Origin of the sequence: Streptomyces pinistramenti (assembly GCF_020564935.1) — a bacterium.
Taxonomy (GTDB): Bacteria; Actinomycetota; Actinomycetes; order Streptomycetales; family Streptomycetaceae; genus Streptomyces; species Streptomyces pinistramenti.
Genome location: NZ_JAJCXB010000009.1, coordinates 1 through 55,777 on the forward strand (window position 1 = coordinate 1; position 55,777 = coordinate 55,777).

A 55,777-nucleotide genomic window follows, 5' to 3' on the forward strand; every position below is an offset into this window, starting at 1 on the left:
CCCCCCGGGCGCCCCATCGGACACGCCCTGGGCCCGGTGCGACGGCGCGTGCCGCGCTTCACGAGGGGGCTCCCACACTCATCACATCCCTTACGCCGTCGCCGTCTTCGCTGTGCGCTACCGCTGCCGCCGCTGCCGCCCGGCGGCGCCGTCCGCGCCGTACCGCCCAGCCGCCCGCCCCCGCCACGAGGACGAGCGCAGCGCCGCCTAGCGGGCCCCGGGGCACGGGGGTGTAGCGGGCCTCGGCCGTGCCGTGCGCGCCGCCGCCCGCCGTGGCGGTGAGCCGTACGTCCACCGCGTCCAGGGCGGGCGGATCCGGCCAGGTTTCGGTGCGTTCGACGCGCTGCCCCGGGGACAGCCGGACCGGCAGCGTGCGGGCCGCGCGCCGCAGTACGGGTCCGAAGACGCCGTCGGCGCGTACCGCGAGCCGCGGGGTGAGCACGGTGGTGCCGCGGTTGACCAGCGCGTAGTGGATCACCGTGGTGTCCCCGCGTCCGGTGACCGAGACGTTCTCGACGGTCAGCGCCGAGAGGGCGGGCCCGGTCACCCGCAGATGGATACGGACGCTCATCTTCCGCCCGCCGTCCTCGGCGATCAGCGTCCCCGAGTGGTCGCCGGGCGTCGCATCACCGGGCACCGTCACGGTGAACGGCACCGTCGCCCGCGTCCGCGCCGGGATCCGCACCTCCTTGGCGGCGGGCACCAGCCACGCCCCGGTGTCCGCGCCGTGCAGCCGGACGGTACGGGCCCGGTCTGCCGGGTTGGTGAGCGCCAGCCGGTCCTTCATCACGGTGCCGGGCCCGCCCTCCAGGTAGAAGTACGTCCGGCCCCGGTCGCCGGCCCCGGTCCCGCTGCCCGCCGCCGGCGCGGCCGTCACCGCCGCTCCCGGCGGCGCGTCCGGTACGGGATCGGCCCAGGACCGGGCGGGGCACAGCAGCACGGCGGCGGCCGCGAGAACGGCGCCGGTGACCCTTGCGCGGCTACGGAACGGCATCGGCGGCTCCTGGTGCTCGTACGCGTGCGGAGTGCGGGGGCGGGTGCGGGCCGCCCCCGGGTCAGACCCGCTGCCTGCGGCGGGTGAGCCAGAGGCCGCCCGCCGCGCCGGCCAGCAGCACCGTGCCGCCGAGCGTGCCGAGCGCGAGGGCTGAATCCGCGGGTCCGGTCTGCGGCAGGCTGCCGGGTGAGCCGGCCGACGACCCGCCGGACGAGCCGCCCGTACCGCCCGAACTGCCGCCGCTGCTCCCGCCCGAGCCCTTGACGTCCAAGGTGAGCGACGGTTTGGGGCTGTTGCTCGGCGTGCACGTGGTCGTGGTGCCCAGCGCCTTGATGGTGAGCGTGGACGCCGTGAACGTCACCTTCCCGCTGCTCTTGGGCGTGTACGTCCCGCTCAAGTCGCTGATCTTGATGGGGGTGTTGGCCGGAATCGCCTTGTCGTTCGTCGGCCCCGACACCGGCACCGTGCCGCTGTCCGCGCCGCCCAGTGTGATCAGCGCGGACGGCTTCATGGCGCCCTTGCCCAGTTCGACGGGGCTGGAGGAGACGCCCTTCTGGAACGACATCACGAGCTTGTACCCGCCACCACCGGGAGTGCCCTTGATGTCGATGGGCGAGACCGCGCCCTTGTTGCCGATGGGCGTCTTGCACTGGTAGTTGACGTCGACGACGTCGGCCTGCGCGGCCGGAGCGGCCAGCATCACCGCCGACCCCGCCGCTGCCACCAGGGCCGCGGCCAGCGTGGCCGTACGGCGCGGGCGGCTGGCGTGCTGTGTATGGAAGCGGGCCACCTCGACATCCCTTCTCCCGTTCGCGCACCGCCTCTTGGCAACTGACGGCACATCAGATAGGGCGCTCAAGGTACGCCGGGGACCTTGTCGAGGGAAGACACAGCGCAGCCCGGATCGGCCGGAGCGTACCGAGGGCGCGGACCCGCAGGTCCGCGCCCTCGTCTTCCGGCCACACAGGAGATGCGTACGCCGTGGAAGGCGCACCGGCGCCCGGATCAGGGCAGCCGGGTGGCAGCACAGCTCAAGACGGTGCGGCCAACTCGGCCCACACCGTCTTGCCCGCACCGTCGGCGTTGCGCACAACACCCCAGTCCAGGCAGAGCCGTTGCACGATGAACATGCCGTGCCCGCCGGGCCGGCCCGCCCGGTGCGGCGTACGGGGTGCGGGCGATCCCGCGCCGAGGTCGCTGACCTCCAGGCGCAGCACCTTGGACGCGCAGCGCAGCCGCAGCTCCTCGGGGCCCTCGGCGTGCAGGCAGGCGTTGGTCACCAGCTCGGAGACGACGAGCAGCACATCCTCGGCGGCCGCCCGCTGGTCGGCGGTGGCGGCCGGCAGCCAGCCCCAGTCCTGAAGGGCTTCCCTGGCGAAGTCGCGGGCGCGCGCCACGGCTCCTTTGGTGCCTGCCAGGCGCAGCCTGCGGACCTGACCGGCCGGGGCGGCGGAGGAGGCCGGGGCGGCGGCGGAAGCACCGGCGCTGCCCGGTTCCGGGCCGAGATCGCCCGGCGGGTACGGCCGGGTGGTGCTCATCAGCGCTTCACCTCACCGATTCGCCTTTTCACGGAAACTGATACCTGACTGATTCAACGGATTCAGATGTCTCCTGCCCGACGGGACCGTGAGAACACCCACTTCTTGGGTACGGAAGTTGTGACGAGGACTACGTGCCCGGAATGCCACCCTCCGGACCCTCCGCGTCACCCTCAGTCGGCCAGTGCCTCATCAAGGGAGTCATGCACCGTGAAAACCGCCTCCGCACCGGTGATCTCGAATACCCGGGCGACCACCGGCTGCATTCCGGCCAGATGGACCCCGCCGCCCGCGGCCTCCGCCTTCAGGCGGGCGCCGAGCAGCACGTTGAGCCCGGTGGAGTCCATGAACTCCAGAGGGGAGCAGTCGACCACGAGTCGCGCGTAGCCGTCGGCCACGCACCCTTCCAGCGACTCACGCAACAGATCGGCGGTGTGGTGATCCAATTCACCGGCAGCGGTCACGACCGCGCTGGCGCCGTGATGCCGGATCGCGACGTGAAGCCGGCCCCGGCTCGCACTGCCGACCGTCCCGCGGTCCATGCGCGCGCACCCCTCTTGCTGTCTCGACGTCGATTGCCTATGACTGCGCTCGCGAGAACCCTACGCCTTCGTTTCACGCAGGGGTAGCCGAACAATCGCCATATAGCACGAAATAAGGACATCGCACACTTGCCATCTTCAGGCAAAGCCAGGTAGGCGTAGAACAGACACATTCGCCACGGCCGGCTTTGGAGGCGCCGCACACCGCAGCTTCACGTAGAGGCATCGGCAGCCATATGCCGAGAACGATGGAGGAGACCATGTCACCCCGGCTCGACGAATTGCGCACCGACGGCACCCGGCAGCACACCTCGTCGACACCCCCGTCCGACCCGACAGGGCAGATCCCTGCCCAGGCGATCCCCGCCGAATCCGATGTCGCGGAAATGCCCGACATCGACGGGCTGCCCGAGATCCCCCCGTTCGACGAGGTGGGTCCGGTGGACGCGAGGGCCCTGTCCAAAACCCTCTTCGAGCGACTGGAATCGCTGGAGGAAGGCACCCACGAATTCGCGTACGTCCGTAACACCCTGGTCGAACTCAATCTCGCCCTGGTCAAGTTCGCGGCCTCCCGGTTCCGCTCCCGCAGCGAACCCATGGAGGACATCGTCCAGGTCGGCACAATCGGCCTGATAAAGGCGATCGACCGCTTCGAACTGGGCCGTGGCGTCGAGTTCCCGACGTTCGCCATGCCGACCATCGTCGGCGAGATCAAGCGTTTCTTCCGCGACACCAGCTGGTCGGTGCGGGTACCCAGGCGACTGCAGGAACTGCGTCTGGATCTCGCCAAGGCCGGCGACGAACTGGCGCAGAAGCTGGACCGTGCACCCACGGTCGGCGAGCTGGCCGAACGCCTCGGCATCACCAATGACGAGGTCGTCGAGGGCATGGCCGCGAGCAACGCGTACACCGCGAGCTCGCTGGACGCGCAGCCCGAGGAAGACGACAGCGAGGGCGCGCTGGCGGACCGCATCGGTTACGAGGACCACGGGCTCGAAGGCATCGAGTACGTCGAGTCCCTGAAGCCGCTGATCGCCGAACTCCCGCCGCGCGACCGCAAGATACTGTCGCTGCGGTTCGTCGCCAACATGACCCAGTCCGAGATCGGTGAGGAACTGGGCATCTCTCAGATGCACGTCTCCCGGTTGCTCTCCCGCACCCTGGTGCGGCTGCGCAAGGGTCTGATGATCGACGAGTGAGGCATCGCGGTCACTGCCGGTCCACCGACCGGCAGCAGCCCGCGCGAAGGAGGGCCTGCCCCGGGCGACTCGGGACGGGCCCTCCTTCGCGTCCGGGGCCGTAGCGCCCCGCGCGGCCTTCGTTCAGACCCTGACTCCCCTGTGCCATACGTCCGTGACGAGCGGGACGCCGGGCCGGTAGGCGAGGTGGACGTGGGAAGGCGCGTCCAGCAGGGCGAGGTCGGCGCGGGCGCCGGGGGCGATCCGGCCGACGTCGGTGCGGCGCAGCGCCTGCGCGCCGCCCGCGGTGGCCGCCCAGAGCGCCTCGTCGGGCGTCATCTTCATGTCGCGGACGGCGAGGGCGATGCAGAACGGCATGGAGGACGTGAAGGAGGAGCCGGGGTTGCAGTCGGTGGAGAGCGCAACCGTCGCGCCGGCGTCCAGGATGCGGCGGGCGTCGGGCCATACGGCGCGGGTGGAGAACTCCGCTCCGGGCAGCAGCGTGGCGACGGTGGCGGAGTTCGCCAGCGCGTCGATGTCGGCGTCCGTGAGGTGGGTGCAGTGGTCGGCGGAGGCGGCGTCCAGTTCGACGCCGAGCTGGACTCCTGGGCCGTAGGAGAGCTGGTTGGCGTGGATGCGCGGCAGCAGGCCGCGCTGCTTTCCGGCGGTGAGGATGGCGCGCGCCTGGTCGCCGTCGAAGGCGCCCTTCTCGCAGAAGACGTCGATCCAGCGGGCGTGCGGGGCGCAGGCGTCCAGCATGGGGCCGGTGACGAGGTCGACATAGGCGGCCGGATCGTCCGCGTAGTCGGGGGAGACGATGTGCGCGCCGAGGTAGGTGACCTCGTCGGTGTGGGCCGCGGCGATGCGCAGCGCGCGGGCCTCGTCCTCGACGGTCAGGCCGTAGCCGGACTTGGTCTCGAAGGTGGTGGTGCCCTGGCGCAGCGCCTCCGCCATGTAGTGCGCGACGTTGGCGGAGAGCTGTGCGTCGGTGGCCGCACGGGTGGCGGCGACGGTGGTGCGGATGCCGCCTGCCGAGTAGGCGCGGCCGGACATGCGGGCGTTGAACTCCTGGGTGCGGTCGCCGCCGAAGACCAGGTGGGAGTGGGAGTCGACGAAGCCGGGGATGGCGGCGCGGCCGCCGGCGTCGACGGCGTTGTCAGTGGCGGGTGCTTTGCTGGAAGCACCGACCCAGGCGATGCGGTCGCCGTCGATGACGACGGCCGCGTCCTGGATCAGGCCGAGGGGGCCTTCACCCAGGGAGGGGTCGTTGGTGACGAGCTGGGCGATGTGGGTGAGTGCGGTGGTCGTCATCGCGGGGGTGTTCTCCTTCGGCCGCTGGGGGCGCGTCAGTCGCTCGCGCGCAGGGCGGCGATGGTTTCGGCCAGTGCGGTGGGTACGTCGGGCAGCAGCGTGTGCGCCCCGTCCCGGACGATCTGCCGGCCGCCGACGATCGTGTGCCGTACGTCGGCCGCGGAGGCGGCGAATACCGCGGTCTCGGCGGCCAGTCGGGGCAGCGGGCCCGCGGTGCGTACGGAGTCCAGGGCGATCGTGGTGAGGTCGGCGAGGGCGCCGGTGGTGAGGGTGCCGGCGTCGTCCCAGCCCAGCGAGGCGTGACCGTCGACGGTCGCAGCGCGCAGCAGGTCCCCGGCCGTCCAGTGGCCGCGGGTGCGGGTGCGCAGGCGCTCGTCGAGCTCCATGGCGCGGGCCTCTTCGAGCAGGTCGATGACGGCGTGACTGTCGCTGCCGAGGGACAGCGGGCTGCCGCGGTGCCGGAGTTGGGCGGCGGGGCCGATGCCGTCGGCGAGGTCGCGTTCGGTGGTGGGGCACATGCAGACGCCGGTGCCGGTGCCGCCGAGCAGGCCGATGTCCTCCGGTGTGAGGTGGGTGGCATGCACGGCGGTGGTGCGGCGGCCGAGGACGCCGTGGTCGGAGAGCAGCCGGGTGGGGGTGCAGCCGTGGGCCTCGTAGCAGGCGTCGTTCTCCGCGGTCTGCTCGGAGAGGTGGACGTGCAGCGGGGCCTGCCGTTCCGCGGCCCACTGTGCGACGGTGCTCAACTGCCCGGCGGGCACGGCGCGTACGGAGTGGATGGCGGCGCCGATGCGGGCGTGGGCGCGGCCGTCCTTGAGGGCGGCGGCGCGTTCGGCCCAGGCGTCGGCGCTGCCGTCGGAGAAGCGCTGCTGGTGGTGGCCCGGCGGGGCGCCGAAGCCGGCGGAGAGGTAGGCGGTGTCGAGGAGGGTGATCCGGATTCCGGCGTCGGCGGCGGCCGCGATCAGCGCCTCGCCCATGGCGTTGGGGTCGTCGTAGCGGGTGCCGCCGGGCGCGTGGTGGAGGTAGTGGAACTCGCCGACGCAGGTGATGCCGGCCAGGGCCATTTCGGCGTAGACGGCGCGGGCGAGGGCGTAGTAGCTGTCGGGGGTGAGCCGTCCGGCGATGTCGTACATGACCTCGCGCCAGGTCCAGAATGAATCCGGCGCCCGCTCCACGCCCCCCGCCGCCACTCCGCTCCGCTCTTGCGGAGATGACCCGGTGCCCGAGCCTGCCTGGACGGTGCCGCGCAGGGCGCGGTGGAAGGCGTGCGAGTGGGCGTTGGCGAGGCCGGGAAGGGTCAGCCCGCGCAGCGCGACGGCGCCGGGCGGCGGGGCTGCGGTGCCGGTGCGGACGGCCGTGATCCGCCCGTCCGCCACGTCCACGGCCACGCCGGGCTCGGTGTGGGTGCCGAGCCAGGCGTGTTCGAGCCAGTACGTCGTCGTACTCTGCGTCGTCATGCTCTGCGTCGTCATGTGCACGCGAGACCTTCCAGTACGTCGGCGAGTGCGGTGATTCCGGCGACGCAGTCGTCCTCGGCCGCGGTTTCGGTGGGTGAGTGCGAGACGCCGGTGGGGTTGCGTACGAACAGCATGGCGGTGGGGACGGTGCCGGACAAAATACCCGCGTCGTGCCCCGCGCCGGTGCCGAGTACCGGCACGGTACGGGCTCCGCCGGTGCCGGTCCGCCCGAGGATCGCGCCCAGTTCGTCGCGCAGCGCGTGCCCGAACTCCACGATGGGGCTGAAGGATTCACGGACGACGCGGACGTCCACGCCGTCGCGGGCGCCGCGTTCGGTCGCGGCCCGCTCGATCTCCTTGGTCACCGTGTCCAGGGTGTCCTGGTCGGCGGCGCGGGAGTCCAGCCAGCCGCGGACGAGCGAGGGGATCGCGTTGACGCCGTTCGGTTCGACGCTGATCTTGGCGAAGGTGGCCAGGGCGCCGGCCAGCCGGGCCTGCTCGCGTGCGGCGAGCACGGTCTCGGCGTAGGTGAGCATCGGGTCGCGGCGGTCCTCCAGGCGGGTGGTGCCCGCGTGGTTGGCCTCGCCGTGGAAGTCGAACCGCCAGCGGCCGTGCGGCCAGATCGCGGAGGCGATGCCCACGGCGTCGCCGGTCAGGTCGAGGGCGCGGCCCTGTTCGACGTGGAGTTCGACGAACGCGCCGATCCGGTCGAGCCGTTCACGGTCCGGGCCGATGGCCGACGGGTCGTATCCGGCGCGTTCCATGGCCTGCGGCAGGGTGACGCCGTCCGCGTCGCGCAGCTCGTGGGCGGCCTCCGGGGTCAGGAGCCCCGCGGTGAGCCGGGAGCCGACGCAGGCGAGCCCGAAGCGCGCGCCTTCCTCGTCGCCGAAGTTGACGATGGCCAGCGGCTTGCCGAATTCCGCTCCCCTGCGGCGGAGTTCGTCGAGGGCGGCGAAGCCGGAGACGACACCCAGCGGCCCGTCGAAGGCGCCGCCGTCGGGCACGGAGTCCAGGTGCGAGCCGGTCACGACGGCCTCGCCCGCGGCCACGTCGGTGTACGACGCGGCGCCGAGCCACGCCCACTGGTTGCCGTTGCGGTCCCGTTCGTAGGAGAGCCCGCGGGCCTCGGCCTGGGCCCGGAACCACGCGCGGCAGTCGGTGTCGGCGCCGGTCCAGGCGGCACGGCGGTAGCCGCCGGACGAGGAGTCGCGGCCGATCGGCCGCAGCTCGTCCCACATGGTGTGGAAGGAGGAGTTCATGCGTGGCCGCCCTGGGTCGGGGTGGCCGCCGGTCCTTCTTCGTGCATGGGGATGCGGACGTGGCGTTCGGCGGCGACGTTCTCGGCGATGTCGTAGCCCGCATCGACGTGACGGATGACACCCATGCCCGGGTCGTTGGTCAGCACCCGACGGATCTTCTCCCCCGCCAGCACCGTCCCGTCCGCCACACACACCTGACCCGCATGAATCGACCGCCCCATCCCCACACCACCACCGTGATGCAACGACACCCACGACGCACCCGAAGCCACATTCACCATCGCATTCAGCAACGGCCAGTCCGCAATCGCATCCGACCCGTCCAGCATCGCCTCCGTCTCCCGATACGGCGACGCCACCGAACCACAATCCAGATGATCCCGCCCGATCGCCAACGGCGCCTGCAACTCACCCGACGCCACCATGTCGTTGAACCGCTCCCCCGCCCGGTCCCGCTCCCCATACCCCAACCAGCAAATCCGCGCCGGCAACCCCTGAAAACGCACCCGCTCCCCAGCCATCTTCAACCACCGGTGCAACGACTCATTCTCCGGAAACAACTCCAAAAGCGCCCGGTCCGTCGCCGCAATATCCGACGCCTCACCCGACAGAGCAGCCCACCTGAACGGACCCTTCCCCTCACAGAACAACGGACGAATATACGCCGGCACAAACCCAGGAAACGCAAACGCCCGACCAAACCCCGCCAACTGCGCCTCCCCCCGAATCGAATTCCCGTAATCAAAAACCTCGGCCCCCGCATCCAGGAACCCGACCATCGCCTCCACATGCGCCGCCATCGACTCCCGCGCCCGCACCGTGAACCCCGCAGGATCCGCCGCCGCCAAGGCAGCCATCTCCCCGAACTCCACCCCCACCGGCAGATACGACAACGGATCATGCGCACTCGTCTGATCCGTCACAATGTCCACCGGCGCACCCTCCGCCAGCATCCGCGGCAACACCTCCGCCGCATTCCCCAGCAACCCGATCGACAACGGCCGCCGCGCATCCCGCGCCTCAACCGCCCACTCCAGCGCCTGCGACAACGAATCCGCCCGCACATCCAGATAACGATGCTCAATCCGCCGCTCAATCGCCCGCGGATCACAGTCAATACAAATCGCCACCCCATCATTCATCGTCACCGCCAGCGGCTGCGCACCCCCCATCCCGCCAAGCCCCGCCGTCAACGTGATCGTCCCCGCCAGCGACCCCCCGAACCTCTTCGCCGCCACCGCAGCGAACGTCTCATACGTCCCCTGCAAAATCCCCTGCGTGCCGATATAAATCCACGACCCCGCCGTCATCTGCCCATACATCGTCAAACCCAGCTGCTCCAGACGCCGGAACTCCTCCCAGTTCGCCCAGTCCCCCACCAGATTCGAATTCGCGATCAGCACACGCGGCGCCCACTCATGCGTCTGCATCACCCCCACCGGACGCCCCGACTGCACCAGCATCGTCTCGTCCTGCCGCAACGACCCCAGCGTCCGCACCATCGCATCGAACGAACGCCAGTCCCGCGCCGCCTTCCCCGTCCCCCCGTACACCACCAACTTCTCCGGATGCTCAGCCACCTCCGGATCCAAATTGTTCTGCAACATCCGCAACGCAGCCTCCTGCTGCCACCCCAAGGTGTTCAGCTTCGTGCCGCGCGGTGCCTGTACGGGTCGCGGTCCCGACATGGGTGGTGCCTCCCTGACGTCGACTGGATCGAGCTATTCACATACTGGCTTCGCTGAATATGGCCAGTCAACAGGGCGCGACACCCGGCGGGCCCGAAGTGCACCCACCGGCCACCCGACGCGACACGTCGCACCGGCCGCACCGACCGCACCCCGCCCGCACATTCACCCTCGATTCGACTTGCCTACTGGGAAAGCCGGTGCTAACTTTCCCAGTAGGCAAGTAAACGTCTTGGGGAGGCGATGGCCATGAGCACACCGGTGGACGCGGAGCGCGCCTGGCAGGATCTGCAGCGCATCCGGGTGCCGCAGGAGCGGGTGTACGACGAGCTGGAGCGCAGCGCATCCAGCGGCCCGGGGGCGACGTACACCACGGCCGGCATCATGTGGCTCTTCATCGCCAGCTGGGGGCTCGACCTCTCCGACCGGGGCTTCTGGTTGGTGCTCGCCGGCTACGTCGCCCTGCTGCTGGCCCTGGCGGTGGTCGCCAACCGCAAGACCCGCGTCAGGCTGCACCGTTCGCGCCACACCTGGCGGTCGTTCGCCACCTTCATCGCCGGGATGGTGGTGACCTGCACGACGATTGCGCTGTCCGGCCGCCTGACCGACTCGCTCCACCTGCCCTTCGGCAGCCTGATCCAGGCCACGCTCTCGGCCGCCGCCTTCCTCCTGTTCGTCGGACCGGCGAACCGCTGGGCGATGACCGCACTCCGCAGCCGCGGCATACGGCCCGCTCACGGCGAGGAAGCCACCCGATGACCACGCCCGTCCGCGAGGAGAGCACCCGATGAGCACCCCTGCCGGCTTCGATGAGCTGATTCACCCGGCCACCCGGCTGTCGGTGGTGGCCCTGCTGGCGGCCACCGAATGGGCCGACTTCGCCTTCATCCGCGACAGCCTCTCGCTCAGCGACTCCGCACTCTCCAAGCAGTTGCACACCCTGGAGGAGGCCGGGTATCTGGAGATCCACAAGGAGGGCGGCGGCCGCAAGCGGCGTACCAAGGTGCGGCTGACCGGCCATGGCAGGACCGCGTTCGACGGCCATGTGGCGGCGCTCCGGGCCATCGTCGACGGCGTCGGCCCCGCAGCCTCTGCGGCACCGCCCGCCGGGGCCGGGGGCACGGCACCCGCGCCGCTCAGCGAGACGGCCGGGCACGCCAAGGCGAGCCGATGACGGCACCGGCCCCCCGCTCCGAGCCGGCCGCTCGTCCGGTTACCGGGTCCAATTCCTGGGCCCCCCATGGCGCTTCGGCCGATGACAGTGATGGAGTAGCGGTATGAGTGGCACCCAGACCGGCTTCATGACCGGCCCTGTTGTGACGGACCGGGACCGTGCCGTACAGGCAGCCGTAGCGCAGGGGCTCGTGGGCCCTGCCGAGCCCGTCGCCGGGCTCCTGGACGTGGCGGGGATCCGCCGTTCGGCGGCCGAACTGCGGTCCGCCTTCGCGGAGTTCACCACGCCCGGCACGCCCGTGCTGCACGCGTTCGCGGTGAAGGCCGCCTCGCTCGTGCCGGTGCTCCGGCTGCTCGTGGACGAGGGCCTGGGCTGCGAGGTGGCCAGCCCCGGTGAACTGGCGCTGGCCCGCGCGGCCGGGGTGCCCGCCGCCCGCACGGTGCTGGACTCCCCCGCCAAGACCCCTGCCGAGCTGCGCGAAGCGCTCGCCCTCGGCATCGCGGTCAACGCCGACAACCCCGAGGAACTGGCCCGTATCGACGGCCTGGTGGCCTCCGCGCCGACCGGCGCACCGCTCGGCCTGCGCGTCAATCCGCAGATCGGGGGCGGCAGCATCGGCGCGATGAGCACCGCGACCGAGACCTCCAAGTTCGGTGTGGGGCTGCGGGACGCAGGGGCCCGCGACTGGGTCGTGCGGGCCTACCTGGACCGCCCGTGGCTGACCCGGTTGCACGCCCATGTCGGCTCGCAGGGCATGCCGTTGCCGCTGATGGCCGAGGGCGTACGGGCCCTGTTCGACCTCGCCGAGGAGATCAATGCGAAGGCCGCGCGGCCGCAGATCGACACCCTCGACATCGGCGGCGGGCTGCCGGTGAACTTCGCGTCGGACGTGGCCGCGCCCACGTACCGGGAGTACGCGGAGCTGCTCAGCACAGCGGTGCCCGGCCTGTTCTCCGGGCGGTACGGGCTGGTCACCGAGTTCGGCAGGTCGCTGCTTGCCAAGCACGGCACGATCGTGGCCCGCGTCGAGTACGCGAAGTCGGCGGGCGGCCGTCCCATCGCGGTCACCCATGCCGGCGCCCAGGTGGCGACCCGTACGGTCTTCGCCCCGGATGCCTGGCCGATCCGGGTCGCGGCGTACGACGCGCAGGGGCTTCCGAAGACGGGCGAACCGGTCGCCCAGGACGTTGCGGGGCCGTGCTGCTTCGCGGGCGACCTGGTCGCCGAGAACCGCGCGCTCCCGCCACTGGAGTCCGGCGACCACGCCGCCCTGCTGGACACCGGCGCCTACTACCTCTCCACCCACTTCGCCTACAACTCCCTCCCGCGCCCCGGGGTTTACGGCTATGTGGCCGACCCGTCGGGCGCCGGCCGCTTCGCGACCGTGCGCACCCCGCAGACCCTCCAGGAACTGGCAGCCGAAAGCGGCGCAGCCCACGCCGACGGCATGCGCGCGTTGAAGTGAGGTGAGGTGACGTGGGGTGGGGCGAGGGTGAGGTGACCGCGGCCCGCCCCGTAGCGGCCCGCCGTGCCCGGCCCGTATCGGCCCGCCGTAGCTGACCCGTCCGCCTACCGCGGACCAGCGGCCCGGGTGCCAGCCGTACGTCCGTAACCACCCTTGGCACCGGCACTGCTCCGGGTGCCGGCGCCGCCCCTGGCACGGGCGCCACCCCGGACGCGTGCGCCGCCCGGCGCCGCGTCGCCGGCCGCCACGCCCGTTGTCAGGTAGCCGCGGACGTCCTTGCCCGTCGCTCCGCCGTGCGCCGCGGCCTCCGTGCGGACCCACAGGAGTGCCTCGTGTTCCCGCTCCCAGCGGCCCAGCCACAGGGACTTGGCCCAGAGTCCGGCGGCGATGCCCGCCATCAGCAGTCCGCCCGCTGCGGGCAGCGCCCACGACGAACCGACCGCGGCCAGGAAGGCGAGCAGCAGCCACCAGCGGTGTGCCCGGCGCCAGATCCGTACGGTGACCGTGCGGTCCTGGAGGATGACGGCCTTGCCTGCCCGGGAGGCGCCGCCTGCCAGGGCCATCAGGCGGCGGCGCCGCGTCAGGAACACGACGCATGCCGCGATCAGGGCGAGCGCCACCCCCGCGAGCAGCCCGATCCGTCGTCCGGTCAGCCCCGGCAGCAGCGTCCCGATGCCCGCTGCCAGCAGTCCTGGCCACCACAGCAGGCCGGCCGGCGCCCGTACGATCACGGCCACCCGCGCCAGCGCATACGCCCCGCGCCCCACGTCGGTCCTCCTCGCGTCGAGCCCGCGACGTCACCCCGGGCGTCGCGGCGCTATGTCACACCTGTACCGGCCGCGGATCGTAGCCAGCCCGGATGAGGATTTTCTGAGACGGAGGGGAGGTGAGCCGGAAGGTGATTCGGAGGACGAGCCGGAGCGCGGGCCGGAGCGCGAGTCCTCGCTGTCCTCACTCCACGAACAGCCCTCTGGCCGCCGCCTTCGCGTCGAATTCCTCCAGGCGGGACTGGGCGTCGGGCAGCGCGTCGCACATCGCCTCCAGCAGGACGCGGCCCAGGAGCATGGGGGCGCAGACCGTGTCGAAGGCCAGGCCGGTGCCCACCGGGGCCGGCAGCAGGAGATCGGTGTGGTGGGCGACGGGCGCGAAGGCACTGTCGGCGACGGTGACGACGGTCAGACCCACGGCGCGCGCGTACTCCAGGGCTTCGACGACCTCGCGGGGGTGGCGGGGCAGCGCGAAGCAGAGCAGGGTGCCGGCGCCGGCCCGTACGGCGGCGTCGATGCGGTCGGCGAGCAGGGTGCCGCCCTCGTCCAGGAGGCGGACGTCGGGGTGGACCTTGCGGGCGAAGTACACGAATCCGGCGGCCTGTGCGGTGGCCGCGCGCAGGCCGAGCACCAGGAGCGGCCGGGACGCGGCGAACAGCTGCCCGGCGCGGACGACCGGGGACGGGTCGGCGAGTGCGGCGGCGAGGTGGCGGAGGTTGTCGATCTCCGCCTGGACGGCCTGCTGGTATTCGTTGGCGGTGCCGTTGCCGCCGGACGGTTCGGCGGGGGCGACCTCGCGCAGGTGGCGGCGGAGTGCGGGGTAGCCGTCGAAGCCCAGGGCGACGGCGAAGCGGGTGACGGACGGCTGGCTGACGCCGGCGAGTTCGGCGAGTTCGACGCTGGAGAGGAACGGCGCGTCGGCGGCCCTGCGCACCATGCAGTGCGCGATGCGCCGCTGGGTGGGGGTGAGCCGGTGTCCTTCGAAGAGTTTTTGCAGGCGGGTGGCGGGGCCGGCGGCGGCGTCCGGGAAGGCCGGTGCCGTCGCGTCGGCCCCCTGGTCCGCCCCGGCGGCCCGCTCTGCCACGTTCGGGTCCGCCGGGTCCGCCTCTGCCCTGCCCGCCTTCGCCTCGTCCGTCTTCGCCCTGCCCGCCTTCGCCTCGTCCGTCTTCGCCCTGCCCGCCTTCGCCTCGTCCGTCTTCGCCCTGTCCGCCTTCGCCGCGTCCGCTCGCCTGCGTGCCCTTTCGGCGGGCGTCCCACCGGTCCCGGACGCTCCCGTCGGCGCACCGGCCCCCGTCGTCGCTGCTGTCACGTCCGGCTCACCGGCCGCCCGTGCCGTCGCCTCGGCCGCCGCGCCGCCGTTGTCCCCGTCCCCGCTCATCGCCTCTTCCTCCCGGCCCGGTCAAGGCCGTCTCGTGTACCGACCGACTGTACGGAACTCCTGGCCCGCAGCGGCCCGCCCCCCCCGCCGCGGGCCCCACCGCCGCCCGCTACACCTCCGCCAGACGCTCCAGCAGCCGTTCCGCCACCGCGACGTCATCCGTCAGGGGGCGGTCCTCCATCCTGGCGTCCAGCGCCCCGGCCGCCAGGGCGTAGCCGACGGCGACCGGGGTGTCCGGTTCCGGTTCGAGTGAGCGCATCCGCAACGCCCTTACGGAGGCGACGAGTTCGCAGGCCAGGACGTGCCGGAAGGAGATGCAGGCGCGCAGCGTCTGGCGAGCGCCGAGTGAGGCGAAGCTGGCTTGTTCCTCGACGCCGCGGGAGAGCACGGCGTGCCCGAGGGTGGCGGGCTGGGAGACGGCGCGCAGTTCGCCGAGCGCCGCACCGGCCGCGTACTCCAGGATCATCACGCCGGAGCTGGCGGGCGCCGCGTCGCCGAGGAACGGCCGCAGCCGGGTGAGGTCCGGTTCGGAGAGCGCGGCGAGGCGGGCGGTGGAGAGCTGCGCGGTCTGCAGGACGGCCAGCCGGAAACTGTCCAGGGCGAGCGCGGTGTGGGCGGCGTAGAAGTTGCCGTGGTGGTAGGCGGCCTGGTCGTCGATGCTGATCAGGGGGTTTTCTGCGGCGGCGTTGAGGTCGACGGCCAGCACCTGTTCCAGGGTGTCGGCGGCGTCCAGCGCGGGGCCGTGGATCTGCGGGATGCAGCGGAATCCGTACGGGTCCTGGATGCGGCCCAGCGGTGGCGCGGGGCGGGCGGGGACGCCGGAGAGGGTGCGGATGCGGGCGGCGGCGGCCGCGGAGCCGGCGTGCGGCCTGGCGCGCATGACGGGTTCGGCGAAGGGTTCGTACGAGCCGCCGACCGCGAGGAGGGAGAGCGCGGCGACGGGGAGGGACGCCGCGAGCAGCCGGCGGAGTTCGTCGAGGGCGAGCGCGGACTGGCCGAGGGTGAGGGCGTTGCTGCTGATCAGGGCGAGGGCGTCGTTGCTGTCGAGGGCGACGGGGGCGGGGGCGCGGCCGCCGGAAGGGCAGCGCCAGGGGTGCTCGCCGGCCAGTGCCAGGCCGGTCTGGGCGAGGGCGGCGAGGTCGCCGGTGCCGACGGCGCCGAATTCGTTGACGACCGGGTGGGCACCGGTGTCCAGGGCGTCGAGGAGCGCGGTGACGACGGCGGGGTTGAGGCCGGCGCCGCCTGCGAGGAGCTGGTTGGCGCGGACCGCGAGCATGGCACGGACCTCGCGGGCGGGCAGCGGGTCGCCGATCGCTCCGGCGTGGCTGCGCAGCAGCCGGAGCCCGTGTGCGGCGTCGGCGTGCTGGATGTCCTCGGTGCGGTTGGCGCCGACGCCGGTGCTGCGCCCGTAGACCCGGCCGGTGGCGGCGAGCCGGCGTGCGGTGTGCCAGGACTGCTCGGCGCGGTGCAGGGCTTCGGGATCCAGGGGGCCGGGGCGGGCGGTGCGGGTGGCGAGGGCGGCGACGTCGGCGGGGCGCAGGCCGCGGCCGTCGAGGGTGATGCGGGGCAGGGCGTGCCGCTGGGGTGCCTGTGGCACGGTGTCGCGGGGCGGGCCGTGGGGGTGGCCCGCGTCCCGGCCGGAGTCCGCCATGGGGGAAAGCATCGCGCTCAACTCCCTTGTCCAGCGCCCTTCGTGGAGGGAAGCCCGATACCGCGTCCGCACGGAGGGCCGGAGCAACAGGCGCACCGCGCCGGCCCATCGACTTCCATTCACTCACCTAAGACTCTGCATGACCATATGCAGGCCGGGCAAGGGGCGGCGACCGGTCGCCGGATCGCGTACGTGCCCGCCGCCGAGCCCGGGGGCGGGAGCAACGGGCCCAGGACCGCGGCCGGTCAGCCGGGGCCACGCCCCAGCGCCGAGCCCCGCTCCGACAGCCGCGGCGCACACAGGATGCGCTTACGGCGGACCCGGCGGCCCTCGATCGCCGCGACGGCCAGCCGCGCGGCCTCCTTGGCGATATCGGCCAGGCCCCAGTCCAGGGTGGTGAGGGGCGGGGTCAGGATCCGCGAGACGGGGTGGTCGTCGAAGCCGACGACGGACAGGTCACGCCCGACCGCGAGGGATGCCTCGGCGGCCGCCGCGTAGACGCCGTAGGCGATGGAGTCGGAGAAGCAGAAGACGGCGGTGGGCACGGCACGCCGGGCGCCCCCGCCGCCGGCGCCGTCCAGGACCCGCCGCGCGACCGCGGTCGCCTCCCCCAACTCCTGGGCGCAGGGCAGCACTTCGACCGTGAGGTGGAGCCGGTCGGCGGCCTCGCGGACGTAGACGTCGGCGGGCCGGTCGGGGGTGGAGGGCCCGGTGGGGGTCAGCACCGTGATGCGGCGGTGGCCCAGGCCCCTGAGATGGTCGAGGACGGTGTCGATGCCGGCGCGGTTGTCGAAGAGCACCTCGCCCGCCGTGCGGGCGCGGCGCAGCGAATCGCCGATGGAGACGACGGGCACCGCGTCGGCGATCTTCGCCCAGCCCTCGGCCGAGGGGTCGACCGGCGACACCAGGAGGCCGTCGACGCGCTGGTCGCGCAGCTGCTTGGCCAGCGCGAGTTCGCGTTCCGGGTCGCCGCCCGCGTCGAGGATCAGCGCATAGCGGTCGCCGGCCAGCAGCTCGCGGCCTATCGCGGCCATCAGCTGCTGCTGCCAGAGGTCCTGGAGGTCGCCGGAGAGCACGCCGACCATGCTCGTACGGCCGCCGGCGAGGGCGCGGGCGATCGGGTCGGCCTCGTATCCGAGGTCGGCGGCGGCCTTGCGCACCCGCTGCTCGGTCTCCTTGGAGACGTGCTTGCCGCGCAGCGCGTAGGAGACGGCCGCGGTGGAGAGTCCGGTGGCCTCGGCCACCTCACGGAGGGTGGTGCGCTTACTGGGCCTGGCCATGCCGAGAGCCTACCCAAGGCGGGCGGGCGACCCGTCGGTCACGGCCCCGCGGACGGCACACCGGCCCGGCCGCCACGTCCGCTCCGGCTCCCGTCCCGGCCCGGCGGACCCTTGACACCGCCTCGCGTTAAGCGTTTCACTTAATCGCATCAGTGAAGCGGTTAAGTTCCGTGCCCCCGTGGGCGGCCGGCCAGTTCACCCGCCCGCGGCCGGACACCGGGATCCCGCCCGGCCGCCGAGGGAGACGTATGCCGGCCGACGTCCACCAGCACATCTGGCCACCCGATTTCACCGCCCTGCTGCGCGCCCGCACCGCACCGCCGCGGCTGGACGGCTGGACGCTGCACCTGCCGGGCGAGGCCCCGTATGCCGTCGACCCGGCCGACCACGACATCGGCGCCCGGCAGCGCCTCGCCCGCGCCGACGGGCTCGACCTGGCGCTGGTCTCGCTCTCCAGCCCGCTGGGCATCGAGTATCTGCCGCCCGACGAGGCCGCACCGCTGCTCGCCGCGTTCCACGACGGCGCGCTCGCCCTGCCCGCGCCGTTCGGCGTCTGGGCCTCGCCCTGCCTGTCCGCGCCCCGGCCTGACCCCGGGCCCGTGCGGCGCCTGCTCGCCCGCGGCTGCGCCGGCCTGCAACTCCCGGCCACCGCGCTGCTCGACGCCGCCGGATGGGAGCGCTGCGCCCCGCTGATCGACGCCGCCACGGAGCTGGACCGGCCGCTGTTCATCCACCCCGGCACGGCCCCGCCCGCGGGCGCGGCACCGGCCTGGTGGCCCGCCCTGGTCCCGTACGTCCAGCAGCTGCACGCCTCCTGGTTCGCGTTCCGCGCCTTCGGCAGGCCGCGCCATCCGCGGCTGCGGGTCTGCTTCGCCGCACTGGCCGGCCTCGCCCCGCTGCACGGCGAGCGGCTGGCCGCACGCGGCGGCCGGGACCGCGGCCGGGTCGACACCGCCGCGTTCTACGAGACCTCGTCGTACGGGACGCGGGCGGTGGACGCGCTGGTACGGGCCGTCGGCATCGACGTCGTCGTCAGCGGCAGCGACCGCCCCTATGCCCGGCCCGCCCTTCCCGACCTGGGCGCGGAGGCCGCCCTGCACGCCCTGCGCACCGTCAACCCGGCCCGCCTGCTGGGCCCGGCGAAAGGAGCCCGCCCATGAACCGTCCCGCCCCCGACCAGGCCGTCCGCGCCCCCGAGCCGTTCGCCTCGCTGCCCGAACGCCCCCTAGGCAAGCGCGAGTTGCAGGACCTGGTCGACGCTCTCGCCGCCCGCCCCGGACTGTGGCGCACGCAGGTCGCCTTCTCCGACACCGAGCGGCACTACGCCTCGCTGTACCGCGACGCGTACGTCGACATCTGGCTGCTGTGCTGGACCCGGCGCAACGACACCGGCTGGCACGACCACGACCTCTCGTCCGGCGCGGTCCGCGTCGTCCAGGGCGCGCTGACCGAGACCAACCCGCGGATCGGCGGGGAACACCTGGCCACGACGGTCGGCGCGGGCACCTCGTTCTGCTTCGGGCCCGACCACATCCACCGGCTCTCCGGCGCCACCGACGACGCCGTCTCCGTGCACGCCTACTCGCCGCCGCTGTGGCGCCTGGGCCAGTACGACATCACCGAGGACGGGCTGATGCGCCGGCGCTCGGTGTCGTACGCGGATGAACTCCGGCCGGTCGAATCCCCGTCGCCGGCCGCCTGACCTGCGCGGACGTGGCGTCGCTGCGGCATCGCCGCGGCGCCGTCCGCGCCCCGGCCGACAGAAATCGGGCTCCACCTATTGACCTTCCATTCACACTGCGTTGATCCTGCATGAATCCATACAGTGAGGTGGCGCAACATGGCAGGCGTGGTGGAACGGCGGTCGATCGATGTCGTCCCGGACAGCGAACGGCACGGCAATGCCTTCAGCCAGTTCACCCTCTGGCTCGGCGCCAACCTCCAGATCACCGCCGTCGTCACCGGCGCGCTGGCCGTCGTCTTCGGGGCGACGGCCTTCTGGGCACTGATCGGGCTGCTTCTGGGCAATCTCGTGGGCGGGGCGGTGATGGCACTGCACTCCGCGCAGGGCCCACGGCTCGGCCTGCCGCAGATGATCACCTCGCGGGCACAGTTCGGCGTCCGCGGCGCCGTCGTCCCGCTCGCCCTGGTCATCGTGATGTACATCGGCTTCTTCGCCAGCGGCAGCGTGCTGGCCGGGCAGGCGGTGGGCGAGCTGACCCATCTCGGCGCGACCCCCGGCATCATCCTGTTCGCCGCCGTCACCGCCTTCGCCGCGGCGGTCGGCTACCGGCTCATCCACGTACTCGGCCGGGTCGCCGGGCTGGTCTGCGCCCTCGCCTTCGTCTACCTCGGCATCCGCCTCCTCGACCGCGCCGACCTCGCCGACCTCCTCCACGACCGCGGCTTCGGCCTGCCCGTCTTCCTCCTCGCCGTCTCGCTCTCGGCGTCCTGGCAGCTGGCGTTCGGCCCGTACGTCGCTGACTACTCGCGCTACCTGCCGCGGCGCACCTCGGCGCGGGCCACCTTCTGGTGGACGCTGTCCGGCTCGGTGCTGGGCGCGCAGTGGTCGATGACCTTCGGCGCGCTGGCCGCCGCGGCGGCCCCCGGGGCGTTCGTCGGCCACGAGGTGAGCTACATCGTCGGCCTCGGCGGCGCGGGCCTGATCGCCTCGGTCCTCTACTTCGTCATCGCCTTCGGCAAGCTCACCATCAACATCCTCAACACCTACGGCGGCTTCATGTCGCTGGTGACCAGCGTCAGCGGCTTCCGCGGGCAGCGCACCCTGACGCCGCGCGCCCGGTCCGCGTACATCTTCGGGATCATGGTGGCCGGCACCGCCGTGGCCCTGCTGGGCAAGGACTCGTTCCTCACCTCCTTCAAGGACTTCCTGCTCTTCCTGCTGACCTTCTTCACCCCGTGGTCGGCGATCAACCTGGCCGACTACTACCTGATCTCCAAGGAGCGCTACGACATCCCGGCGCTCAGCGACCCGGCCGGCCGCTACGGCGCCTGGAACATCAAGGCCCTCGCCGCCTACACCATCGGCGTCCTCGCCCAACTGCCGTTCCTGGCCACCGCGTTCTACACCGGACCGCTGGTCGCCCCGCTCGGCGGCGCCGACATCTCCTGGCTCGTCGGCCTGATCGTGCCCGCCGTCCTGTACTGGACCGTCACCCACCGCGACACCGCGCGGCTGCCGGAAGAACCCGCCGACGACACCCGGGCCGCGGCCGCACCGGAGGCGGGGACCACCCCGGCAGGCTGACCGCCGCCCGTCAGGAAGAGGGGTGCTGGCCCTACCGCGCGGGCCCGCCCCCGTCCGTAATCTCGGTTCCATGGCGACCCACGACCCCGAACTTGCCGACGAACTCGGCGCGACCCTCCGGGCCCGCAAGGACCTGGGCCCCGATTACGAGGCGGAGCTGACCGACGCCTTCCTGGAGAAGCTGGAGCGGACCGTCGACCAGCGCGTCCGGCGGGGGCTTGCGCAGTCCCAGCTCCAGGTGGCCCGTTCCGGCCGCCAGGACCGCGGCCCCGGCACGGGCGCGCCCTTCGGCGACGGCACGTTCGCCGCACGCTTCGGCTTCGTCACGGTCTCCCTGGTCCTGGCCGTCCCGCTGTCGGCAATCGCCGTGGTCAACGCCGGCCTGACCGGGCTGCTGGTGTGCTGGGCCGGCATCGTCGGCGTCAACGCCGCGCACAGCACGAATGCCGCCGGTCTGCTCCGCCCTCCCCGCCACGACAACGGCGCGTAGCGGAGCCGGGCCCCGCGCCGGGAAAAAGAAGGTGCGGGGACCGCCTCACCCCGGCCGGGGCCGGGGGCGGGACGACGGCGGTCCCCGCGAGGGACGTGTCCGGGCCAGGGCCGGACAGGACGTCCTGACGATGGCGGAGGCCCGGGAGCCGCTCCGGAGTTCCGTATCGCCGTGCTCAGTAATCTGCCCGACCCGTGTTAAGCCCGTGCTGCGGGCACATGACGCCTGCGTACCTCCTGCGCGGGCCCGGCGTTCACCTCGCCGGCGCCCGCCCCCGGCCGCTACTTGCCGGCCTCCCGCGCCAGGTACGCCAGCAGGTCCTGCCGGCTCACCACGCCCTTCGGCTTGCCTTCGACGAGGACGATGGCCGCGTCGGCGCCTTCCAGGACCGCCATCAGGTCGGCGACCGGCTCACCCGAGCCGACCTGCGGGAGCGGCGCGCACATGTGCTTCTCCAGCGGGTCCGACAGGGAGGCACGCTGGGCGAACAGGGCATCGAGCAGCTCGCGTTCGACGACCGAGCCGACGACCTCGGCGGCCATCACGTCCGGGTGCCCGGCACCCGGCTTGACGATCGGCATCTGCGAGACGCCGTACTCGCGCAGCACGTCGATCGCCTCGCCGACCGTCTCCTCGGGGTGCATGTGCACGAGCGAGGGCAGTGCGCCCTCCTTGTGCGCCAGCACCTCGCCGACCCGGGCCGCGGCGCCGCTGCCCTCCAGGAAGCCGTAGTCCGCCATCCACTCGTCGTTGAAGATCTTGGAGAGATAGCCGCGGCCGCTGTCCGGCAGCAGGACCACGACGACGTCGTCCGGGCCGAGCCGGGAGGCGACCTCCAGACCGGCCACGACCGCCATCCCGCAGGAGCCGCCGACCAGCAGGCCCTCCTCCTTGGCCAGGCGCCGGGTCATCTGGAAGGCGTCCTTGTCCGACACCGCCACGATCTCGTCGGCGACGGTGCGGTCGTAGGCGGTCGGCCAGAAGTCCTCGCCGACCCCCTCGATCAGGTACGGGCGCCCGGAGCCGCCGCTGTAGACGGAGCCCTCCGGGTCGGCGCCGATGACCCGCACCCGGCCCTCGCTGGCGTCCTTCAGATAGCGGCCGGTGCCGCTGATGGTGCCGCCGGTGCCGACACCCGCCACGAAGTGCGTGACGCGGCCCCCGGTCTGCTCCCACAGCTCGGGGCCGGTCGTCTCGTAGTGCGAACGCGGGTTGTTCGGGTTGCTGTACTGGTCCGGCTTCCAGGCACCCGGCGTCTCGCGCACCAGCCGGTCCGAGACGTTGTAGTACGAGTCCGGGTGCTCGGGGTCCACCGCGGTCGGGCAGACCACGACCTCGGCGCCGTACGCCCGCAGCACGTTGATCTTGTCCGTCGAGACCTTGTCAGGGCAGACGAAAATGCACTTGTAACCCTTCTGCTGGGCCACGATCGCCAGCCCCACGCCGGTGTTGCCCGACGTCGGCTCGACGATGGTGCCGCCCGGCTGCAACTCGCCCGACTCCTCGGCGGCCTCGATCATCCGCACCGCGATCCGGTCCTTGACCGATCCGCCCGGGTTGAAGTACTCGACCTTCACCAGGACGGTCGCCTGGATCCCTCGGGTGACGTTGTTGAGCCGCACGAGCGGGGTGTTGCCGACTAGCTCAATCATCGATTCGTAAAACTGCACGGTGGTCTCCGCGGTCGGGGGCACGCTGTCCTGCGCCCGTCCTGCCAGCCTATTGCCCGTCCCGTGCGTTGCGTTCGGTGCGCTACGGGGCAACAACTTGTTGTACGAGTTCCCGCCGTTTTCCGGAGCGCGCCGGCCGACCCGGCATGGCGCACCACGCACTGCACGGGGAGGTGCCCGGCCTATGCCGATGACGTTGTCCAGGGCGAGAGTGGCCCGGCGGATCGCGACCGCCGCCGCGCTCGGCGGCAGTGGGATCGGGCTGCTCGGGGTGGCCGCCGCCGGACTGCTGCTGACCGAGGTCCGGCTGGCCCGCCGTACCGTCGGCGGCTCCAAGGAAACCCCGCCGAGCGCCGACGGCCGCTACGGCGCCGCCTTCGGCCACCGCACCGGCCAGGCGCCGCTGCGGCTCGGCTTCCTCGGCGACTCCACCGCCGCCGGACAGGGCGTGCGCCGCGCCCGCGAGACACCGGGCGCACTGCTCGCCTCCGGCCTCGCCGCGCTGTCCGAGCGGCCGGTGGACTTCCGCAACGTCGCCCTGCCCGGCGCCCAGTCCGACGACCTCGAACGCCAGGTGGATCTGCTGCTCGCGGAGGGCACGCAGGCACCGGACGTCTGCGTCATCATGATCGGCGCCAACGACGTCACCCACCGGATGCCGCCGGCCCGCTCGGTCCGCCACCTGTCGGACGCGGTGCGCAGGCTGCGCGCGGCGGACTGCGAGGTGGTGGTCGGCACCTGCCCTGACATGGGGACCATCGAGCCGGTCTACCAGCCGCTGCGCTGGGTGGCCCGGCGGCTGTCCCGGCAGCTCGCGGCGGCGCAGACGATCGGGGTGGTCGAGAGCGGCGGCCGTACGGTCTCGCTCGGCGACCTGCTGGGGCCCGAGTTCGAGGCGCGTCCGCGTGAGCTGTTCGGGCCGGACAACTACCACCCGTCGGCGGAGGGCTACGCCACCGCCGCGATGGCCGTGCTGCCCACGCTGTGCGCCTCGCTCGGCCTGTGGCCGGAGAGCGAGCGCCCGGAGGAGGCCAGGCGCGAGGGCATCCTGCCCGTCGAACAGGCCGCTGCCGAGGCCGCGTCCGAGGGCGGCACGGAGGTCGCCGCCACCCGTGCACCGTGGGCACTGCTCAAGCACCGCAGGCGGCACCGGCTGCCGTCGCCCGAGGAAACGGACCAGCCGCCGGTCGTCCCATGAGCCGTACGGGCCGGGCACTCAAGGGGCGCCGCGCGGCCACGGCGTCCCTCTCCGCGTCTTCGCCCGGACCGGCACCCGCCCACGCATAAGCGCTCGCTTAGAAAAGAGTTCCGCATCACAGCACGCACCCCGTGACCTCTGCGGTACGTACCGGTAACTTCCCTCACAGTCTCTGCCCGCCGCCTCGACGGGGCCGCCGCGCCCCCTGCGCCCTGCACCCGCTCGACCGCACCGCACCCTCTCGACCTCATGGAGCCGTGATGCCCGAAGCCGTGATCGTCTCAGCCGCCCGCTCCCCGATCGGCCGCGCCTTCAAGGGCTCGCTCAAGGACCTGCGGCCCGACGACCTGACCGCGCACATCATCGAGGCCGCGCTGGCCAAGGTGCCCGAGCTGGACCCGGCCGACATCGACGACCTGATGCTCGGCTGCGGCCTGCCCGGCGGCGAGCAGGGCCACAACCTCGGCCGGATCGTGGCCGTCCGGATGGGGATGGACCACCTGCCGGGCTGCACCGTCACCCGCTACTGTTCCTCCTCCCTCCAGACGACCCGCATGGCGCTGCACGCCATCAAGGCGGGCGAGGGCGACGTCTTCATCTCGGCCGGCGTCGAGACCGTCTCCCGTTCCGTGAACGGCAGCTCCGACGGCATGCCCGGCACCCACAACCCGCTCTTCGCCGACGCCGAGTCCCGCACCGCGTCCCGCGCGGAGCAGGAGGGCGCCGGCTGGCACGACCCGCGCGAGGACGGCCTGGTCCCCGACGCGTACATCGCCATGGGCCAGACCGCGGAGAACCTCGCCCGCCTCAAGGGCATCACCCGCCAGGACATGGACGCGTTCGGCGTCCGCTCCCAGAACCTCGCCGAGCAGGCCATCAAGGACGGCTTCTGGGAGCGGGAGATCACGCCGGTCACGCTGCCCGACGGCACGGTCGTCGCCAAGGACGACGGCCCGCGCGCCGGCGTCACCGTCGAGGGCGTCTCCGGCCTCAAGCCGGTCTTCCGCCCGGACGGTCTGGTGACCGCGGGCAACTGCTGCCCGCTGAACGACGGCGCCGCGGCCCTGGTCGTCATGTCCGACACCAAGGCGCGCGAGCTGGGCCTGACCCCGCTGGCCCGGATCGTCTCCACCGGCGTCTCCGGCCTCTCGCCCGAGATCATGGGCTACGGCCCGGTCGAGGCCAGCAAGCAGGCACTCCGGCGGGCCGGCCTCGCCGTCTCCGACATCGACCTGGTCGAGATCAACGAGGCGTTCGCCGCCCAGGTGATCCCCTCCTACCGCGACCTGGGCATCGACCTGGACCGGCTGAACGTCAACGGCGGCGCCATCGCCGTCGGCCACCCCTTCGGCATGACGGGCGCCCGCATCACCACCACCCTCATCAACTCCCTTCAGTGGCACGACAAGCAGTTCGGCCTGGAGACGATGTGCGTGGGCGGCGGCCAGGGCATGGCGATGGTCATCGAGCGGCTGAGCTGAGCCGCAGCGGAGGGTAGGGGTCGCCTGAGGGACGAAGGCGGCACCTGCCCGCAGCGGAGGCGAAGCCCAGCGCGACCATGAACACGAGCGGCTGAGCTGAGCCGCAGCGGAGGGTAGGGGTCGCCTGAGGGACGAAGGCGGCACCTGCCCGCAGCGGAGGCGAAGCCCAGCGCGACCATGAACACGAGCGGCTGAGCTGAGCCGCAGCGCGACCTTGAGCGCGAGCGGCCGAGGGTGCGCAGGGACGGGTCAACTCCCCACCCCTGCGCACCCTTCGGCGTCGCGCGGGCACGCACGGCGACCCCCTGGTGACGTGGGTCACCCAGTGACAAGATCGCGACCCAATCGCCGCCAGGATTGTGACCAACGCCCCGAGTAAATCGGGTTCTTGCAGGTCAGCGGGGGGTCACTCGTTCATACGAGGCCCTAAGGCCCCTCCATTTCGGGACATAGCGCACTGGGAACGGTCGCCGACGACCGGCAGGCTGATGTAGAAGTCGAGGGACATTCTGCTATCAGGAGTACGCCAGTGAGCGAGCGCAGCAAGGAGGTCCCCGCGGCCGTCGGCCGGGGGCTGACCATCGACAGGCACGCGACCCGCGCATACGGGGCCGCCGAGCGAAGCGGGGAGGGCGCATGAGCGTCACCACCGTCGCCCTGCTCCTGGCCGCGGGAGTCGCCGTGGCCCTGGGAGCCGCGGCGCTGCACACCGTCCGTGCACTGCGCCGGCAGCTCACCGAGCTGCGCGCCGAACTGCTCGCCGCCCGGAACGGCGCCGCCGCCGGAGGACTGATCCCGGCCGCCCGGCCGGCCCCGGTGGCCGAGACGCCGCTGGCCGACATACGGACGGCGGTAGCCGAAGCGCTCGCCGATGAACGGGAGCGGGAACTGACGGAGGCCCGCGCGTTCTGGGCCGCACAGGAGGCCAGGGACGCCGCCGACACCCCGTCGCTGCTGGGCGGCCTGACCGGCCTCGGAGACGAGGGCCCGCTGGACGCGCGCACCGAGCAGCGCGAGTTCTCCGACCGGCTCGATCTGGACCACTTCGACAACCAGCCGTTCCTGCCCCGCCAGGCGGATCTGGCGGGCCTGGAGTCGTTCGCCGCGCTGGAGCCCGTCGACGCCCTGGACTCCCTGGACGCGACGGAGTGGGAGCCCGGCGACGACGCCGAGTCCGCCGAACTGGCCGCCGCCCGCAGGCGCCACCCCTCGCATCCGGACTTCTCCCCCGTGCCGGTGGTCGGCGATCACGAGCGCACCGTCGCACGCCTTGAGGAGCTGGCGGACCAGAGCGTCCCGCTCGCCGACGTCCGGCCGGGCCCGCTGGGCACCCTGGACGTCTACGTCTTCACCGACGGCACCACACTGTGTCTGACGCCGGGTCACCGCGAGACCTCGGAGAGCGTCGCGGACGCCCTGCGCGACGGCCACACCCCGGTCCTGCTGGGCGGCTCCGGCATCTCGGGCGCGTACGCGCTGACCTTCGCCTGGGGCGAGGGCCGGCAGCAGAGCGTCTACATCCTGGCCGACCGCGTCATCGCCTCGCTCTGACCCGGCCCGGCCCGCGCTACCAGCGCCCCGCCGTCTCCCGGACCTTCCCCACGGCCTCCGCCAGTTCACCGGCGGGGGCCGCGCTCGCGTTCCGCAGCGCTTCGGCCAGGTCGTGACCGGCCACCGCGAGCTGGTCGCCGACCGCGAACATCCCGGCGTCCGGCAGCACGTACGGCTCCCGCTGCGGGCTCTCGATGCGCTGCGCACGGTCGGCCAACTCCCGTGCGAGGGCGAGCGCTTCGGCCGCGGCGCCGCGGCCGAGCGTGCTCTGCGGCAGCGACCTGAGGCGGTCGGCGAAGGCGTCCACGGCATTCTGCAAAGGCGTTACGTCAAGCACGGCGTGAGCCTATGCGCCACCCACAGGTGGTTGCCAACGCTCGAACGCTCAGGCACGGTGTGCTGAAGTCCAGCATCGAACGCGTCCGGAGGCGCCGATGTCTCAGATGTTCTCCGAAGAAACCCACCGGAATCTGCTCTCCCGTATCCCGCACTGCACCGGCCGGGAAATCTCCGAATGGCTGCGCACCGTCGATGAGGGCCCTGCGCTCTTCCGCTTCGACGAACGGGTCAGCTGGCTGCGCGGCGCGCACCAGCTCGCGTACGGGCACGCCAAGGCGATCGTCCATGAGCACGATCTCAGGCGCGCCGCCCGCAAGCGCTGAGCCCGCCGGGAGCGGGAACGCCGAAGGCCCCGCGGGCAGTTGCCCGCGGGGCCTTCGTGCGCCGCCGCTGCCCGTCGCCGGGGACGCGGCCTGCCGGATCAGTCCCGGAGGATCGAGATCAGGCGCAGCATCTCCAGGTAGATCCACACCAGGGTGAGGGTCAGGCCGAACGCCGCCAGCCAGGACTCCTCGCGCGGGGCGCCGTAGGCGACGCCGTCCTCGACCTGCTTGAAGTCCAGCGCCAGGAACAGCGCGCCGAGGACCACACCCACCAGGCCGAAGAGGATGCCCATGCCGCCGCTGCGGAAGCCGAGGCCGTCCCCACCGCCGAACACCATGAACAGGCAGTTGACCAGCGACAGGAGCACGAAGCCCATGGCGGCGATCATCACGAAGCGGGTGAAGCGGGCGGTGACCCGGACGATCCGCGTCTTGTAGGCGATGAGCATGGTGACGAACACCGCCATGGTGCCCAGCACCGCCTGCATGGGCGCGCCGTTCATCTTCGGCAGGTCGTTGATGAACCCGCTGAGGGCGCCGAGGAACAGGCCCTCCAGCACGGCGTACGACAGGATCAGCGCGGGCGAGGGCTTGCGCTTGAACGACTGGACGAGGCCCAGCACCATCGCGACCAGGCCGGCGCCGAGGGCGAAGCCGAGGTTGTCGGTCAGGAAGAGCCAGCCGACGGTGGCGCCCGCGATGACCGTGCCGAGCGTCATGGCGGTGCGCGCGACGACGTCGTCCATCGTCATCGGGCGGGTCTGCGGCGTGTACTGCGGCGGTGCCTGGGTGGCGGCCTGCGCCGCGCCCTGGGCGTAGGGGTTGGTTCCTGCGTACGGGTCGGCTGCGGGGCCCCCGGCCTTCGGCGGCGCGTTGAAGCCCGCGTAGCCGGTGTCGCGGCTGAACCCCCGTCGCGAGAAGACCGGGTTGCTGCTCCTCATCTCACTCCTCCATGGCCGCCCTGCGCGGCCTTCCCCACAGGGTAATGGCTTGGCAAAGACATATGCCTACTTCTTGGGCATGATCTTCCCCTGATTTCCAGGGGCTTATCTACGCCACGAGGAGTACGTACGGGAGCCCGCAAAGGTGCCCGGCTCCCCGGGCCGGGTGAGGGGCGCCGTCCCCGATCGGGACGGCGCCCCTCACCCATGGGCCCTAGCGGGCGATGTGCCCGCCGCGCCCCGCGAGCGCTCCGGTGAGGCCCATCGGCACCGCCAGGACCACCAGGGCGATCAGCCCCGCGGTCCATGCGCCGGTCAGGTCGCGGGCGGCGCCGAACGCGGTGGGACCGACGGCCGCCAGCAGGTAGCCCACGCACTGGGACATCGCCGACAGCAGCCCCGCTTCGTGCGTGGTGCGGGCGCAGAGGGACATGTAGGTGATGCCCAGGGACAGCACCGCCCCCAGGCCGAGGCCCAGGACGGCGGCCCAGAGCACGGCCGCCCCGGTCGGCGCCGCGATCAGGCCGACGAAGGCGGCCACGCACAGCACGGTGCCCCACACCGCCAGGTAGCTCTGCTGCCGGGAGCGCTGCGCCCAGAGCGGCACCAGGACCGACGTGACCACGGCGGAGCCCATGCAGACCGCCAGCAGCACCCCGGCGCCGCCCTCGGTGTAGCCGTGGTCGATGTAGAACGACGGCAGCCAGGTGGTCGCGGTGTAGTACAGCAGCGACTGGAACGCGTAGAAGAGGGCGACCGCCCAGGCCAGCTTGGAGCGCCAGATCGAACCGCCGGCCTGCACCGGGACCGGCGGCTGCTCCCGTCCGCGCCGCAGCCGCGGCACCCACACCACCAGCGCCACCAGCGCCAGGACGCCCCAGACGGCGAGGCCGCCGGCCCAGGACAGCGGCAGCGCGTCCCGCAGCGGGACGGTGGTGGCGGCCGCGACCGCGCCGCCGCCGACCAGCATGGTGGTGTGCAGGCCGGACATCAGCCCGACCCGCTCCGGGAAGTCCCGCTTGATCAGCGCGGTGATGACGACGTTCGCGACCGCCACCGCGGTGCCGACCAGGAACGAGCCGGCGAACAGCGGGAACAGCTCCGGGATCAGGCGCACCGCGGTGCCGGCCAGCAGCACCGCGAGCACCGCCACCAGGGTGCGTTCCATGCCCCAGCGGCGGGACAGCCGGGGCGCGAGCGGCGCGAAGATGCCGAAGCAGATCAGCGGGAGCGTCGACAGCACGCCGGCACCGCCGTTGGACAGGCCGGTGACGTGCCGGATCTCGTCCAGCAGCGGGGAGACCGCCACGATGGCGGGCCGCATGTTGATCCCGACCAGCAGCACCGCCAGCGCGTACCAGATCAGGTGACGCCGGTTCGGGTGCGTGCCGGGGCCGGGGCCGGCCGCGGCGGGCAGGTCCGCGGTCTCGTGGGGCGGCGAAGCGGGGGCTGCCGGTTCAGGGGGTGGGGTCACGAGCGGTCCTTCCGGGGGTGCGCACCACCGGGCCGTCGCCTCCGACCGGTGCCGGGGAGGCAGGAGCGGAGCGGGCGACGGCCCGGTGGGCATGCGGGGGTGCTGTCGTCAGGCGGCGGTGGTGAACGGCACGGCTTCCCCGTCGCCGGGAGCGACGGCGTGCACGCCCCTGGCCTTGGCGGCCCGCAGGAAACGCCCCCGCACGTCGTCCTGTTCGGCGTAGTACGGCGGGTTGTCGAACAGCTCGTAGTGGATCGCGCAGGCGGTCTTCGCCCCGAGCACGACGGCCGCTTCGACGGCCTGCTCCGGGGTGAGCGTGGCGGGCTGGTTGGTGGGGGTGAACCCCTCGCGCTGGGTCAGCACCCCGGCGATCGGCAGGAACGCGACGTCGAAGGGGCCGTGGTCCTTCGCGATCTGCCACCACCGGCCGTGCCAGATGGTGTCGCCGAAGTGGATGATGCGCAGGCCCTCGGTCTCGACGATCCACGCGACCTGGTCGTCGCCGCGCCAGTCGTGGGAGGCCACCGGGATGGTGGTGAACGGCCCGATCTGCCGCTGCTCGCCCAGTTCCTGCGGGGTGGCGGTCACCCCCATCCCGTCCAGGATGCCGAGGATCGGGGTGTGGCAGCCCACGGTGCCGCCGTCGTCGGCGGCGATGCCGGCGAGCAGTTCCCGGTCGCAGTGGTCGGGGTGGATGTGGGTGATGACGGCGTGGGTGCGCACCCCGGGGGACGCCTCGATGTCGGGCAGGGGGCGCTTCGGCAGCCCCTGGAAGCCCGCGAGGTCCGCGGTGTTCTTGAGGGGATCGATGACCACCCGCCGGTCTCCGGCGGCCACTTCGACGCCGGCCCAGGCGAGCCGCCGGAGTGTGACGTTCTCGGCTGCACTCATGGTCTGCTCCTCGCGACGCTGTTCGTGATTACTTGCCGTTGACACCCAGGCCCCTGGCAACGCGGGCGCCCAGGTCCTTGTGGACGTGGTTCCAGTACGCGACGACGCGTTCCTTCATCGCCGTGTGCACCTCGGGCGCGGAGGCGTGCGCGACGATGTTGGTCACCAGGTGCGCGCGGTCCGTTTCGGTCAGGACCTTTTCCCAGAGGGCGCGGGCCTGGCCGAAGTCGTCGTCTTCGGTGCGCAGCCGGTGGGCGCTGCGCACCAGTTCCCCGGTGACCTCGTAGCCCTCGCCGGCCAGCAGGCCCGGGTCGCCGGCCGGGCCACCCGCGCTGTTGGGCGCGTACACGGGGTCGCTCGGGTTGTCGAAGCGCATGGCGCCGTCGCGGTTGTAGGAGTGCACCGCGTTCCTCGGCCGGTTGACCGGCAGCTGGAGGTAGTTGGCGCCGATCCGGTGGCGGTGGGTGTCGGGGTAGCTGAACAGCCGGCCCTGGAGCATCTTGTCCGGCGACGGCGCGATCCCGGGCACCAGGTTCGACGGCTCGAACGCGGCCTGCTCGACCTCGGCGAAGTAGTTCTCCGGGTTCCGGTTCAGGGTCAGGGTGCCGATGTCGATCGGCGGGTAGTCCTCGTGCGGCCAGATCTTGGTCAGGTCGAACGGGTTGAACCGGTAGTCCACGGCGTCCGCGAACGGCATGACCTGCACCTGGAGGGTCCAGGACGGGTGGTCGCCGGTGTCGATCGACCGGTGGAGGTCCCGGATGTGCGCGTCCGGGTCATCGGCGGCCGCGGCCGCCGCCTCGTCGTGGGTGAAGTTCTTGATGCCCTGGTCCGTCTTGAAGTGGTACTTCACCCAGAACTTCTCGCCGGCGGCGTTGTACCACAGGAACGTATGGCTGCCGTAGCCGTTCATGTGCCGCCAGGAGAACGGGGTACCGCGGTCGGACATCAGGAGCGTGACCTGGTGCGCCGACTCCGGCGAGAGCGTCCAGAAATCCCACTGCATGTTGTTGTCGTGCAGATGGTTGTCGGCACGGCGCTTCTGCGAGTGGATGAAGTCCGGGAATTTCAGCGGGTCACGGATGAAGAAGATCGGGGTGTTGTTTCCGACGATGTCGTAATTGCCTTCGTCGGTGTACAGCTTGACCGCGAAACCGCGCGGGTCACGCACCGTGTCCGCGAAGCCGAGTTCACCAGCGACCGTGGAGAAACGCAGGAACAGGTCCGTGCGCTTGCCGCGCTGGAATACGTTTGCCTTGGTGAACTGGCTGACGTCCTCGGTGATTTCGAGAACTCCGTAAGCGCCGCCGCCCTTGGCGTGCACGACCCGCTCGGGGACACGCTCACGGTCGAAGGCCGCCAGTTTCTGGATGAGGTGGTGATCCTGCAGCAGCAACGGGCCGTTGGAGCCGACGGACTGGGAATACTCGTCGCTCGATACCGGGATACCGCTGTCCGTGGTCGTCACCCGACGACGCTCGGTCATGCCACATTTCCCTTCGCTTGACGGATGGTCGGCACACGCGCCGAGAGCGGCACGGCCCCGGGGGGCCGTGCCGCTGGGACGGATGTGCTTACGCGAGTTCCGCGCGCAGCAGCCAGTTGCGCGCCACGCCCTTGACGTCGCGCGGCTGGACGGCGTACGGCCAGCGGGTTTCACCTGCGCCGGGCTCGCCCGGCTCCTTGAGTTCCCGGACGGTCCAGCCGGTGCCGGCCATGAACTCCTCGGGCTCGTCGGTGCCGAAGAGCCACGGAATTCCGTCTTCCTTGAGGGCGGAAAGGAAGATCTGGGTGGCCGGGCCGCGCAGCAGCGACTTGCTCAGAATGTCCACCGCGACCCAGCTGCCGGGGGCGGAATTGTCCGCGAAGGTACGCATCAGCGTGGCGGACTGCTCCTCGGTCAGGAAGAACAGCAGGGCCTCGGGAACCCACAGCGTCGGCAGCGAAGGGTCGAAGCCGGCGGCACGCAGCGTGGCCGACCAGTCCCCTGCCAGGTCCGCCCCGACGCGCCGCAGATTGACCGTCGGCTTCGGCGCCCCGAGCTGGGCGAGGCGCTTCTCCTTCTCGTCTATCAGGGCCTGGTGGTCGACCTCGTAGACGGTGACGTCGTCAGGGAGCCGCAGGCGGAAAGCGCGGGTGTCCATGCCGGCCGCGATCAGCACGACCTGCCGGATTCCCTTTCCGACCAGGTCATTGATCGTGTCGTCGAAATAGCGGGTGCGGACGGCCACGAACTCGACCAGGCCGCCGCCGCCGTACTTGTCGAGAAGCTCGAATCCACGCGGCTCGGCGAGCGGCCGGGCCAGCGGGTCTTCGAAAAGCGCGTCGCTCCGCTCGCTTTCCAGCGCGCGGGCGGCCGCGGTCCACTGCGACGTGTAGGACACAGTCTCCATGACTGGCTCCGTTTCTAGAGAGGGTCTCTGGTCAGGAGTTCTTGGGCCGGCACCGGAACCGGGCGTTGAGGATCAGCGTCAGCACCTCGGCTCCGTCCGCGTTCAGCAGACGTCCGCGATTGCGGACGATGCGGAAGTCGGGCGCGGAAAGGGACGGCAGGGACGCGATGATTTCGCACGTGCCGGTCAGCACGTCGCCCGGACGGACCGGTTGCAGGAAGCGGACTTCGTCCACTCCGGGTGAGCCCTCGACCGTGCCCTCGGCCGCGGCATCGGGCAGCAAGGTCGTCACATACAGGCGCATCCAGATCGCCGCGGTGTTCCAGCCGCTGGCGATCAGGCCGCCGAAGGCCGAGGCACGCCCCGCCGCCTCGTCGATGTGGTACGGCTGCGGGTCGTAGGTCTGGCCGAAAGCGATGATCTCTTCGGCCGTCACCTTGTGCGACCCGAGTTCGTGGCGGGCGCCTTTCTCGTAGTCTTCGGCGTAGAGCAAACGCCCCATCAGAAAAACTTCTTCTGGATGGCCGACAGCGTGCGGAAGTCGGCCAGATCGATGGCCTCACGGTCGATCTCCACGCCACTGGCCTCCTCGATCGTCAGGACGAACTCGACGAAGGAAAGCGAGTCGACGAAGCGAGCGGCGATGAGGTCTTCGTCCGGGGCGATGGATTCGCGCTCGGGGTGCTTGGCCAGAAGCCAGTTCCGCACTGCGTCAACGTTGGACGAGGTGGTGCTCGGCATGGAACGTCTCCTTATCCGTGGGGAATCCCGCCGCACCGGCTGCGACGGCGACGGCGAACTGGTCTTCGTGGGAAATGCTGACGTCGATGGCTTCGATGCCGGCTTCGGCGGCCCAGGTGCTCGCCGGCTCGCTGAGCCGGACGGTGGGCCATTTCCCGGTGGTCTTCAGAACTTCGATGGACTGCCAGGGAAGCGTGCGGTCGGCGACGTGCAAAAGCTTGAACACCGCTTCCTTGGCCGCGATGCGTCCCGCGACGCCGTGAAGGTCCCACCCGGTGGCGAAGCGGCTCAGTTCCGCTTCCGCCGAGGTGAGCATCAGATGCAGCGGGCCGCTGTCGCCCGCGTCGGCCATGGCCTGCACACGGGCGACGGGAACGAGGTCCACACCGACCCGGATCACGAGGCGGCGTCGACGGCGGCGCGGGCGCGCTTCAGATCTCCGTCGAACAGGTCGCTCAGGACCGCCAGCCACCGTTCCAGGCCGAATGCGACGCAGCCCGTGTAGGCGTGCTCGCCCGTGCCTTCGACGGTGATGTGGCACCGTTCGCCGAAGAAATTCCGGTGGGTGTTGACCGAGGCGATGGCCAGGCCGTCGGCCTGGAATTCGTGTTTGACCGGGCTGAGCCGCTGCAGGAGCGCGCGGCCGCTGTCGCGTTCGAAGAACGGGTCGGTGGCCACCTCCTTGATCAGCTCAATACCGAGGTCCTTGGCGAACCGCTCGATCCGGTCGGTGAAAAGCGCATTGATCTCCTGCGTGTGCTCCAGCGTTCCGATCGCCACGATCTCTCTCATCTGAAAGCTGAGCAGCCGCCGAAGACCTTCGTACTTGTCCTCGTTGCGGAAGCACCGGTTGATGAGAGTGAGGGTGGTGTCGGGAGCCACCGCCCGGTTCTCGACGTAGAGATAGGCGCCGTAGCAGGTGGAGTGCGGCAGCCCGAGGAACGGGGGCTCGACATCGCCGGACGCAAAGGCGCCCTGCACCGGCTTCGGCGGAGTGCCGCTCACGTCCAGCGGGCCGCCGACGAATTGCAGGTGCGGGAAGTTCTCGTAGACGTCGAACTTCTCCAGGTCGCGGAGCGGGTAGACGGGCGGCGGCATGATTTCCCGCGCGCCGGCCTCATGGGCCCAGCGGGTGAGGGTGCGGTCCAGTTCGCGCAGCAGGTCGGTCTGGTCGGGGTCGAGAATGGTGAGTGCGCCGCCCTGAGCCGTCGAGATCGACGCGGTCACGCGGCCCCCCGCTCTGCGGGCATCAGGTCCCGGTCCTGCAGAATCCCGGTCTTGATGAGGAAGTTCAGCGGCTTGCGGAACACCTGCTGCTGGAACTCCGCACTGCGCGGCGAGGCCAGCAGGCGCCGTCGTACGGCGAACGGTTCGGGAATTCCGGCGTCCCGGTAGACCTGCGGGTTGAACAGCGACTCGAAGCTGTAGTTCAGGTAACGCTTGACGTATTCCTGAATCTGGAGCAGCTGCTCTTCCGTCGCCTTCGACTTCAGGTCCTCGAAGAGCAGGGAGACCAGTTCGCGTCCGAAGGCGATGTGCCGGGACTCGTCCTGGTGGTGAATCCGGTTGACGGCGCGGATGGTGTCGTGCAGTTGCTCGTCGGCCGCCATCGTGCTGTTGAAGTGGTCGACCAGCTCCTCGAAGAGGAGGATGCGCACGAACACCAGGAAGCTGGCGGCCTCGGGCCACGAGTCCCCGTCCCCTGCGGGCTCCATCTGCCGGTAGAGCTTTTTGCCGTAACGCAGGCAGAACTCGGCGAAGAACCACATGTGCTCGTTCTCTTCACCGATGAAGTGGTGGAAGAACTCGGACGGAATCTCGAAGCCCCGGGTGTGGATGCGCCGGGTCACCTCGACAATCAGCTCACGGATTCCGTCCACGTTGAGGCTGTAGAAGTTGATGCTCTCGCATCGTGACAGGCGGTAGAGCTGCTCCTGATCCAATTCGGCGGCAACGTCGGTCCCGTACGTGGTCGTGAGCTGAGGGCTCATCCACCACCGGTTCTCCGGCAGGGATTCCGGCCAGTCGAACATACGGTAAGGGTTGTAATAGTCCTCGACCGACTTGCGATTCAGACGCTCCAGGATCTCCTGGAATCGATCGTCCTTGCTGATCAACTCTCCGATCATCTTACCTCCTGCGCTCGGGGAATTACCCTTGGGACGACAGTCTGGACAGGACGGATCAGACTCTGGAAAAGAAAGGAAGCACTGCCTGCTGTTGTGATTCACCTGGCTGCGGAAATGGGCTGCGGAAATCGTCACGCAGGGACCGGCACGCCGTGCGCACATCGATGAGTTCGCCATGCGATGCGTCTTATATCGAAGTCCCCCGTCCCGATTACATCCGATTGCTTCGCAGCGGGATGTCCGGCCGTGCCCGATCCACGCTTACGGCAGCGACAGTTCCATGGGGTGTCTCGAACAGTCCAATAAATCTGCTCTATAGCTCCATAGACGATCGCCAAGAGAGCAGGTTGGACGCCTTTTCGCGGCGCAAAATATGACGTGTGTCACATCACGGGGCGGTATGCCGGGGGCAGGAAGTTGGCCGACATGGGGCGACGGCCGCACCGCAGGGCTCAAGTATGGGTACCGGTGATCAGGCACAGGACCTGCACCGGAACCGGAAGCCGAACCCGCCGGGAAAGCGGAGGCATCGCCTCCAACTCGCCCTGGTCACTAAGGAGTTGACTGGACTCGGTCCTTGACTGGACTCTGTCTAATACAGCTAGACTCCTGACCGCCTGCGGAAAGGGTTTTTCGTAATGTGGATACCTTGTTAGCGGTCAACGCCCTCAAGGGCGTCATGCATGACAGGGCATGTGGACGACCGCTCCAAGCTGTCGAGGCGGGAGGCCGTGCGCGTGAAAGATGACGGGGGATCTGCACCGAACTTCTCCGGTTTACTGCGGCGACTGGAGTACTTCGTCGTCGTGGCCGACGAACTTCACCTGGGGAGAGCGGCCCAGCGCTGCCAGGTGAGCCAGCCCACCCTCTCGCACCAAATGAAGGTGCTGGAGGAGGAGTTGGGCGCAAAGCTGCTCAGCCGCAGCAGCCGCCGGATGTCACTGACCCCGCCGGGCGAGGCGTTACAGGAGGAAGCGCCACTGCTCCTGCAACGCACCTACGCGATCAGGGCCCGGATCAAGGACGCGGCCGCGGGGCACCGGCGTCCGGTACGCGTCGCCTTCAGCCTCTCGGGACACGCCCTGCTCCAGCGCGAGATGGTCGCGGAGTTCCGCGCCCGCAACACCGCCCCGGTCTCCGTCGAATCCGGCTGGTCGGAACGGAACATCGGCCTGGTGCGCGCGGGGCAGGTCGACTTCGCGTTCGTCAGGCCGCCCGTCGAGGCGGATGACCTGCGGCTGTCCGTGGTGGGCGACTCGGAACTGGTCAAAGTCCTCCCGGGCGGCGAGGCGGCCGGCCGCGCGGCGGAGGGGAAGCCGGAGCTGGATCTTCCGCTCCTCATGTGGCCCCGTTCGCAGGCCCCCGGGCTCTACGACCGGGTCCTGGACGTCATCCGGCGGGAGCGCTCCCCCCAGGTCGCATGGGAGGAGCCCGACTACATCAACCTTGCCGCGGCTGTGGCCTCGGGCGCCGGCATGTCGTACATGGACCGCGGCATCGCCGAGTGGCTGAGCCTCAGCGCGGACCTGCGCGTACGCCCGCTGGGTCCGCCGGGGCTCCGGACGGACATCGCCGTGGTCTGGCGCCACGACCAGGAACTGGCATCACGGTTCATCGCCGCGTGCCGCCGGGTCGGAAACACCCCCGGCACGGACCGCGGATCACTGGTGCGGAGGGCGACCGGTGCCGTCGTCCGCGGGACGCAGGCCCCGCCACCGCTACGGGCCGGCCCCGCGGAGGCCAAGCGGGCGGCGGCGGGCCACCGGGACCGGACGGCCCATCAGGACGCCGGCTGCGCCCCCGTACCGCGGCACCGCGCCCACCCGTAAGCCAGCCCCGCACCGGAAGGAGAACTCGTATGAACTGCTACGACTGCCACGCCACCGAGAAGGCCGACACGTCCGCGGTCGCCATGTGCCACTGCTGCGGATCCGGCCTCTGCCCCGACCACCTCCGCATGATCCGCCCGGTGGTCCACCGCCTGAACGGCATGGGCGTCGCCCACGGCCCCGCCCTCGCCCGGCAGCTGCTCTGCGTCACCTGTCACGCCGCCCAGGCGACCGGTCTGCCCGCCGCCTAGATGAGCGAGCCGAAGTCGTGTCGTCCGCCCGGAGGCGGGCCTGGCGGGGTCTGGTGCGTGTGATCGCAAGGCGGAGGAGGGAGGCGACGCGGAGCCTCGGCGCGTGACGACAACGCCGCGAGCGTGCCTGCCAGACCCCGCCAGGCAGGCACGACTTCGGACTCACTCATCTGGGCAACCGGGGCGGTCCCGCACGGCGCGAGCCCGCGGAGCCGCCCGCCAGGCGTGCGTCCTGTGGTGGCGGGGGTGATCCCGGGACAAGTCCTGTACCACTCCGGAACATTCAGGAGGGTTTTTTTCGGCACGGTCGCGCGCTTCGTAAACGGCCTTCACTCGCACGGTCGACCACGGCGTATCGCGCCCTTTGACCGGATTCCCGGAAAGATCCCGGCGCGGTGCATTCCGGGGCGCGCGCTTACCACTCGGCCGACGGCTGGCAGCACGTTCCCGTCGCGCCCCGTCACGTCACCCCGAGCTCCCGACGCAGGCCGGGCGAACGCCGGAGACCTGAGCATTTCCGCAGGTCAGGGGCGGATCTAGGTCGCTCTTGGTGGGCGTGCCCGGAGCCGGACTTGAACCGGCACGGCCCGAAGGCCAGCGAGGTTTAAGCTCGCCGTGTCTGCATTCCACCATCCGGGCCTGGGCTCCCCCATGGCCCCTCAAAGAGGGCAGCACGAGCGTAGCCCGCAGGGCACTACGCACTTCGGCCAGCGACCCCGAGGTTGTCTTATTTTATTGGCAACTGAGGGTGCATCAGTGACGGGTACAGGCCGTTGTCACATGCCTGATGGCCCCCTTCGCCGCAACCTTCCGAAACGCATTCCGTGCCCGAATTGACGGAAAGTCGATGCCTGCTCGACGGCCCTCGGGGGCGCCGCCTCCAGGCGTGTGCGGGGCGCGTCGCTCAGCGGCCGTCCTCAGGGTCCGTCTCCTCCCAAGGGATGACGGCCGCCGGACCGGCTACGCCGCAAGGCTCCCCCAGGACGGTCACACGGGCTGACGTCCGTGCCCCTTCTCCTGGCCGACGATGGAAGGGTCCTCCGGTACACCCGGCGGACCGCCCGTACCGCCGCCGTCCCGACAGGAGCACTTCCCCGTGACCACCACCCACTCCGGCGTCTCCACCGCCACCCGCGCCACCGCGGTGGCCGCCCGCGCCACGGATCTCACCAAGGTCTACGGACAGGGCGAGACCCAGGTGGTCGCCCTGGACGCCGTCTCCGTCGACTTCCGCCAGGCCCAGTTCACCGCGATCATGGGCCCCTCCGGCTCCGGCAAGTCGACGCTGATGCACTGCATGGCGGGACTTGACGCGATATCGGGCGGCTCCGCCCGGATCGGCGACATCGAGCTGACCGGCCTGAAGGACAAGAAGCTCACCCAGCTGCGCCGCGACAAGATCGGCTTCATCTTCCAGGCGTTCAACCTGCTGCCGACCCTGACGGCGCTGGAGAACATCACGCTGCCGATGGACATCGCGGGCCGCAAGCCGGACCGCGCCTGGCTGGACCGCGTCGTCGAGACCGTCGGCCTTGCGGGCCGCCTCAAGCACCGCCCCAGCCAGCTCTCCGGCGGCCAGCAGCAGCGCGTCGCGGTCGCCCGCGCCCTCGCCTCCCGGCCGGAGATCATCTTCGCCGACGAGCCCACCGGCAACCTCGACTCGCGCTCCGGCGCCGAGGTGCTGGGCTTCCTGCGCAACTCCGTCCGCGAGCTGGGCCAGACCGTCGTCATGGTCACCCACGACCCGGTCGCCGCCTCCTACGCGGACCGCGTGGTCTTCCTCGCCGACGGCCGGATCGTCGACGACATGCCCGACCCGACCGCCGACCTGGTGCTGGAGCGCATGAAGGGTTTCGACGCCAAGGGGCGTACGAGCTGACCCGCAGCAGCCGCCGCCCGTACCTCGGACCTCTTCTTCAGGACTGACTCACCCATGTTCCGTACCGCCTTGCGCAACGTGCTTGCGCACAAGGCCAGGCTGCTGATGACCACCCTCGCCGTGATGCTCGGCGTGGCCTTCGTCTCCGGCACCCTGGTCTTCACCTCGACCATCTCCGACGCCTTCCAGGCCAGCTCCCAAAAGGGCTACGACTCCGTAGACGTCGCCATCCAGCCGCACCGCTCCGACAGCGCGGCCGGCAACCCCGGCGCCGCCCCCGGCCTCGACCACAAGCTGCTCGACAAGGCCGGGAAGCTGCCGGGCGCCGCGTCGGCCACCGGCAGCGTCTCCGGCTTCACCGCCGTCGCCGACAAGCACGGCAAGCTGATCGGCGACGGCTTCTCGACCCTCGGCGGCAACTACTACCCCGGCGCGGACGGCAAGGACGCCCGCTACCCGCTGCGCGACGGCGCCGCCCCCCAGCGGGCGGGCGAGATCGCACTGGACGCCAAAACCGCGGATCGGGCCGGCTACCGGGTCGGCGACACCGTACGCATCTCCGTCGACGGACCGGTCCGCAAGGAGAAGCTGACCGGCATCTTCACCACCGACGACGGCGCGGTGTCCGCGGGCGGCAGCCTCGCGCTGTTCGACACCGCCACCGCGCAGCAACTCCTCGGCACCCCGGGCGAGTTCGACGAGATCGACGTCCGGGCCGCCCCGGGCACCTCGCAGCAGGCGCTGAAGACCGCGGTCGACGCGATCCTGCCGCACAACGCCGCCGAGGCCACCACCGGCAGACAGCTCGCCGACGACCAGGCGAAGCAGATCGCCCAGGGCATGGACGGCATGAAGACCGGCCTGCTGGCCTTCGCCGGCATCGCCCTCTTCGTCGGCATCTTCATCATCGCCAACACCTTCACCATGCTGGTCGCCCAGCGCACCAAGGAACTGGCACTGCTGCGCGCGGTCGGCGCCAGCCGCCGCCAGGTGACCCGCTCGGTGCTGATCGAGGCGGTCGTGGTCGGCGCCGTCGCCGCCGTCGCCGGTCTCGCCGCGGGCATCGGCATCGGCGCCGGGCTGCGCGCGCTGATGAACGGCACCGGCGCCACGGTGCCCGACGGGCCGCTGGTGATCTCCCCTTCCACCGTCCTGACCTCGCTGGTCGTCGGCATCGTGGTGACCGTGCTGGCCGCCTGGCTGCCGGGCCGCAGGGCCGCGAAGATCCCGCCGGTCGCCGCGATGAACAGCGTGCACGCCGCCGCCACCACCAAGTCGCTGGTGGTCCGCAACACCCTCGGCGCGCTCTTCGCCGGCGCGGGCGCCGCTGCCGTCCTGGCCGCCACAGGCATGGACGACGGCAAGGCCCTGATGGGCCTGGGCGCGGTGCTCCTGCTGATCGGCGTCTTCATCCTGACGCCACTGCTGTCCCGCCCGCTGATCGCACTGGCCTCGCCGGTCCTGCGGATGTTCGGCATCTCCGGCAAGCTCGCGCGGCAGAACGCGGTGCGCAACCCGCGCCGTACGGCCGCCACCGCCTCCGCGCTGATGGTCGGCCTGACGCTGATCACCGGCCTGACGGTGATCGCCGGCAGCGTGCAGAAGGGCATCGACAAGATGGCCACCGACTCGCTGAAGGCCGACTACATCGTCTCCATGGCCGGCATGACGCCGCTCTCGCCGGACGTCGCGAAGAAGATCGGCAGCCTCGACGAGGTCACCGCCTCCAGCCCGCTGCGCAACTCCCCCGCCCGCATCGGCTCCGTCACCGAGTACCTGACCGGCGTCAACGGCAAGGACTTCGGCGCGCTCACCCGGCTCGACTTCACCAGCGGCGGCCTGAACGGGCTGCGCGGCGACGCGGCCGTGGTGGACGCGGACACGGCCAAGGAGAAGGGCTGGCGGGTCGGCTCGCACGTCCCGGTGACGTTCGAGGACGGCAAGAAGGGCGCGCTGACCGTCTCGGGTGTCTACGAGGGCAACGAGATGATCAAGGGCATCATCCTGGACAACGGCGTCCTGGCCCCGCACCAGAAGCACGCCGCCGACATGCAGGTGATGGTCAAGACCCAGGCCGGCGTCTCCGACGCCGGCAAGGACTCGCTGGTCAAGGCGCTGGGTGACAATCCCGCCATTGCCGTCCAGGACAAGAAGGACGTGTCCGACGGCATCGCGCAGATGATCAATCTGATGCTGAACATGCTCTACGGCCTGCTGGCCATGGCGGTGATCGTCGCGGTGCTCGGCGTCGTCAACACCCTGGCGATGTCGGTCTTCGAGCGCTCCCAGGAGATCGGCATGCTGCGCGCCATCGGCCTGGACCGCTCCGGCATCAAGCGGATGGTGCGCCTGGAGTCGCTGGTCATCTCGCTGTTCGGCGGGGTGCTCGGCATCGGCCTCGGAGTGTTCTTCGGCTGGGCGGCGGGCGAGCTGATCGCCGGCTCGCTCGGCACCTACGAACTGGTGCTGCCCTGGGGCCGGATGGGCCTCTTCCTGGCCCTGGCCGCACTGGTCGGTGTCCTGGCCGCACTCTGGCCGGCCCGCCGCGCGGCCAAGCTGAACATGCTGGCGGCGATCAAGGCGGAGTAGGCGGAGCAGCCGCCGCCCGTTACGGATGAGGGCCCCGCACCACAGGTCGTGGTGCGGGGCCCTCATCCGTACAGCGGCAGGGCGGTGGCCTCAGCCCCGCCACTCCCGCGGCCGCAGTGGCAGCCCTGACGTGCCCGACTCCGGCGTACGCACCGCGAGCACCTGGTTGATCCCTATGCGGTTGCGCTCGAAGGACAGCGCGGACGCGGCCATGTAGAGCCGCCACACTCTGGCCCGCCCCGGAGTCGTCAGCTTCACCGCCTCGCTCCAGTGCTCCTCCAGATTGGCGACCCAGCGGCGCAGCGTCAGCGCGTAGTGCTCGCGCAGCACCTCGACGTCCCGCACCTCGAATCCGGCGTCCTCCAGGGCCCCCGCGGTCCCGCCGATCGGGGCCAGCTCGCCGTCGGGGAAGACGTACCGGTCGATGAACTCGTCGACGTGGTAGGCGTCTTCGTCCTCCAGCGGCCGCCGGGCGATCTGGTGGTTGAGCAGCCGGCCGCCCGGCTTCAGCAGGGCGTACAGGGCGCTCGCGTACTCGGCGTAGAGCGCCCGCCCGACGTGTTCGGCCATCCCGATCGAGGAGATCGCGTCGAACGGCTCGTCGTGGATCTCGCGGTAGTCCTGCACCCGGATCTCGATACGGTCGGCGAGCCCGGCGTCCGCGATGCGCTTGCGCCCGTAGGCGGCCTGCTCCTCGGAGAGGGTGATGCCGACCGCGCGCACGCCGTACTCGCGGGCTGCGTGCAGCACCATCGAGCCCCAGCCGCAGCCCACGTCCAGCAGCCGCTGGCCTTCCTTGAGGCCGAGCTTGCGGCAGATCAGGTCGAGCTTGTCCCGCTGGGCGTCCTCCAGGGAACCGTCCGGAGTGTCCCAGTAGGCGCAGGAGTAGACCATCGACGGGCCGAGCACCAGCTCGTAGAAGTCGTTGCCGACGTCGTAGTGGTGGCTGATGGCTTCCTTGTCGCGCAGCAGGGTGTGCAGCGGGCCGCGGCGGCGCCTGGCCTCCTCGGCGGGCGGCGCGGGCGGGACCGGGGCGCCCGCGAGGGTGACCAACTCCTTGACCGCGGCCCGGATCTCGGGGCGGGCCAGGGCGCGCAGCAGCGGCGCGCGCTGCGGGGCGGGGGCCGCGGTGCCGCGCTCCCAGATCAGCCCGGCCAGCAGGTCGAGGGCCTCGTAGAGGTCACCTTCCACGTCGATGTCGCCGGCCACCCAGGCGCGGGCCAGGCCCAGCTCGCCCGGTTTGAACAGCAGGCGGCGCAGCGCCCTGCGATTGCGGAAGACGAGCGCGGGGGCGCCCGGAGGGCCGGACTCGCTGCGGTCCCAGGCGCGAATGCGGACCGGGAGCGGTGTTCCCAGCACCTCCTCGGCGAGCTTGGTGAGCCGTCCAGCGGCGTCGGCCATGTCGCACACCTCCGTGTTGACGTGGGGCAAACAAGTTTCACCCACCACGTAAACGCCAATTGGGCGCCGAATTAGTCCCGTTCATGCGTAAGGGAACAGCAAAAGGCACGGCGGCCGCTACGGCGCACACGCCGAAGGGCGCCCGCCCCACGGATGGCGGACGCCCTTCGGGCTGGTCGGATGACCCCGACCGAGGTGTCAGGAAGCCTTGGCCTTCGGCTTGTCGGCCGCGGCCGCGGGCTTCGGCGCCGGCTTCGCCGCCTCGTAGAACTCCTCGCGGGGGTTCTGCATGGCGCTGAGCGAGACGACCTCGCGCTTGAGGAACATCGCGAGGGTCCAGTCGGCGAAGACCCGGATCTTGCGGTTGAACGTCGGCATGGCCATGCCGTGGTACGCGCGGTGCATGTACCAGGCGAGCCGGCCCTTGAGCTTGATCTTGGTCTTGCCCAGGACGATCATCGCGACGCCCTTGTGCAGGCCGAGACCGGCGACCGCACCCTTGTTGGCGTGGCTGTATTCCTTCTGCGGGAAGCCGCGCATGCCGGACACGACGTTGTCGCCGAGGACCTTGGCCTGACGCAGCGCGTGCTGGGCGTTCGGCGGGCACCAGGCGTTCTCGTTGCCCGCCTTGCGGCCGACCATGTCCGGGACCTGGGCGTTGTCGCCTGCGGCCCAGATGTAGTCGGTGCCCTGCACCTGGAGGGTGGCGCCGGTGTCCACGTGACCGCGCGGGCCCAGCGGCAGACCGAAGCGGGAGAGCGCCGGGTTCGGCTTGACACCCGCGGTCCACACGAGGGTGTTGGAGTCGACCTCAAGGCCGTTGTTCAGCACGACGTGACCGTCGACGCAGGAGTCCATGCCGGTCTTGAGGTAGACCTCGACGCCACGGCCCTCAAGGTGCTCCTTGCCGTAGGCGCCGAGCTTCGGGCCCACCTCGGGGAGGATCTTGTCGGCGACATCGACCAGCAGGAAGCGCATGTCTTCGCGCTTGACGTTGTTGTAGTACTTGGCGGCATCGCGCGCCATGTCCTCGACCTCGCCGACGGTCTCCGCACCCGCGAAGCCGCCGCCGACGAACACGAAGGTCAGCGCCTTGCGGCGGACCTCTTCGTCGGTCGTGGAGTCAGCCTTGTCCAGCTGCTCCAGAACGTGGTTGCGCAGGCCGATGGCCTCTTCCACGCCCTTCATGCCGATGCCGTTCTCGGCCAGGCCGGGGATCGGGAAGGTACGGGAGACCGCGCCCATCGCGATGACCAGGTAGTCGAAGGGCAGCTCGTACGCCTCGCCCACCAGCGGGGCGATCGTGGCGACCTTGCGGTCCTGGTCGATGGTGGTCACCCGGCCGGTGAGCACCTCCGCCTTGGGCAGCACGCGTCGTAGCGGAACCACGACGTGGCGGGGAGAGATGCTGCCGGCCGCAGCTTCAGGGAGGAAGGGCTGGTACGTCATGTACGAGCGCGGGTCGACGACCGTGACGGTCGCCTCGCCATACCGCATCTTCTTGAGGATGCGGCGTGCCGCGTACAGGCCTACGTACCCACCGCCTACAACGAGGATCCTGGGACGCTCCGTGGTGCTCATGCAATCGAGTATCCACCCCTGCCTGGGGGGTCGCTCGTGAGCCCCTTCACAAGCACTCGGGGGCTATCTGCTACACTCCGCCACCCCCGTGACGGATGCCATAGCGCACCCCGGGAACCACCGGGTGGGGTGAGGCGTTGGATACCCCTGTTGATCAGGGGTTGTGAACGCACGAGCGACTGAACCACACGCCCTGTAAGCGCGGAAAAGGCCCTCCGGAAGCCGGACATTCCCCGGCTCCAGAGGGCCTAGGACCTTCGAATGAGGGCCCGAGGGCCGCTTTGTTCGGCCATCGGGCACCTTTTTCATGTGAAGAGTTTCACGAACTTTCTCGGCGACCCCGCACCGCGCACCCTCCAGAGGCCCCGGAAACCCCTCCTCGGCCGCCCGACCGCACCCCGGCACGCTCAGAAACCGGCGCCCCCGCGGAGGCGCTCCCCGGCCTCTTCAGGCGATGCTCCAGGCGATGCCGTCCAGGATGTCGTGCTCGCTGACGACGACCTCCGTGGCGCCGGTCCGCTCCATGATCGACAGCAGGACGAGGGCGCCCGCGGCGATCACGTCGACCCGGCCGGGATGCATGACCGGGCTCGCCGCGCGCTCCGCGTGGGTGGAGGCGAGCAGGTCGGCGGTGATCTCCTGGACCTTGGCCAGCGGGATCCGGGCGTGGTGGATGGCCTCGGAGTCGTAGTGGTCAAGGCTCAGTGCGAGAGCGACGACGGTGGTCACCGAGCCCGCCAGGCCCACCAGCGTCGCCGCTTCGGCCAGCGGCACGGCCTCCTCCGCGTGCTCCAGGGCCGCGCCGATGTCCGCCCGTATCGCGGCGATCTGCTCGGCGCTCGGCGGGTCGCTGATCTCGCCGTCCCGCAGCAGATGCCGCTCCGTCATCCGGACGCAGCCGACGTCCACCGACCGCGCGGCCCGCACGGAGTCCGAGCCGAGCACGAACTCGGTGGAGCCGCCGCCGATGTCCACGACCAGGTACGGCTGCGCAAGATCGGTGCGGCCGGTCAGCTCCTTGGTGGCGCCGGTGAAGGAGAACTCCGCCTCCTGGTCGCCGGTGATCACCTCGGGCTCGACACCCAGGATGTCCAGCACTCCGCGGACGAAGTCGTCGCGGTTCTCGGCGTCCCGGGAGGCCGAGGTCGCCACGAACCTGACCTGCTCGGCGCCCAGCCCCTTGATCACCGCCGCGTACTCCCGGCAGGCCGCGAAGGTGCGCTCCAGCGCCTCGGGCGCCAGCCGCCCGGTGCGGTCCACGCCCTGGCCCAGCCGGACGATCTGCATCCGGCGGTCCAGCTGCTTCAGTTCACCCGTCGCCGGATCGACGTCGGCGACCAGCAGGCGAATGGAGTTCGTACCGCAGTCGACGGCGGCCACCCGCTTCATTCGGCCGCTCCTTCCGGGGCGCCGGAGTCCTGGCACGGCGAGACGCACGGGCCCTTGCGCCACCACTCCGGCAGCATCGCGATGGCCTCGTCGCCGAGCGGGTTGACACCGGGGCCGGCCGCCAGCGAGTGGCCGACCAGGACGTGCAGGCACTTGACCCGGTCCGGCATCCCGCCGGCGCTGGGGAAGCCCTGGAGCACCTCGATGGCGTCCCGCCGCCGGATGTAGTCCTCGTGCGCGGCGCGGTAGGCGGCGGCCAGTTCGGGGTCGGTCGCCAGCCGCTCGGTCATCTCCTTCATCACGCCGTCGGCCTCCAGCGTGCCGATCGCGGAGGCCGCGCGCGGGCAGGTGAGGTAGTAGAGCGTGGGGAAGGGCGTGCCGTCCTCCAGCCGCGGGGCCGTCTCGACGACGTCCGGCTGCCCGCAGGGGCAGCGGTGTGCGATGGCCCGCAGGCCGCGCGGCGGGCGGCCCAGCTGTTCCTTGAAGGCGGCGATGTCCGCGGCGGTGGGTTCGGTGGGCTCGGTCTGGGGCGGGGCGGTGTCCATGTGCGCTTTCGGTGGGATCGGGGTCCGCGGGCGGACGGGGGCCGAGGCGGCACGTGCGCCGCCTGCGGCGGGGACAGGTCGGGTCGGGGCGGGCGGGACGGTCAGGTCGGTCACCTCTTGTCGGCCGAGTCGACGCCGTCCCAGAGATTCTTGTACCAGGGCCGCTCGGCCGCCCCCGCGCCCCGGCGCCCGGCGCCCGTACCGGCGCCGGTGCCGTCCTGGACGATATAGCCGGTCTCCCCCGGTTTGACGAAGTGCAGGTGCAGCCTGGCCTGCTGCTCGACGTACGCGGGATCCTGCCAGCGGGCCTTCTCGTCGCGCAGCCGGTCCAGCGTCCGGCCCGCTTCCTGGGCCTTGCGACGCTGGTCGGCGATGTCCGAACGCTGCGACACGTACTGCCGTATCGGGTAGGCGAGCGCCACGACGAGGGAGCACATCACCAGGGCCAGCAGGGCGGCGCGGCCGGTCAGCCGGTTGCGGCGGGGCCGGCGGGCGCGGTAGACGCGGGCCGCCGCCTGTTCACCGAGCGCCTTGAGCCGGGTCGCGGTCGAGAACCGGTCCGCGGGCACGTCGCCTCCCCTGGATTGCCGTCTTCCCGGAGGTACGGACGTACGCTCCGCGGCCACGCTCCGGGCCGGGCCGAGCCGTTCGGAGACAAAGCCGTCCCCGGCAACGGTACGGGACCGTTGCCGGGGACGCTGCGAGGCGGGACGCCACGCTCGGGCGGATCAGCCCTGCCGTTCGGTCAGTTCGCGGGGCACTGCGTCTGATCAGTTCGCGGGGCACTGCGTCCGATCAGTTCGCGGGGCGCTGCGTCCGATCAGTTCGCGGGGCGAAACCGAGGGAAGGCGGAGCGGCCGGCGTAGACGGCGGCGTCGTCGAGGATCTCCTCGATGCGCAGCAGCTGGTTGTACTTGGCGACGCGCTCGGAGCGGGCCGGGGCGCCGGTCTTGATCTGGCCGCAGTTGGTGGCGACGGCGAGGTCGGCGATGGTGACGTCCTCGGTCTCGCCGGAGCGGTGCGACATCATGCACTTGAAGCCGTTGCGCTGGGCCAGCTCGACGGCGTCCAGGGTCTCGGTCAGCGAGCCGATCTGGTTGACCTTCACCAGCAGCGCGTTGGCGGAGTTCTCCTCGATGCCGCGGGCCAGGCGCTCGGGGTTGGTCACGAACAGGTCGTCGCCGACGAGCTGGACCTTGGTGCCGAGCTTCTCGGTGATGACGTGCCAGCCGGCCCAGTCGTCCTCGAACAGCGGGTCCTCGATGGACACGAGCGGGTAGTCCGCGACGAGGCCCTCGTAGTACTCGGTCATCTCGGCAGCCGAGCGGTCCGAGCCCTCGAAGGCGTACTTGCCGTCCTTGTAGAACTCGGACGCGGCGACGTCGAGCGCAAGCGCGATGTCCTGGCCGGGGACGTAACCGGCCTGCTGGATGGCTTCCAGGATGAGGTCGAGCGCCTCACGGTTGGAGCCGAGGTTCGGGGCGAAGCCACCCTCGTCACCGAGACCGGTGGAGAGGTTGCGCTCCTTCAGGACCTTCTTGAGGGTGTGGTAGACCTCGGCGCCCCAGCGCAGCGCCTCGGAGAAGGACTCCGCGCCGATCGGGGCGATCATGAACTCCTGGATGTCGACGTTGGAGTCGGCGTGCGACCCACCGTTGAGGATGTTCATCATCGGGACGGGCAGGACGTGCGCGTTCGGGCCACCGAGGTAGCGGAACAGCGGCAGGTCGCTGGCCTCGGACGCGGCGTGCGCGACGGCGAGGGAGACACCCAGGATGGCGTTGGCGCCGAGGGAGCCCTTGTTGTCGGTGGCGTCCAGGTCGAACATGGCCTGGTCGATCAGCCGCTGCTCGGTCGCGTCGTAGCCGACCAGCTCCGGGCCGATCTGCTCGATGACGGCGAGGACGGCCTTCTCGACGCCCTTGCCCTGGTAACGGCTGGGGTCGCCGTCGCGGAGCTCGATGGCCTCGAAGGCGCCGGTCGAGGCGCCGGACGGAACCGCGGCACGGCCGGTGCTGCCGTCGTCGAGGCCGACCTCGACCTCGACCGTGGGATTACCTCGCGAGTCGAGAATTTCGCGGGCTACGACGACGTCGATCGACGGCACGTTGTCTCCTTCATGAGTGTCTGGAGTTCTGCAGCACGAGCCTAACGGCCTGTTGCCGTTCCACTCGCCCGCGGCCCACTCGGCGGGATGAAGAGTGACCCAAAGGCCCAGTTGGCGGGAGATCGGGCCGCCTCGTCCGCCGGGCGGGAGGGGCAGCTGTAAGGGGCGGTCACGACGCTGTGTCCGGCACCAGGGTACGGAACGGAGAAGCCCCGCCGCGGCGCGATGCGGGGACGAACACGCCGGACGGGACATCTCGCGGGAAGAAAGCAGACAGAGCGGGAGGAGAGAGCACGAACCGCACCAAATGCGTATTGCTTGCGCTTGGTGCGGTTCGGGAGATATGAGCGGACTCCCGGGCGCCTTCCGGCTCTTCGGCCCCCGCCGCCTCCCGGGTGAGCGGTTCGTGCGGACCGCCGTACGCACGAACTGCTGCGGTCATCCGGGAGGAGGCACCGGGCACGGAGCCCCGCTCAGGGCCCTGCCAGGGGGTGGGCTCAGATGCTGAGCTTCTGGCCCGGGAAGATCAGGTTGGGGTTGCCGCCGATGACGGACTTGTTGTTCGCGTACACCGACTTCCAGTTGGTGCCGTGCGCCTTGGCGATCTTGGCGAGGGTGTCGCCGGCCTTGACGGTGTAGTTGCCGTGGGAGTCGGACTTCGGCGCCGGCTGGGTCTTCTGCTGCTGCGGGGCCGGGGCGCTCTTGTGCTGCGGGGCCGGGGTCTCGGCCTTCCGCTGCGGGGCGGCCTGCTGCGGGGCGGCCTTGCTCGTGCCGGAGCCCGCGGAGGTGTCGACGTTGGCGGCCGGGCCACCGGAGGTCAGGTTGCCGGCACCGGCGCAGGACCAGGCGCCCGGACCCTGGATGGCGAGCAGCTTCTCGGCGACGGCGATCTGCTGGCTCTTGGTGGCCAGGTCGGCGCGGGCCGCGTACTGGGTACCGCCGGCGGCGGCCCAGCTGGAGTTCGAGAACTGCAGGCCGCCGTAGTAGCTGTTGCCGGTGTTGATCGACCAGTTGCCGCCGGACTCGCACTGGGCGACAGCGTCCCAGGTGGAGACCGAGGCGGCGGAAGCGGAGGAGGCGCCCATCAGCGGGACGGCCACGGCAGCACCGGCGACACCGGCGAGGGTGGCGACGCGGACGGCCTTGGACGGACGACGGTGCTTGCCCTTGTTGATCAGCATGGTTTTGTTTTCCTCACCGACGCCTACGAGGTGAGCTGTCGGGTTCGGGCTGTGAGCTGCCCGGCCGTGTGTGCTTCACACACGTCTTCACCCCAAGCCGGCTGGCCCGCTTTCACGGGCGGGGCCGGCACTTACCTTGGTTCCCCCGCTCCTGCCTTCGGCGCTTGCGCGTCGACCGCCTTCACCCACCGGCAGGATTCGGCGTGTGAGCGAAGGGCCCGCTTTGGCGAGCGGTCCTGACCGTAGACATGAACCCCGGTGTGGTTCAAACCCCGTCTTCTGTACCCAGTTGACCGTCATTGATCACAGAGGGCTCATATTTCCGCAGGTAGGACACGGTATGGATTCAACGGACGGGTCGGACACCGCGGGCACCGACGAGAGCCATGTCTCACTTTCGCCAAAAGGGGCGAAAGCCGACTAACTACCCGCTCAGCGCCCCAGATCGAGACGTTGGCCAGGGTGGATGAGGTCCGCGTCGGGGCCCACCACGTCCTCGTTGCGCTCGTACAGCGCGGGCCATCCGCCGGGCAGCTCCTGGGCCTCGGCGATGACTGACAGGCTGTCACCCGGGCGCACGGTGTAGTCGCCGTCGGCCGGCTGCGTACGCTCCCCGCCGCCCCGCGAGGCGTGCCGGCCGGAGGCCCTGCCGTTGTCGCCCGCACCCTCGCCGCCGCGGTGCTTGCCGGGCGGCAGCGGGTCGGCGCTCCCGTCGCCGGAAGTGCCGGAACCGTCGGAGTCGCCCGCGCCGGGCGCCCGGTGGCCGTCGCCCCCGTCCTTGGCCTTGCCGTTCTTGCCCTTGCTGTCGCGGCCGTCGCCGGTGCGGCCGGAGTCCGGTGCGCCGGGCCGGGTCGTGGTGTCGGACGAGTCGGCGGGGTCGTGCGAGCCCGAGGTGTCCGACGGGTCGGATGGGCCCGATGAGTCCGACGGGCCCGATGAAGGCGGCGGGTCGGACGCGGGGGGCGAATCGCGCGAATCAGTTGAACCGGAAGTATCGGTCGAGTCGGCCGGGTCGTCGGTGTTCCGGCCGTGGCCCGAGGGGGCGGGGGTCGGCGTGCCGGTGCCGCCCGGGTCGATGTCCGGTGCGCGGCCACCCTGGGAGAGGCCGGCGTCGACGGCGCAGCGGGGCCAGGCGTCGGGGCCGCGGTCGGCCAGGATCTTTTCGGCGACGGCTATCTGCTGGGCGCGGCTGGCCAGGTCGGGGCGCGGCGCGTACGACAGTCCGCCGTACTCCTGCCACATGTCCTTGGTGAGCTGGAGCCCGCCGTAGAAGCCGTTGCCCGGGGCGCTGCTCCACACCCCGCCGCTCTCGCACTGGGCGACGCGGTCCCAGGTGGCGGTGTCGGCGGCGTGCGCGGCGCCCGCGCCGAGCAGGGGCAGGGCGATGCCCGCGCCGGTCACTCCCGCCGTGACAAAGAGGGCCGGTGCCTGACGGGGGCGACGGTGCCGGCCGTTCCCGGAGCGCATGCGGTTGCCTTTCGAGCGGCGGTTGAGTTGTCGCTCCGGCGGATGCCGGCCGGCCGAGGCTTCGGCGCGGCCGTCCCGCCGGGGCGGTCGAGCGTTGGTTCGGTCGAAAGGTAGCCGGGCTCACGGGTCGTCACAAGCCGGTGTAGCGGAGATCACGTGTAGGTCACGTAGCTGACGCTCCGTCAAGAACTGGAACGTCAGGGCCCTCATCAGGCACGTCGTCGGGCCGGTAGCGGACCGGCCCGCGCGGCCGTCACCGGGCCCGCCGCCGGGCGGCGTCGGCCCGCGTCACGGTGCCGGGGTGAACTCCACCGGGAGGGAGCGCAGTCCGCGCATGATGAGCCCGCCGCGCCAGCGCAGCCCGTCGGGTTCAGCCGCGAGCCTGAGGTCCGGCAGCCGGGTCAGCAGCGTGGCGAGGGCGGCCTGTCCTTCGAGCCTGGCGAGCGGTGCGCCCAGGCAGTAGTGGATGCCGTGCCCGTACCCCAGGTGCGGGTTGTCGCGCCGGGCCAGGTCGAGGGTGTCCGGCGCGTCGAACCGCTCGGGGTCGCGGTCGGCCGCGGCCAGCACGACCAGTACGGGGTCGCCCTCGGCTATCCGGGCCCCGCCGATGGTCAGGTCCTCGGTGGCGAACCGCCAGGTCGCCAGCTCCACCGGGCCGTCGTAGCGCAGCAGTTCCTCGATGCCGGTGGCGAGCAGGTCGTGGTCGCCCGACTCCAGGGCCTTCTGCAGCAGGGCGCGCTGTTCGGGGTGGCGCAGCAGGGCGTAGGTGCCGTTGCCGATGAGGTTGACGGTGGTCTCGAAACCGGCGAAGAGGAGGATGAACGCCATGGCGGCCACCTCGTTCTCGGTGAGGTGCTCGCCGTGGTCGGAGGCGCGGATCAGGCCGGAGATGAGGTCCTCGCCGGGGGCCGGGTCGCGGGGCAGTTCGGCGCGCTTGCGGTGGATCAGCTCGGCGAGATAGCCGCGGATCTTCTTCACCGCCTTGGCCACGCCGCCGCGCGGCCCGCCGGCCTGGCCCGCCTTGGTGTGCCGCAGCATCATCCCGGCCCAGTCGCGGAAGTCGTCCTGGTCCTCGCGCGGTACGCCCAGCAGGTCGCAGATCGCGTAGATGGGCAGCGGGAAGGCGAACTCGTGGATGAGGTCGGCCTCGCCGCGGGCCGCGAAGGAGTCGATGAGCGTGTCGGTCAGCTCCTGGACCCGGGGGGCGAAGGCGGCGACCCGGCGCGGGGTGAACGCCTTGGAGACCAGGCGGCGCAGCCGGGTGTGGTCGGGCGGGTCGATGTTGAGGAGGTGGGTCATCAGGTTGGCGCTGCGCTCGCCGGGGATGCCGACCTTGCCCTTGCCGTGTGCGGCCTCGCTGTGGTGCACGGGGTTCTTGGAGAGCCGGCCGTCGGCGAGCGCCTGCCGGGCGTCGGCGTACCGCGTCACCAGCCATGCCTCGACGCCGCTGGGCAGCGCGGTCCTGCGCACCGGCGCGTGCTCCCGCAGCCAGGCGTACGCGGGGTACGGGTCGGCGGCGAACTCCCAGCTGAACAGCTCGGGGGCGGGCGGCGGCGCCGGGGCTGCGGGGCAGCGCGCGGGAGGGCCTGCGGGGGCGGCGTCGGGGGCGGTGTCGGGCGTGTCGTGCACCTTTCGACGGTAACCGCTCCGCCGCCGACCGCCTGCCGCGCGCCCGTCCGGGGCTCGGACCCGGGCTCTCAGCCCGGGTCCACCCCGATCCCCTCCAGGAACGCGGCGGCCGCGGGCGACGGGCCGAGCGCGTGCCACACCACCCGCTCGTTGCGCTGCGGTGCCGGGCGGACGCGGAGGACGTGCAGCCCGGCCAGCTCGCCCGCGATGCCCTCGGGCACCATGCCGACCCCGAGCCCCGCGCGCACCAGCTTCGCCAGGAGTTCGACGGTGGTCACCTCGAAGGCCACGTCAGCGCTCAGCCCGGCGGCGCGGAAGGCGTCGTCGCGCTGCCTGCGGGCGGCCGAGCCCGCCGTGAAGTCGACGAAGGTCTCCCGGGCCAGCCGCGCCAGGCCGGTCCATTCCTGCCTGGCCAGCGGATGGCCCGGCGGCACCACCGCGACCAGCTCGCCGCGCGCCAGTTCCTTCTCCCGCACCCCGGTGACCCGCACGCCCGGCGCCAGGCCGACGAAGGCGACGTCCAGGGCGCCCTGCCGGACCTTCTCGATCAGCTCCTCGGTCATCTCCATCCGGAGGCCGACCCGCACCTGGGGGTAGCGGGTACGGAACGCGCCCAGCTCCTGGGCGAGATCGACGGCCGACACGGTCGAGATCGCCCCGACCGCGAGCCGCCCGCGCACCTCGCCCGCGACCGCCTCCACCTCGGCGCGGGCCCGCTCGGCTGCCGCCAGGGTCTGCCGGGCGACCGGTACGAACGCCTCACCCGCCGCGGTCAGCCGGACGCTGCGGCTGGTGCGCTGGAAGAGCCGGGCGCCCAGCTCCTTCTCCAGCCTGGCGATCTGGTGGCTGAGCGCCGACTGCACCACGTGGCAGCGCTCGGCGGCCCGGGTGAACCCGCCGGTCTCGGCGACCGCGACGACGTACCGCATCTGTTGCAAATCCATCCGCGGAGGATAGCCATCCATCGTGATTCGCGATGGATGCGATGACGATGATGTGTTGGACTCATCGATGCCCGTGCCCGCAGGCTGGGAGAGTCCGCCGCCGGGGAGGCGGCACGCAGAGGATCAACAGGCAGGAGGGGACATGGAGTCCGAGGGGGAGCCGGCACTCAGGGCACCCGAGGCGGCGGGGGCCGCGGAGGCGATGCCGCCGGCGGCCGGGCCGCAACGGCTGGGCCGCGGCACGCTGCTGCTGATGTCGGTCGCCACCGGCCTGTCCGTCGCAGGGAACTACTTCGCCCAGCCGCTGCTCGACGTCATCGGGCACGATCTGCGGCTGTCCGCCTCGGCATCCGCGCTGGTGGTGACCGTCGCCCAGATCGGCTACGGCCTCGGGCTGCTGCTGCTCGTGCCGCTCGG

General features: G+C 71.4%; 51 protein-coding genes, 1 tRNA gene and 1 riboswitch (1 of these 53 cut by a window edge). Of the genes, 17 read left to right on the top strand and 35 right to left on the bottom strand.

From position 1 onward, the window contains the following. Window positions 1-58 precede the first annotated feature (58 nt). The 4 genes from LIU39_RS08905 to LIU39_RS08920 all read right to left on the bottom strand — a co-directional run bounded on the left by LIU39_RS08905 (window position 59) and on the right by LIU39_RS08920 (window position 3,074). Entirely contained in the window at window positions 59-994 is a 936-nt protein-coding gene (locus tag LIU39_RS08905) for a COG1470 family protein (protein ID WP_227046053.1), read from the bottom strand. A 61-nt stretch (window positions 995-1,055) separates the two neighbouring features. Then, window positions 1,056-1,784, bottom strand: coding sequence for an LPXTG cell wall anchor domain-containing protein (locus tag LIU39_RS08910; protein WP_227046054.1), 729 nt, complete (start codon window positions 1,782-1,784; stop codon window positions 1,056-1,058). Window positions 1,785-2,025: 241 nt separating this feature from the next. Then, window positions 2,026-2,532, bottom strand: coding sequence for an ATP-binding protein (locus tag LIU39_RS08915; RefSeq protein WP_227046055.1), 507 nt, complete (start codon window positions 2,530-2,532; stop codon window positions 2,026-2,028). Between the two features lie 173 nt (window positions 2,533-2,705). After that, window positions 2,706-3,074: an STAS domain-containing protein gene (locus LIU39_RS08920; protein ID WP_227046056.1), complete on the bottom strand. Its 369-nt coding sequence runs from the start codon at window positions 3,072-3,074 to the stop codon at window positions 2,706-2,708. Window positions 3,075-3,460: 386 nt separating this feature from the next. Between LIU39_RS08920 and LIU39_RS08925 the strand changes: the two genes are divergently transcribed. Then, complete coding sequence (locus tag LIU39_RS08925) at window positions 3,461-4,273, top strand: RNA polymerase sigma factor SigF (RefSeq protein WP_372463834.1); 813 nt, start codon at window positions 3,461-3,463, stop codon at window positions 4,271-4,273. 123 nt (window positions 4,274-4,396) lie between these two features. Here LIU39_RS08925 and hutI read toward each other — a convergent pair whose 3' ends face one another. The 4 genes from hutI to hutU are packed head-to-tail and all read right to left on the bottom strand — an operon-like array spanning window position 4,397 to window position 9,964. Further along, entirely contained in the window at window positions 4,397-5,563 is a 1,167-nt protein-coding gene (hutI, locus tag LIU39_RS08930) for an imidazolonepropionase (protein ID WP_227046057.1), read from the bottom strand. 35 nt (window positions 5,564-5,598) lie between these two features. Continuing rightward, complete coding sequence (locus LIU39_RS08935) at window positions 5,599-7,017, bottom strand: formimidoylglutamate deiminase (protein ID WP_227046058.1); 1,419 nt, start codon at window positions 7,015-7,017, stop codon at window positions 5,599-5,601. An 11-nt stretch (window positions 7,018-7,028) separates the two neighbouring features. Then, on the bottom strand, window positions 7,029-8,276 hold the full coding sequence (locus tag LIU39_RS08940) for an allantoate amidohydrolase (protein ID WP_227046059.1): 1,248 nt from the start codon (window positions 8,274-8,276) through the stop codon (window positions 7,029-7,031). Next, window positions 8,273-9,964, bottom strand: a complete 1,692-nt coding sequence (gene hutU, locus LIU39_RS08945) for a urocanate hydratase (protein ID WP_227046060.1) — start codon at window positions 9,962-9,964, stop codon at window positions 8,273-8,275. The genes LIU39_RS08940 and hutU overlap by 4 nt, the downstream gene beginning before the upstream one ends. A gap of 249 nt (window positions 9,965-10,213) precedes the next feature. On the opposite strand from hutU, the gene LIU39_RS08950 reads away from it, so the two are divergent. The 3 genes from LIU39_RS08950 to LIU39_RS08960 all read left to right on the top strand — a co-directional run bounded on the left by LIU39_RS08950 (window position 10,214) and on the right by LIU39_RS08960 (window position 12,603). Beyond that, complete coding sequence (locus tag LIU39_RS08950) at window positions 10,214-10,723, top strand: hypothetical protein (RefSeq protein WP_227046061.1); 510 nt, start codon at window positions 10,214-10,216, stop codon at window positions 10,721-10,723. 28 nt (window positions 10,724-10,751) lie between these two features. After that, window positions 10,752-11,138 (top strand): transcriptional regulator, encoded by a 387-nt coding sequence (locus tag LIU39_RS08955; RefSeq protein ID WP_227046062.1) that lies wholly within the window; start codon window positions 10,752-10,754, stop codon window positions 11,136-11,138. A 103-nt stretch (window positions 11,139-11,241) separates the two neighbouring features. After that, complete coding sequence (locus LIU39_RS08960; protein WP_227046063.1) at window positions 11,242-12,603, top strand: type III PLP-dependent enzyme domain-containing protein; 1,362 nt, start codon at window positions 11,242-11,244, stop codon at window positions 12,601-12,603. A gap of 104 nt (window positions 12,604-12,707) precedes the next feature. Here LIU39_RS08960 and LIU39_RS08965 read toward each other — a convergent pair whose 3' ends face one another. From LIU39_RS08965 to LIU39_RS08980, 4 genes are all read right to left on the bottom strand, one after another. Next, the gene (locus tag LIU39_RS08965) at window positions 12,708-13,370 is read right to left on the bottom strand and encodes a hypothetical protein (protein WP_227046064.1); all 663 of its coding nucleotides are present in this window, start codon (window positions 13,368-13,370) and stop codon (window positions 12,708-12,710) included. Between the two features lie 184 nt (window positions 13,371-13,554). Beyond that, window positions 13,555-14,367, bottom strand: coding sequence for a MurR/RpiR family transcriptional regulator (locus LIU39_RS08970; protein ID WP_227046216.1), 813 nt, complete (start codon window positions 14,365-14,367; stop codon window positions 13,555-13,557). 490 nt (window positions 14,368-14,857) lie between these two features. Beyond that, complete coding sequence (locus LIU39_RS08975; RefSeq protein ID WP_227046065.1) at window positions 14,858-16,411, bottom strand: aromatic amino acid ammonia-lyase; 1,554 nt, start codon at window positions 16,409-16,411, stop codon at window positions 14,858-14,860. A 233-nt stretch (window positions 16,412-16,644) separates the two neighbouring features. Beyond that, entirely contained in the window at window positions 16,645-17,679 is a 1,035-nt protein-coding gene (locus tag LIU39_RS08980) for a LacI family DNA-binding transcriptional regulator (RefSeq protein WP_227046066.1), read from the bottom strand. 248 nt (window positions 17,680-17,927) lie between these two features. On the opposite strand from LIU39_RS08980, the gene LIU39_RS08985 reads away from it, so the two are divergent. The 4 genes from LIU39_RS08985 to LIU39_RS09000 all read left to right on the top strand — a co-directional run bounded on the left by LIU39_RS08985 (window position 17,928) and on the right by LIU39_RS09000 (window position 21,437). Continuing rightward, complete coding sequence (locus tag LIU39_RS08985; protein WP_227046067.1) at window positions 17,928-18,839, top strand: amidohydrolase family protein; 912 nt, start codon at window positions 17,928-17,930, stop codon at window positions 18,837-18,839. After that, window positions 18,836-19,381 (top strand): cysteine dioxygenase, encoded by a 546-nt coding sequence (locus LIU39_RS08990; RefSeq protein WP_227046068.1) that lies wholly within the window; start codon window positions 18,836-18,838, stop codon window positions 19,379-19,381. Before LIU39_RS08985 ends, LIU39_RS08990 begins: the two co-directional genes overlap by 4 nt. A gap of 138 nt (window positions 19,382-19,519) precedes the next feature. Next, window positions 19,520-20,947 carry a purine-cytosine permease family protein gene (locus LIU39_RS08995; RefSeq protein WP_227046069.1) on the top strand — a complete coding sequence of 476 codons (1,428 nt, stop codon included), beginning with the start codon at window positions 19,520-19,522 and terminating at the stop codon, window positions 20,945-20,947. 70 nt (window positions 20,948-21,017) lie between these two features. After that, window positions 21,018-21,437 carry a hypothetical protein gene (locus LIU39_RS09000; RefSeq protein ID WP_227046070.1) on the top strand — a complete coding sequence of 140 codons (420 nt, stop codon included), beginning with the start codon at window positions 21,018-21,020 and terminating at the stop codon, window positions 21,435-21,437. A gap of 281 nt (window positions 21,438-21,718) precedes the next feature. Here LIU39_RS09000 and LIU39_RS09005 read toward each other — a convergent pair whose 3' ends face one another. Beyond that, a complete protein-coding gene (locus LIU39_RS09005; protein WP_227046071.1) occupies window positions 21,719-23,107 on the bottom strand; it encodes a cystathionine beta-synthase in 1,389 nt (462 codons plus the stop codon). Window positions 23,108-23,291: 184 nt separating this feature from the next. Here LIU39_RS09005 and LIU39_RS09010 point away from each other — a divergent pair, with 184 nt between their 5' ends. From LIU39_RS09010 to LIU39_RS09020, 3 genes are all read left to right on the top strand, one after another. Continuing rightward, on the top strand, window positions 23,292-24,305 hold the full coding sequence (locus tag LIU39_RS09010; protein ID WP_227046072.1) for an SGNH/GDSL hydrolase family protein: 1,014 nt from the start codon (window positions 23,292-23,294) through the stop codon (window positions 24,303-24,305). 260 nt (window positions 24,306-24,565) lie between these two features. Continuing rightward, window positions 24,566-25,786 (top strand): acetyl-CoA C-acetyltransferase, encoded by a 1,221-nt coding sequence (locus LIU39_RS09015; RefSeq protein ID WP_227046073.1) that lies wholly within the window; start codon window positions 24,566-24,568, stop codon window positions 25,784-25,786. 636 nt (window positions 25,787-26,422) lie between these two features. Then, the gene (locus LIU39_RS09020; protein WP_227046074.1) at window positions 26,423-27,337 is read left to right on the top strand and encodes a hypothetical protein; all 915 of its coding nucleotides are present in this window, start codon (window positions 26,423-26,425) and stop codon (window positions 27,335-27,337) included. 16 nt (window positions 27,338-27,353) lie between these two features. Here LIU39_RS09020 and LIU39_RS09025 read toward each other — a convergent pair whose 3' ends face one another. Beyond that, window positions 27,354-27,674, bottom strand: coding sequence for a hypothetical protein (locus tag LIU39_RS09025; RefSeq protein WP_227046075.1), 321 nt, complete (start codon window positions 27,672-27,674; stop codon window positions 27,354-27,356). Window positions 27,675-27,771: 97 nt separating this feature from the next. Between LIU39_RS09025 and LIU39_RS09030 the strand changes: the two genes are divergently transcribed. Next, window positions 27,772-27,999: a DUF4287 domain-containing protein gene (locus LIU39_RS09030; RefSeq protein ID WP_227046076.1), complete on the top strand. Its 228-nt coding sequence runs from the start codon at window positions 27,772-27,774 to the stop codon at window positions 27,997-27,999. Window positions 28,000-28,097: 98 nt separating this feature from the next. Here the strand turns inward: LIU39_RS09030 and LIU39_RS09035 are convergent, their stop codons facing one another. The 10 genes from LIU39_RS09035 to LIU39_RS09080 all read right to left on the bottom strand — a co-directional run bounded on the left by LIU39_RS09035 (window position 28,098) and on the right by LIU39_RS09080 (window position 36,568). Continuing rightward, window positions 28,098-28,940 carry a Bax inhibitor-1/YccA family protein gene (locus tag LIU39_RS09035; RefSeq protein WP_227046077.1) on the bottom strand — a complete coding sequence of 281 codons (843 nt, stop codon included), beginning with the start codon at window positions 28,938-28,940 and terminating at the stop codon, window positions 28,098-28,100. A gap of 214 nt (window positions 28,941-29,154) precedes the next feature. Further along, window positions 29,155-30,414 carry a CynX/NimT family MFS transporter gene (locus LIU39_RS09040; RefSeq protein WP_227046078.1) on the bottom strand — a complete coding sequence of 420 codons (1,260 nt, stop codon included), beginning with the start codon at window positions 30,412-30,414 and terminating at the stop codon, window positions 29,155-29,157. A gap of 108 nt (window positions 30,415-30,522) precedes the next feature. Further along, a complete protein-coding gene (locus LIU39_RS09045; protein WP_227046079.1) occupies window positions 30,523-31,305 on the bottom strand; it encodes an MBL fold metallo-hydrolase in 783 nt (260 codons plus the stop codon). Window positions 31,306-31,333: 28 nt separating this feature from the next. Then, window positions 31,334-32,791 carry a catalase gene (locus LIU39_RS09050; protein ID WP_227046080.1) on the bottom strand — a complete coding sequence of 486 codons (1,458 nt, stop codon included), beginning with the start codon at window positions 32,789-32,791 and terminating at the stop codon, window positions 31,334-31,336. Between the two features lie 88 nt (window positions 32,792-32,879). Next, on the bottom strand, window positions 32,880-33,698 hold the full coding sequence (locus LIU39_RS09055; RefSeq protein WP_227046081.1) for an SAM-dependent methyltransferase: 819 nt from the start codon (window positions 33,696-33,698) through the stop codon (window positions 32,880-32,882). A gap of 31 nt (window positions 33,699-33,729) precedes the next feature. Next, window positions 33,730-34,200: a MaoC family dehydratase gene (locus LIU39_RS09060; protein ID WP_227046082.1), complete on the bottom strand. Its 471-nt coding sequence runs from the start codon at window positions 34,198-34,200 to the stop codon at window positions 33,730-33,732. Further along, window positions 34,200-34,439, bottom strand: a complete 240-nt coding sequence (locus tag LIU39_RS09065; RefSeq protein ID WP_227046083.1) for an acyl carrier protein — start codon at window positions 34,437-34,439, stop codon at window positions 34,200-34,202. The genes LIU39_RS09060 and LIU39_RS09065 overlap by 1 nt, the downstream gene beginning before the upstream one ends. Beyond that, a complete protein-coding gene (locus LIU39_RS09070) occupies window positions 34,411-34,839 on the bottom strand; it encodes a holo-ACP synthase (RefSeq protein WP_227046084.1) in 429 nt (142 codons plus the stop codon). Before LIU39_RS09070 ends, LIU39_RS09065 begins: the two co-directional genes overlap by 29 nt. Beyond that, window positions 34,836-35,666: a class-II aminoacyl-tRNA synthetase family protein gene (locus LIU39_RS09075; RefSeq protein WP_227046085.1), complete on the bottom strand. Its 831-nt coding sequence runs from the start codon at window positions 35,664-35,666 to the stop codon at window positions 34,836-34,838. The genes LIU39_RS09070 and LIU39_RS09075 overlap by 4 nt, the downstream gene beginning before the upstream one ends. Then, complete coding sequence (locus LIU39_RS09080) at window positions 35,663-36,568, bottom strand: diiron oxygenase (protein ID WP_227046086.1); 906 nt, start codon at window positions 36,566-36,568, stop codon at window positions 35,663-35,665. The genes LIU39_RS09075 and LIU39_RS09080 overlap by 4 nt, the downstream gene beginning before the upstream one ends. Window positions 36,569-37,251: 683 nt before the next feature. On the opposite strand from LIU39_RS09080, the gene LIU39_RS09085 reads away from it, so the two are divergent. Together LIU39_RS09085 and LIU39_RS09090 are read left to right on the top strand one after the other, a co-directional pair. Then, window positions 37,252-38,397, top strand: coding sequence for a LysR family transcriptional regulator (locus LIU39_RS09085; RefSeq protein WP_227046087.1), 1,146 nt, complete (start codon window positions 37,252-37,254; stop codon window positions 38,395-38,397). A 29-nt stretch (window positions 38,398-38,426) separates the two neighbouring features. Beyond that, the gene (locus LIU39_RS09090; protein WP_227046088.1) at window positions 38,427-38,648 is read left to right on the top strand and encodes a DUF2180 family protein; all 222 of its coding nucleotides are present in this window, start codon (window positions 38,427-38,429) and stop codon (window positions 38,646-38,648) included. A 557-nt stretch (window positions 38,649-39,205) separates the two neighbouring features. Here the strand turns inward: LIU39_RS09090 and LIU39_RS09095 are convergent. Next, window positions 39,206-39,287, bottom strand: a tRNA-Leu gene (locus LIU39_RS09095). Window positions 39,288-39,744: 457 nt separating this feature from the next. Between LIU39_RS09095 and LIU39_RS09100 the strand changes: the two genes are divergently transcribed. Next, window positions 39,745-40,527, top strand: a complete 783-nt coding sequence (locus LIU39_RS09100) for an ABC transporter ATP-binding protein (protein WP_227046089.1) — start codon at window positions 39,745-39,747, stop codon at window positions 40,525-40,527. Between the two features lie 54 nt (window positions 40,528-40,581). Further along, window positions 40,582-43,116, top strand: a complete 2,535-nt coding sequence (locus LIU39_RS09105) for an ABC transporter permease (RefSeq protein ID WP_227046090.1) — start codon at window positions 40,582-40,584, stop codon at window positions 43,114-43,116. A 90-nt stretch (window positions 43,117-43,206) separates the two neighbouring features. Here the strand turns inward: LIU39_RS09105 and LIU39_RS09110 are convergent, their stop codons facing one another. From LIU39_RS09110 to LIU39_RS09155, 10 genes are all read right to left on the bottom strand, one after another. After that, the gene (locus LIU39_RS09110) at window positions 43,207-44,517 is read right to left on the bottom strand and encodes an SAM-dependent methyltransferase (RefSeq protein WP_227046091.1); all 1,311 of its coding nucleotides are present in this window, start codon (window positions 44,515-44,517) and stop codon (window positions 43,207-43,209) included. Window positions 44,518-44,715: 198 nt separating this feature from the next. Further along, window positions 44,716-46,098 (bottom strand): NAD(P)/FAD-dependent oxidoreductase, encoded by a 1,383-nt coding sequence (locus LIU39_RS09115; protein ID WP_227046092.1) that lies wholly within the window; start codon window positions 46,096-46,098, stop codon window positions 44,716-44,718. Between the two features lie 447 nt (window positions 46,099-46,545). Then, window positions 46,546-47,487, bottom strand: coding sequence for a Ppx/GppA phosphatase family protein (locus tag LIU39_RS09120; RefSeq protein WP_227046093.1), 942 nt, complete (start codon window positions 47,485-47,487; stop codon window positions 46,546-46,548). Beyond that, entirely contained in the window at window positions 47,484-48,032 is a 549-nt protein-coding gene (locus LIU39_RS09125; protein WP_227046094.1) for a DUF501 domain-containing protein, read from the bottom strand. Before LIU39_RS09125 ends, LIU39_RS09120 begins: the two co-directional genes overlap by 4 nt. Before the next feature lie 110 nt (window positions 48,033-48,142). Then, window positions 48,143-48,601, bottom strand: a complete 459-nt coding sequence (locus LIU39_RS09130) for an FtsB family cell division protein (RefSeq protein WP_227046095.1) — start codon at window positions 48,599-48,601, stop codon at window positions 48,143-48,145. 251 nt (window positions 48,602-48,852) lie between these two features. Next, window positions 48,853-50,139: a phosphopyruvate hydratase gene (gene eno / locus LIU39_RS09135; RefSeq protein WP_227046096.1), complete on the bottom strand. Its 1,287-nt coding sequence runs from the start codon at window positions 50,137-50,139 to the stop codon at window positions 48,853-48,855. A gap of 497 nt (window positions 50,140-50,636) precedes the next feature. Beyond that, window positions 50,637-51,320 (bottom strand): transglycosylase family protein, encoded by a 684-nt coding sequence (locus LIU39_RS09140; RefSeq protein ID WP_227046097.1) that lies wholly within the window; start codon window positions 51,318-51,320, stop codon window positions 50,637-50,639. Between the two features lie 5 nt (window positions 51,321-51,325). Then, window positions 51,326-51,493: riboswitch (cyclic di-AMP (ydaO/yuaA leader) on the bottom strand. A gap of 259 nt (window positions 51,494-51,752) precedes the next feature. Continuing rightward, window positions 51,753-52,787 (bottom strand): transglycosylase family protein, encoded by a 1,035-nt coding sequence (locus tag LIU39_RS09145; RefSeq protein ID WP_227046098.1) that lies wholly within the window; start codon window positions 52,785-52,787, stop codon window positions 51,753-51,755. Between the two features lie 288 nt (window positions 52,788-53,075). Next, window positions 53,076-54,416 carry a cytochrome P450 family protein gene (locus LIU39_RS09150; protein ID WP_227046099.1) on the bottom strand — a complete coding sequence of 447 codons (1,341 nt, stop codon included), beginning with the start codon at window positions 54,414-54,416 and terminating at the stop codon, window positions 53,076-53,078. A gap of 68 nt (window positions 54,417-54,484) precedes the next feature. After that, entirely contained in the window at window positions 54,485-55,360 is an 876-nt protein-coding gene (locus LIU39_RS09155; RefSeq protein WP_227046100.1) for a LysR family transcriptional regulator, read from the bottom strand. A gap of 142 nt (window positions 55,361-55,502) precedes the next feature. Here LIU39_RS09155 and LIU39_RS09160 point away from each other — a divergent pair, with 142 nt between their 5' ends. Beyond that, a protein-coding gene (locus LIU39_RS09160) for an MFS transporter (protein WP_372463829.1) crosses the window boundary here: on the top strand, window positions 55,503-55,777 show its 5' portion. It continues 1,051 nt past the right edge of the window; only the first 275 of its 1,326 coding nucleotides appear in the window; its start codon is at window positions 55,503-55,505; its stop codon lies off the right edge, out of view.

What these genes read in the sequence shown, in the direction of transcription:
- LIU39_RS08915 (WP_227046055.1), bottom strand. Translation starts at nt 2,532, where the DNA reads ATGAGCACCACCCGGCCGTACCCGCCGGGCGATCTCGGCCCGGAACCG.
- LIU39_RS09085 (WP_227046087.1), top strand. Translation starts at nt 37,252, where the DNA reads ATGACAGGGCATGTGGACGACCGCTCCAAGCTGTCGAGGCGGGAGGCC.
- hutU (WP_227046060.1), bottom strand. Translation starts at nt 9,964, where the DNA reads ATGTCGGGACCGCGACCCGTACAGGCACCGCGCGGCACGAAGCTGAAC.
- LIU39_RS09020 (WP_227046074.1), top strand. Translation starts at nt 26,423, where the DNA reads ATGAGCGTCACCACCGTCGCCCTGCTCCTGGCCGCGGGAGTCGCCGTG.
- LIU39_RS08955 (WP_227046062.1), top strand. Translation starts at nt 10,752, where the DNA reads ATGAGCACCCCTGCCGGCTTCGATGAGCTGATTCACCCGGCCACCCGG.
- LIU39_RS09105 (WP_227046090.1), top strand. Translation starts at nt 40,582, where the DNA reads ATGTTCCGTACCGCCTTGCGCAACGTGCTTGCGCACAAGGCCAGGCTG.
- LIU39_RS09115 (WP_227046092.1), bottom strand. Translation starts at nt 46,098, where the DNA reads ATGAGCACCACGGAGCGTCCCAGGATCCTCGTTGTAGGCGGTGGGTAC.
- LIU39_RS08975 (WP_227046065.1), bottom strand. Translation starts at nt 16,411, where the DNA reads ATGCTTTCCCCCATGGCGGACTCCGGCCGGGACGCGGGCCACCCCCAC.
- LIU39_RS09065 (WP_227046083.1), bottom strand. Translation starts at nt 34,439, where the DNA reads ATGCCGAGCACCACCTCGTCCAACGTTGACGCAGTGCGGAACTGGCTT.
- LIU39_RS09055 (WP_227046081.1), bottom strand. Translation starts at nt 33,698, where the DNA reads ATGGAGACTGTGTCCTACACGTCGCAGTGGACCGCGGCCGCCCGCGCG.
- LIU39_RS08940 (WP_227046059.1), bottom strand. Translation starts at nt 8,276, where the DNA reads ATGAACTCCTCCTTCCACACCATGTGGGACGAGCTGCGGCCGATCGGC.
- LIU39_RS09050 (WP_227046080.1), bottom strand. Translation starts at nt 32,791, where the DNA reads ATGACCGAGCGTCGTCGGGTGACGACCACGGACAGCGGTATCCCGGTA.
- LIU39_RS08925 (WP_372463834.1), top strand. Translation starts at nt 3,461, where the DNA reads ATGCCCGACATCGACGGGCTGCCCGAGATCCCCCCGTTCGACGAGGTG.
- LIU39_RS09045 (WP_227046079.1), bottom strand. Translation starts at nt 31,305, where the DNA reads ATGAGTGCAGCCGAGAACGTCACACTCCGGCGGCTCGCCTGGGCCGGC.
- LIU39_RS09035 (WP_227046077.1), bottom strand. Translation starts at nt 28,940, where the DNA reads ATGAGGAGCAGCAACCCGGTCTTCTCGCGACGGGGGTTCAGCCGCGAC.
- LIU39_RS08985 (WP_227046067.1), top strand. Translation starts at nt 17,928, where the DNA reads ATGCCGGCCGACGTCCACCAGCACATCTGGCCACCCGATTTCACCGCC.
- LIU39_RS09140 (WP_227046097.1), bottom strand. Translation starts at nt 51,320, where the DNA reads ATGCTGATCAACAAGGGCAAGCACCGTCGTCCGTCCAAGGCCGTCCGC.
- LIU39_RS08950 (WP_227046061.1), top strand. Translation starts at nt 10,214, where the DNA reads ATGAGCACACCGGTGGACGCGGAGCGCGCCTGGCAGGATCTGCAGCGC.
- LIU39_RS09120 (WP_227046093.1), bottom strand. Translation starts at nt 47,487, where the DNA reads ATGAAGCGGGTGGCCGCCGTCGACTGCGGTACGAACTCCATTCGCCTG.
- LIU39_RS09015 (WP_227046073.1), top strand. Translation starts at nt 24,566, where the DNA reads ATGCCCGAAGCCGTGATCGTCTCAGCCGCCCGCTCCCCGATCGGCCGC.
- LIU39_RS08980 (WP_227046066.1), bottom strand. Translation starts at nt 17,679, where the DNA reads ATGGCCAGGCCCAGTAAGCGCACCACCCTCCGTGAGGTGGCCGAGGCC.
- LIU39_RS09145 (WP_227046098.1), bottom strand. Translation starts at nt 52,787, where the DNA reads ATGCGCTCCGGGAACGGCCGGCACCGTCGCCCCCGTCAGGCACCGGCC.
- LIU39_RS09060 (WP_227046082.1), bottom strand. Translation starts at nt 34,200, where the DNA reads ATGGGGCGTTTGCTCTACGCCGAAGACTACGAGAAAGGCGCCCGCCAC.
- LIU39_RS09155 (WP_227046100.1), bottom strand. Translation starts at nt 55,360, where the DNA reads ATGGATTTGCAACAGATGCGGTACGTCGTCGCGGTCGCCGAGACCGGC.
- LIU39_RS09090 (WP_227046088.1), top strand. Translation starts at nt 38,427, where the DNA reads ATGAACTGCTACGACTGCCACGCCACCGAGAAGGCCGACACGTCCGCG.
- LIU39_RS09030 (WP_227046076.1), top strand. Translation starts at nt 27,772, where the DNA reads ATGTCTCAGATGTTCTCCGAAGAAACCCACCGGAATCTGCTCTCCCGT.
- LIU39_RS08960 (WP_227046063.1), top strand. Translation starts at nt 11,242, where the DNA reads ATGAGTGGCACCCAGACCGGCTTCATGACCGGCCCTGTTGTGACGGAC.
- LIU39_RS08990 (WP_227046068.1), top strand. Translation starts at nt 18,836, where the DNA reads ATGAACCGTCCCGCCCCCGACCAGGCCGTCCGCGCCCCCGAGCCGTTC.
- LIU39_RS08995 (WP_227046069.1), top strand. Translation starts at nt 19,520, where the DNA reads ATGGCAGGCGTGGTGGAACGGCGGTCGATCGATGTCGTCCCGGACAGC.
- LIU39_RS08905 (WP_227046053.1), bottom strand. Translation starts at nt 994, where the DNA reads ATGCCGTTCCGTAGCCGCGCAAGGGTCACCGGCGCCGTTCTCGCGGCC.
- LIU39_RS09010 (WP_227046072.1), top strand. Translation starts at nt 23,292, where the DNA reads ATGCCGATGACGTTGTCCAGGGCGAGAGTGGCCCGGCGGATCGCGACC.
- hutI (WP_227046057.1), bottom strand. Translation starts at nt 5,563, where the DNA reads ATGACGACCACCGCACTCACCCACATCGCCCAGCTCGTCACCAACGAC.
- LIU39_RS09000 (WP_227046070.1), top strand. Translation starts at nt 21,018, where the DNA reads ATGGCGACCCACGACCCCGAACTTGCCGACGAACTCGGCGCGACCCTC.
- LIU39_RS09125 (WP_227046094.1), bottom strand. Translation starts at nt 48,032, where the DNA reads ATGGACACCGCCCCGCCCCAGACCGAGCCCACCGAACCCACCGCCGCG.
- LIU39_RS08935 (WP_227046058.1), bottom strand. Translation starts at nt 7,017, where the DNA reads ATGACGACGCAGAGTACGACGACGTACTGGCTCGAACACGCCTGGCTC.
- LIU39_RS09110 (WP_227046091.1), bottom strand. Translation starts at nt 44,517, where the DNA reads ATGGCCGACGCCGCTGGACGGCTCACCAAGCTCGCCGAGGAGGTGCTG.
- LIU39_RS08920 (WP_227046056.1), bottom strand. Translation starts at nt 3,074, where the DNA reads ATGGACCGCGGGACGGTCGGCAGTGCGAGCCGGGGCCGGCTTCACGTC.
- LIU39_RS09080 (WP_227046086.1), bottom strand. Translation starts at nt 36,568, where the DNA reads ATGATCGGAGAGTTGATCAGCAAGGACGATCGATTCCAGGAGATCCTG.